General features: G+C 73.7%; 24 protein-coding genes (1 of these 24 running past the window's edge). 23 read left to right on the top strand and 1 reads right to left on the bottom strand.

Going from position 1 to position 57671, the window contains the following annotated elements; translation table 11 throughout:
- The 22 genes from ACZ4WH_RS20365 to ACZ4WH_RS20260 all read left to right on the top strand — a co-directional run.
- Positions 1-379, top strand: partial view of a sulfite oxidase-like oxidoreductase gene (locus ACZ4WH_RS20365; protein ID WP_468182373.1) — the 3' portion only. Its footprint begins 221 nt before the window's first position; 379 of the gene's 600 nt are visible here — the last part of the coding sequence; its start codon lies off the left edge, out of view; the stop codon is at positions 377-379.
- 3 nt (positions 380-382) lie between these two features.
- Positions 383-1105 (top strand): ferredoxin reductase, encoded by a 723-nt coding sequence (locus ACZ4WH_RS20360; RefSeq protein ID WP_468182299.1) that lies wholly within the window; start codon positions 383-385, stop codon positions 1103-1105.
- Positions 1106-1135: 30 nt separating this feature from the next.
- On the top strand, positions 1136-1408 hold the full coding sequence (locus tag ACZ4WH_RS20355; RefSeq protein ID WP_468182297.1) for a DUF6510 family protein: 273 nt from the start codon (positions 1136-1138) through the stop codon (positions 1406-1408).
- Between the two features lie 73 nt (positions 1409-1481).
- On the top strand, positions 1482-2387 hold the full coding sequence (locus ACZ4WH_RS20350) for an NmrA family NAD(P)-binding protein (RefSeq protein ID WP_468182295.1): 906 nt from the start codon (positions 1482-1484) through the stop codon (positions 2385-2387).
- Between the two features lie 601 nt (positions 2388-2988).
- Positions 2989-3690, top strand: a complete 702-nt coding sequence (locus ACZ4WH_RS20345) for a Crp/Fnr family transcriptional regulator (RefSeq protein ID WP_468182293.1) — start codon at positions 2989-2991, stop codon at positions 3688-3690.
- The gene (locus tag ACZ4WH_RS20340; RefSeq protein WP_468182291.1) at positions 3687-4490 is read left to right on the top strand and encodes a 4'-phosphopantetheinyl transferase family protein; all 804 of its coding nucleotides are present in this window, start codon (positions 3687-3689) and stop codon (positions 4488-4490) included. The genes ACZ4WH_RS20345 and ACZ4WH_RS20340 overlap by 4 nt, the downstream gene beginning before the upstream one ends.
- A gap of 82 nt (positions 4491-4572) precedes the next feature.
- Positions 4573-5463: a DUF6039 family protein gene (locus tag ACZ4WH_RS20335; RefSeq protein ID WP_468182289.1), complete on the top strand. Its 891-nt coding sequence runs from the start codon at positions 4573-4575 to the stop codon at positions 5461-5463.
- A 41-nt stretch (positions 5464-5504) separates the two neighbouring features.
- Positions 5505-6737 carry a hydroxymethylglutaryl-CoA synthase family protein gene (locus ACZ4WH_RS20330; protein ID WP_468182287.1) on the top strand — a complete coding sequence of 411 codons (1233 nt, stop codon included), beginning with the start codon at positions 5505-5507 and terminating at the stop codon, positions 6735-6737.
- 1 nt (position 6738) lies between these two features.
- A complete protein-coding gene (locus ACZ4WH_RS20325; protein ID WP_468182285.1) occupies positions 6739-7557 on the top strand; it encodes an enoyl-CoA hydratase-related protein in 819 nt (272 codons plus the stop codon).
- A complete protein-coding gene (gene fabD, locus ACZ4WH_RS20320; RefSeq protein WP_468182283.1) occupies positions 7554-10160 on the top strand; it encodes an ACP S-malonyltransferase in 2607 nt (868 codons plus the stop codon). The genes ACZ4WH_RS20325 and fabD overlap by 4 nt, the downstream gene beginning before the upstream one ends.
- A gap of 72 nt (positions 10161-10232) precedes the next feature.
- Positions 10233-12056 carry an amino acid adenylation domain-containing protein gene (locus ACZ4WH_RS20315; RefSeq protein ID WP_468182281.1) on the top strand — a complete coding sequence of 608 codons (1824 nt, stop codon included), beginning with the start codon at positions 10233-10235 and terminating at the stop codon, positions 12054-12056.
- Between the two features lie 5 nt (positions 12057-12061).
- A complete protein-coding gene (locus tag ACZ4WH_RS20310; protein WP_468182279.1) occupies positions 12062-13024 on the top strand; it encodes a chlorinating enzyme in 963 nt (320 codons plus the stop codon).
- A 9-nt stretch (positions 13025-13033) separates the two neighbouring features.
- Entirely contained in the window at positions 13034-14251 is a 1218-nt protein-coding gene (locus ACZ4WH_RS20305; protein WP_468182277.1) for an alpha/beta fold hydrolase, read from the top strand.
- A gap of 312 nt (positions 14252-14563) precedes the next feature.
- Positions 14564-28102 (top strand): amino acid adenylation domain-containing protein, encoded by a 13539-nt coding sequence (locus ACZ4WH_RS20300; RefSeq protein WP_468182275.1) that lies wholly within the window; start codon positions 14564-14566, stop codon positions 28100-28102.
- A gap of 80 nt (positions 28103-28182) precedes the next feature.
- The gene (locus ACZ4WH_RS20295) at positions 28183-41691 is read left to right on the top strand and encodes an SDR family NAD(P)-dependent oxidoreductase (protein WP_468182273.1); all 13509 of its coding nucleotides are present in this window, start codon (positions 28183-28185) and stop codon (positions 41689-41691) included.
- Positions 41688-50909, top strand: coding sequence for an alpha/beta fold hydrolase (locus ACZ4WH_RS20290; protein ID WP_468182271.1), 9222 nt, complete (start codon positions 41688-41690; stop codon positions 50907-50909). The genes ACZ4WH_RS20295 and ACZ4WH_RS20290 overlap by 4 nt, the downstream gene beginning before the upstream one ends.
- Positions 50906-51910 (top strand): LnmK family bifunctional acyltransferase/decarboxylase, encoded by a 1005-nt coding sequence (locus ACZ4WH_RS20285; protein WP_468182269.1) that lies wholly within the window; start codon positions 50906-50908, stop codon positions 51908-51910. Before ACZ4WH_RS20290 ends, ACZ4WH_RS20285 begins: the two co-directional genes overlap by 4 nt.
- On the top strand, positions 51907-52170 hold the full coding sequence (locus tag ACZ4WH_RS20280) for a phosphopantetheine-binding protein (RefSeq protein WP_468182267.1): 264 nt from the start codon (positions 51907-51909) through the stop codon (positions 52168-52170). Before ACZ4WH_RS20285 ends, ACZ4WH_RS20280 begins: the two co-directional genes overlap by 4 nt.
- Before the next feature lies 1 nt (position 52171).
- The gene (locus ACZ4WH_RS20275; protein WP_468182265.1) at positions 52172-53422 is read left to right on the top strand and encodes a hydroxymethylglutaryl-CoA synthase family protein; all 1251 of its coding nucleotides are present in this window, start codon (positions 52172-52174) and stop codon (positions 53420-53422) included.
- 38 nt (positions 53423-53460) lie between these two features.
- Positions 53461-53745, top strand: a complete 285-nt coding sequence (locus tag ACZ4WH_RS20270; RefSeq protein WP_468182263.1) for a phosphopantetheine-binding protein — start codon at positions 53461-53463, stop codon at positions 53743-53745.
- On the top strand, positions 53742-55022 hold the full coding sequence (locus tag ACZ4WH_RS20265; protein WP_468182262.1) for a beta-ketoacyl synthase N-terminal-like domain-containing protein: 1281 nt from the start codon (positions 53742-53744) through the stop codon (positions 55020-55022). Before ACZ4WH_RS20270 ends, ACZ4WH_RS20265 begins: the two co-directional genes overlap by 4 nt.
- Before the next feature lie 68 nt (positions 55023-55090).
- Entirely contained in the window at positions 55091-55930 is an 840-nt protein-coding gene (locus ACZ4WH_RS20260; protein ID WP_468182260.1) for a thioesterase II family protein, read from the top strand.
- Here the strand turns inward: ACZ4WH_RS20260 and ACZ4WH_RS20255 are convergent.
- Positions 55896-56441, bottom strand: a complete 546-nt coding sequence (locus tag ACZ4WH_RS20255; protein ID WP_468182259.1) for a DUF1697 domain-containing protein — start codon at positions 56439-56441, stop codon at positions 55896-55898. The two genes, ACZ4WH_RS20260 and ACZ4WH_RS20255, sit on opposite strands and share 35 nt — an antisense overlap.
- Positions 56442-56588: 147 nt before the next feature.
- On the opposite strand from ACZ4WH_RS20255, the gene ACZ4WH_RS20250 reads away from it, so the two are divergent.
- Positions 56589-57566, top strand: coding sequence for a DUF6039 family protein (locus ACZ4WH_RS20250; protein ID WP_468182258.1), 978 nt, complete (start codon positions 56589-56591; stop codon positions 57564-57566).
- The last annotated feature ends 105 nt before the right edge of the window (positions 57567-57671 follow it).

Raw genomic sequence — 57671 nt, 5'->3', positions numbered from 1 at the left:
CGACATCCACTGCGTCACCCGCTGGTCCAAATTCGACACGCACTGGAGCGGGGTGTCCCTCGACGTCTTCCTGGAGGAAGTGGAGACCTCCGCCGAGTACGTGGTGGTCGACAGCTACGGCGGCTACACCACCAACCTTCCACTGGAGGACATACTCGAGGGCAAAGCCTGGATCGCCCACACCTACGACGGCTACGCCCTCTCCCCCGAGCACGGCGGGCCCGCGCGGCTACTGGTCCCACACCTCTACTTCTGGAAGTCGGCGAAATGGGTGCGCGGACTGCGGCTCACGCACGAAGACGACCCCGGGTTCTGGGAGTCCACCGGCTACCACAACTACGGCGACCCCTGGCGCGAGCAGCGTCACTGGGGTGACTGACCCATGGCTCTCGCCTGGCTGCCGGCACGGCTGGTCGGGCGCCGCGCGCAGAGCGCGACCGCCCGCACCCTGGTGTTCACCGTGCCGGGCTGGCCGGGTCACCTGCCCGGCCAGCACGTCGACGTACGTCTCACGGCCGACGACGGCTACCAGACCGTCCGCAGCTACTCCCTGGCCGCGCCCGCCGACGACGACCGGCTGGAACTGGGCGTGCAGGCGGTGGCCGACGGCGAGGTCTCGCCCTACCTGGCCGACCACCTGGCGCCGGGCGAGGACGTCGAGATACGGGGACCGCTCGGCAACTGGTTCGTGTGGCGCCCGGAGCAAAGCGAACCGGTGCTCTCGGTGGCGGGCGGTTCCGGTGTCGTACCGCTCATGGCGATGATCCGTGCCCACCGCTCGGCCGGCTCGCGCGGTCTCTTCCAGTTGGTGTACTCCGTGCGCGGTCCCGAGGACATCTGGTACCGGGAAGAACTCCTTGACGGCGGCCCCTTCCTCGACGTCCGGTTCGTCCATACCCGTCGGACCCCGCAGGGCACGCCCCGCGCGCCCGGCCGCATCACGGCGGCGGACCTGCGCGAGCCGGCGGCCCGGCTGGACGCGGTGAGCCCCGTGTACGTCTGCGGTTCCACCGGATTCGTGGAGACCGTCAGTGACCTGCTCGTCGAGCTGTTCGCCGACCAGGGGAAGGAACCGGCGACCATCCGTACCGAACGCTTCGGCTGACCCTTTTGTTCTTGAGCAGGGGAGATTCCCATGCAAGACTCCACCGCCTTCCTCGATGGCAACAGTCTCGCCGGTCCGTTGTCGGAGATCCTCTCCGTGGAGCCCACGACGGCCTGGTGGCGATGCCCGAACTGCCGGCAGTCCGGGCTGCTGGCGCAACTGCACATCTACGGACCCGAACCAGGAATGACCGCTCGCTGCCCGGGGTGCGCCTACGTTGCGCTGCGCCTGGTCAAGGAGGAGGACCACATCTGGCTGACCCTGGGCACCGGGACCGGAGCCTTCCGGTTCCGTACGGCCTGAAGGGGACCCCGCGGTCACACCGGTGAGAAGAAGCGGTACTCGGCCTCTCCCCTGCTCGTAAGGAGACATCACCATGGTGGCCAGCGACCTCGTTCTCATCACCGGCGCGGGTGGAGTGGGCCGCAAGGTCCTCGACGAACTGCGGGCGACGACCGTGCCCGTACGCGTGATGGTCCGCCGCGACGACGATCGCGCCGCCGCACTGCGCGCGACCGGTGCGGAAGTCGTCATCGGCGATCTGACCCGGCCCGAGACCGTCGCCCCCGCGTTGCGGGGCGTCGGCAGGATGTACTTCGCGATGCCGGTGTCGCCGGACCATCTGCTGGCGACCACCGTGGTGGCCAGCGTGGCGCGTGAGTACGGCGAGCTGGACGGCCTGGTGGACATGTCCCAGATGACGGTGTCCCAGATGACCGCCACCAGCACCACGGAGTCCCACCAGCAGCGGCTGCACTGGCTGGCAGAACAGGTGCTGAACTGGTCCGGTCTGCCGGTGGTCCACATCCGTCCGACGTCGTTCCTGGACAACCCGCTGTTCACCACGCTGGCGGCGCGATCGATCCGGGAGAACGGCACGATCGCGCTGCCGTTCGGTACGGGGCGCACGTCGCCGGTCGCCGTGGAGGACGTCGCCCGGGTGGTCGCGACCGTGCTCCGCGACCCGGCGCCGCACATCGGGCACGTCTACGAGCTGACCGGGCCGCGCACGCTCGACATGACGGAGATGGCCGAGGAGTTCTCACGGGCGCTGGGACGTCGGGTGACCTATTCCGACGTGCCCCTGGACCGATGGCATGCCGAGGTTCTCGCCCAGGCGGGCCTGCCGCCGCACACCGAAGAGCACATTCTCACCATGGCCCGACTGCACGCCGAGAACCGCTACGACCGCGCGTCCGCCGACGTCGAACGGCTGACGGGCGTACCCGCCCAGTCGGTCGAGGAGTTCGTGGCCGCTCGCAAGGATCTCTACCTGAGCTGACTCAGGCACCGGCTGAGCAGGATCAGGCTCAGCGTGCCGCTGGCGCTCAGGAACCAGCCGCCGTACGACGAGTGGGCGACCGCGTTGGACCCGACGTGGGACACGGCCTAGCACACATCTCTGACAAGCACCACAACAAGTGTGCCACCACGCAGACATGGCCTGATCACGCAGGCCCACTCAGCGATCAAATTCGGTCAACACTCTTACCGCACATGCCCTCAGGCCCTGTTCCGCCCGACCACACCCCGGTCGGACGCACGCCAACACCTGTCAAAGACTTGGTCTCCTGCCGCCCGGGCCGCGAGGGCCGACCAGGGTGCCTCAACCGCTTGGGGGGTTGGCGCGGTTTGCGCCTCTGGTACGGTCCCGGCGGGCCCCCTCTGTGCACCCGCGCGCCGACCACACGGACGGCCGGCGATCGGCAGCAGCGTTTCAGCCAAAGCCGGGACGCTCACTTGCCTCTGGGCTAGGTCAATTGAAGTATTTCTTCAGCCACCCTCCCATCTCCCCCCAAACGAGTTCCTTCACCCCCCATGCCTCGCCATCACCTCATCACCACGAGAGATCCCCCCCACTCGTCGACCTCCGGAGTCAGCTGATGATCGATGGGTTCAACGCCGCGCTGAAAACCGCCTTCGACTCCTGTAGCAGCTCACACGATCGCCTCGGTGACAAGATCTCGGAAAACATATCGTCCTTCCCGGAGATGACATTCGAGAAGGGCCAGGCCGTCTATATGTGCGGGTCCGCCGATTCGTCCATCTACATCATCGAGAGCGGACTCGTGAAAACCTCCATGTATTCGAGGGAGGGCAAAGAGCACCTGGTCACCATTCACTCCGACGGTGAGGTGTTCGGCGAGCAGTGCCTGATCAGCACGGAGCGCGCCGAGACCGCGGCGGCCATGACGGAGACCTCCGTCCGACGCGTACCCCGTGACCAGTTCATGGGCATCATGGCGGAGTCGGGCCTGCTGGCCGAATTCGTCAAGTGTCTCACCGCCAGACTCATAGATCAGCGTCAGGTGACGACGGAGCTGGTGACCCTGGAGAGCGAGCAGCGCCTTGCCACCACGCTTCTGCGCCTCTCCCGCAAGTTCGGCAAGCGGCGCGGCGACAGGATACTGATCGGGCAGCGCTTCACGCAGGAAGAGCTGTCGAGAATGATGGGGACCACCCGGTCCCGAGTGGGCTACTTCCTCAAGCGTTTTCGCAGCATCGGGCTGATCGTCGAAAACCCGCGCGGCCTCATAGAGGTCAACATGGAGCGCACGGTCGACTACGTCAACCTCCACGTGTGACGCCCCGCGAGGCCCATCTCTGGTGCCTGCGCCCGGACGAACTGCTCGGCACGCGGATTCCCGCCCTGTATCGGTCCTTCCTTTCCGAGCCGGAGCGCAGTCGACTCGATCGCTTCCACTTCGCCCGCGATCACGACGCCTTCCTGATCGCTCACGGCCTGAAGAGGGCCGCTCTGAGCAGGCTGTTTCCCGAAGTCGCCGCCAAGGCCTGGGAGTTCGCTCCGACTCCCCTGGGCAGGCCCGAAATCGCCCGGCCCACGGAATACCGCCCCGTGCGCTTCAGCATCACACACACCGACGGACTGGTCGCCTTCCTGGCCGCTCCCGGCGTCGACTGCGGGGTGGACGCGGAGCCTCTCAGCCGCACCCGCGACGTGGAGCCGCTGGCCCGGCGCAATCTCACACCCCTGGAGCGCGAACGCCTCGACGCCCTGCCGCCGTCGTCCAGGGCGGGGCACTTCTGCCGGCTGTGGACGCTGAAGGAGGCGTACGCCAAGGCGCGCGGACTCGGACTGCGGCTGCCGTTCGACCAGTTCGGGTTCCACGTCGGCGCAGACGGTCGCATCCACGCCCACTTCGGGCCGGGCGTGGACGACCGGGCCGCCCACTGGAGGTTCGCCCAGTGGGCCGTCGGCGCCCGGCACATCCTGTCCGCCGCGCTGCGCCGGGACGGGACCGGCGACATCGGGATCGTGCGGCACACCGCGCCCCCCGTGCCGGCGGACCCGGCCGCACCCGGGGTCGCTCACTATTGCGCAGACGGGCCCGCGGAAGCTGCTTATCGTCGGGCCACGGAATGAAGAGCCCTGGGTGAACGGCCCGTTGGTCCCCGCGGGCCGGGGATGGAATGTGATGAGCGAATCGGTGAGCTCCTCTCTCGCAATGGCCACGCACTCCGGTGACCCGGTCATTCCCACCGCGCAGCAGCAGGCATCCGTGCCGCTGGACCGCCTGATGCACTCCGGAAACTCCGGCCTCATCGTCCATCGCACCGGGCAGCTGCTGTACGACTTCGCGTCCGAGGGCCGTAATTTCTCGGTGGATCTGCTGAGTTACCTGAACGCGTCGCAGGCCGGGGTCATTTCGACGTACCTCTACGAGGAGGTCTTCGGCGTCCAGGACAGGCTGCACTGGTTCATCAACATGAAGTCGCCGCACAACTATCAGCGCCTCCTGGAGATGGTGGACCATGACTCCGAGTTCCAGGACATCTCCCTCTCGGACCGGCTGCCCGAGAAGGGCCACGGCAACTGGGAGCGCATGTTCGCCCCCGGCTCGCTCCAGGAGCGCATCCTCTGTCCGCAGCACGGCATGTCCCATCCGCCGGAGGGCGAGGTCGACCCGGCCGAGCTGTTCGTGGAGCCGGCCCGCTATCAGACCTCCCAGGAGGCCACCCTCCAGCTGAACTCGGCCACCGCGGGCGCCCTGGTGATGCGCAGCGCCGATGTCCACTACGACCTCCGCAAGGAGGCCAGGGCGTTCGCCTTCGACTGGCAGGAGTACCTGAACCGGGCGTTGCCCGGTCATGTCACCTCCTTCCTCTACGAGGAGACCTTCGGCAAGCAGGACCGCATCCACTGGCTGATCCACCTGCGCACCCTGGACGACTACGGCAAGGTCATCGAGCTGAGCCGCCAGGACACCGGATACCAGGAGCTGTTCACCCGGCAGCGGGTGCCCGACCACAAAGGCGGCGGCTCCTGGGGCGCGCTGTTCGTCCCGGGCAGCATCAACGACACCGTGCTCGTCCCCTACGTGCACCGCGCCGGCTGACGGACGTTCCGGCCGCGGGCCCGGGAAGGGAGAGGCGAGCCATGGCCGTCGGTATCGAGGCGATCAACGTCTATGCCGGACGGGCCTCCGTGAGCGTACGTCAGCTCTTCGAGGCCCGCGAGCTGGATCTCCAGCGGTTCGAGAACCTGCTGATGCGCCGGAAGTCGGTGAACTTCCCGTGCGAGGACCCGGTCACCAACGGGGTGAACGCCGCCAAGCCGCTGATCGACGCGCTGACGCCGGAGGAACGGGAACGGATCGAACTGGTCGTCGTGGGCACCGAGTCGGGCCTCGACTTCGGCAAGCCGATCAGCACGTATCTCCAGGACTGCCTCGGTCTGGACCGGCGCTGCCGCTCCTTCGAGGTCAAGCACGCCTGCTACGGTGGCACGGCGGCGCTCCAGACGGCCGCGGCGCTGATCGCCGCCAGCCCGGTCCCGGACGCCAGGGCGCTCGTCGTCGCGACAGACGCGGCGAGCGTGGCCGCGCGCGGCACCTACTGGGAGCCGTCCCAGGGCGCGGGCGCGGTGGCGATGCTGGTGGGCCGTGACCCGGCCGTCCTGGAACTCGACCCGGGCGCCAACGGTTTCCACAGCTACGAGGTGATGGACACCCTGCGCCCGCGCAGCGATCTGGAGACGGGCGACTCCGACCTGTCGCTGCTGTCGTACATGCACTGCCTGGAGATGAGCTTCCAGGCGTACCGGGACCGGGTGGCCGGTGCCGACATCGTCGACTCGTTCCGGCACCTGGTGCTGCACACCCCGTTCGCCGGCATGGTCAAGGGCGCTCACCGCGGTCTGCTGCGCAAGCAGCGGCGGGCCGCTCCCGACGTCATCGCCAAGGACTTCGAGGAGCGGGTGGCCCCTTCCCTGGCGTACTGCACGGAGATCGGCAACATCTACGGTGCCGCCCTGTACCTGGCGCTGTGCTCGCTCGTGGACCACATCGAGATCCCGCGCCCGGAGCGGATCGGCATGTTCTCCTACGGCTCCGGCTGCGCCTCGGAGTTCTACAGCGGGGTGATCACTCCGGTCACCAAGCAGCGGCTGGCCGAGCGGCGCGTCGGCACCGCGATCGCCGAGCGGCATCCGCTGGCCATGGACGAGTACGAACTGCTCAGCGATCTGAGCCTGCACCGCATGGCCGGAATACAGGACCACCGGTACGACGTGACGCCGTACGCGGGGCTCTACGAGCGGCAGTTCGAGGGGCGCGGCCTGCTCGTGCTGGACCGGATCGAGAACTTCCACCGCCGCTACCGATGGAGCTGACATGACCGGACCCGACGACCTCGGCGCGGTGGTGATCGCGGAGGAGCGCCATGTCCTGCGGGTGACGCTCAACCGGCCGGAGCGGCACAACGGCATCGACGGCGCGCTGCTCGCCGGACTGCACGCGGCCCTGGACCGCGCCGAAAACAGCTCCGCCTGCCGCATCGTGGTTCTGGAAGGTGCCGGCGGGGTGTTCAGCACCGGCATGGACTTCGCCGAGGCCTCCCGCGACGGCGCCGCCGGGGACGAGATCGCCGCGCACGGGGGCGAGCGGTTCTACGGGCTGCTCAAACGCTTCACCACCTGCCCGAGGGTGATCGCCTCCGTCGTGGACGGCCGTGCGGTCGGTGGCGGCGTCGGGCTCGCCGCGGCCTCCGACTTCGTCTTCGCCACCGCGCGTGGATCGTTCAGCCTGCCCGAGGCCCTGTGGGGACTGCTGCCCGCGTGCGTCCTGCCGTTCCTGATCCGCAGGGTCGGCTTCCAGCCCGCGTACGCCATGACGCTGAGCACCCTGCCGGTACAGGCCGCCGAGGCCGCGCGGACCGGACTGGTGGACGAGCTGACGGACGACACCGGGCTCGCCGTGCGACGGCTCGGCAACCGGCTCGCCAGACTGGACGCCTCCACCGTCCGGGAGATGAAGGACTACTTCCGGCGGCTGTGGATCCTCGACGACGACACCGAACGGACCGCCGTGGCGGAATTCGCCCGGATGATGTCCTCGCCCGTGGTGCGCGGCCGGATCGGTGACTTCGCCGCGCACCAGCGCTTCCCCTGGGAGGGCGCCGGGCAGACGAGCGGCGGGGAGCGGCGGGCATGAAGCGGGTGTGGCTGTTCCCCGGGCAGGGCGCGCAGACCCGGGGCATGGGCGCGGAGCTGTTCGACCGGTTCCCGGACCTGGTGGCGCAGGCCGACGAGATCCTCGGCTACTCCCTGCGCGAGCTGTGCGAGCACGATCCCGACGGGCGGCTGCTGGACACCCGCTATGCCCAGCCGGCCCTGTTCGCCGTCAACGCGCTCAGCGGGCTGGCGCGGCTCGGGCGCGACGAACCGCCGCCCGACGCGCTGGCCGGTCACAGCCTCGGCGAGTACAACGCGCTGTTCGCCGCGGGCTGCTTCGACTTCGCGACGGGGCTGCGGCTCGTGCGGGAGCGGGGCGCGCTGATGGGCCGGGCCGCCGGTGGCGGGATGTACGCCGTGCTCGGCGCCGACGCCGGCACGCTGACGGCACTCCTGGCCCGCGAGGGCATCGAGGAGCTGGACATCGCGAACCACAACTCGGCGGTGCAGCTGGTGCTGTCCGGGCCCGTCGAGGCGCTGCGCGGTGCCGCCGACGCGGTCCGCCGGGCGGGCGCCGGGCGCTGCGTACCGCTGAAGGTCAGCGCCGCGTTCCACTCCCGCTACATGGCCGAGGCCGCCGACGCGTTCGCGGCCTGCCTGGGGGCGGCGGACTTCAAGGCCCCTGAGGTGCCCGTCGTCGCCAACGTGACCGCCCGGCCGTACGGCGCGGACCCCGACGAGCTGCGGGCCACGCTGGCCCAGCAGATACGGCGGCCGGTGCGCTGGTGGGAGAGCATGAGCCTGCTGCTGGCGCACGGGGCGAACGAGGCGGTGGAGGTCGGGCCGGGACGGGTGCTCACCGGCCTGTGGGACGCGGCACGCAAGCAGCCCGCTCCGGTGCCGGAGACCGTACCGGCCGAGTTCGGCGCACCGGTCGTACCCGCCGTACCGGTGGTACCCGCGGCACCGGAGGTACGCGCATCACTGGTGGGACGCGCGTCACCGGCAGTCCCGGCGTCGTGGGTGGTACCCACGTCGCCGGCAGGCCCCGCTTCACCGGTGGAACCCGCCTCGCTGGCGACACCCGAAGCACCGGCAGTTCCCGCGTCGCCGGTGGTACCCGCCTCGTCGGTGACACCCGAAGCACCGGCAGTTCCCGCGTCATCGGGAGTCGCATCACCGGTGGTCCCCACATCACCGGTGGTACCCGCCTCACCGGCAGTCCCCGCGCCACCGGCCGTGGACGGCGAAACGGGCGCACGGTCCCGGCCGCACACCGGCCCCGCCGTGTCCGCCGCCCGGCTCGGGAGCGCCGAGTTCCGGCGGGACTACCGGGTGCGGCTGGCCTACCTCGCGGGCTCCATGTTCAAGGGCATCGCCTCCGTCGACCTGGTGGTCCGCATGGCGCGGGCGGGGCTGATGGGCTTCTTCGGGTCCGGCGGGCTCCGGCCGGACGAGCTGGCCAAGGCGCTGGACGCCATCCGCGGCGCGCTGGGCCCGTCGGCGCCGTTCGGCGTCAACCTGCTGTCGACACCGGACGATCCGGCGCGCGAGGACGAGGTCGTCCGGCTGTGTCTGGACCGGGACGTGCGCCATGTCGAGGCCGCGGCCTTCACCCAGGTGACGAGGGCGGTGGTGCGCTTCCGCTGCACGGGTGCGCACCTGGCCGGGGACGGGACCCCGGTCGCCCGCCGGCACGTCGTGGCCAAGGTGTCCCGGCCCGAGGTGGCCGCCGCGTTCGCCGCCCCGCCGCCCGCGGCCCTCCTGGACGAGCTGGTCGCGGCCGGTGAGCTGACCCCCGGGGAGGCCGCCGCCGCCCGGCTGCTGCCGGTCTCGGGCGACCTGTGCGTCGAGGCGGACTCGGGCGGCCACACGGACGCCGGGAACCCCTACGCGCTGATCCCGGCGATCGTACGGCTGCGGGACGACGCCATGCGCGAGCACGGCTATGCCCGGCGCATCCGGGTGGGTGCCGCCGGCGGACTCGGCAGCCCGGAGGCGGTCGCCGCGGCCTTCGTGCTGGGCGCGGACTTCGTCGTCACCGGCTCGGTCAACCAGTGCACACCCGAGGCCGGCACCTCCGACGCGGTCAAGGACCTGCTGGCCGGCCTGGACGTGCAGGACACGGCGTACGCGCCGGCCGGGGACATGTTCGAGCTGGGCGCGCGGGTGCAGGTGGTCCGCAAGGGCACGCTGTTCCCCGCCCGGGCCAACAAGCTGTACCAGGTGTACCGGCGGTACGGGTCACTGGAGGAGATCGACTCCGAGACCCGGGCGACCATCGAGCAACGCTACTTCCACCGGAGCTTCGACGAGGTCTGGGCCGAGACCCGGGCCCGGCTCGCGGCCGAGCGCCCGGCGGAGCTGGCCCGGGCGGAGAGCAGCCCCAAACACCGGATGGCGCTGGTGTTCCGCTGGTACTTCGTCCACGCGAACCGGCTGGCGCTGGCCGGTGACCCGGACGGCAGGGTCAACTACCAGATCCACTGCGGTCCCGCGCTCGGCGCCTTCAACCGCTGGGCGGCGGGGACGGACCTGGCCGACTGGCGCAACCGCCATGTCGAGGTGATCGCGACCCGGCTGATGCAGGGTGCCGCGGAACTGCTCGGCACGGCCCTGCCCCGCTGGTCGGCCGCGCGCTGAGCCGTGCCCGGCGCCCGGCGCGGCCCCGACCCGCCCCCTTTCCGCGCAGAACCACGTCTGGAGGACACCGTCGTGACGTCGTCAAGCACATGTCTGCACCATCTGTTCGAGGAGGTGGTGCGCAAGGACCCGGAGCGGGTCGCGGTCACCGCCCCGGACGGCCGTCTGAGCTATGCGGCGCTGAACGCCCGCGCCGACGATCTCGCCGCCCGGCTGAGGACGCTCGGCGTCGGCCCCGACGTACCCGTCGTGCTGTTCGCGGACCGGTCCACCGAGCTGTTGATCGGTCTGCTGGGCATCCTGAAGGCCGGCGGAGGCTACGTCCCCGTGGACCCGGACTATCCGGCGGAGCGCATCGGGCTGCTGCTGCGGGACAGCGGCGCCCGGGTGGTCGTCACGGCCGCGAAGGCGGCGGACCGACTGCCGCCCGTCGACTGCCCGGTCGTGGTGGCCGGGGCACCGGGCGGCGGGGGCACCGACGCCCGGGCCGCGGCACCGGCCGCCTCCTCCGGCAGCGATCTCGCCTACGTCATCCACACCTCGGGATCGACGGGTGTCCCCAAGGGCGTGGCGGTCGAGCACCGCAACGTGGTCCGGCTGTTCGAACAGACCGCCGGCGTCTACGACTTCGGACCCGAGGACGTGTGGACGCTCTTCCACTCCGCGAGCTTCGACTTCTCCGTGTGGGAGATCTGGGGGGCGCTGCTGCACGGCGGCCGGCTGGTCGTCGTACCGTCCGAGGTGGCGCGCTCGCCCCGCGAGTTCCGGAGCCTGCTGACCGCCGAAGGGGTGACCGTCCTCAGCCAGACTCCGTCCGCGTTCCGCCAGCTGGCCGCCGTCGACGAGGAGAGCGGCGACGGCCTCGCAGGCCTGCGGCTGGTCGTGTTCGGCGGTGAGCGGCTGGATCCCGCGCTGCTCCGGCCGTGGTTCGCGCGGTACGGCCGGCGGGGTCCGCGCCTGGTCAACATGTACGGGATCACCGAGACCACCGTCCATGTCACCCACCACACGCTCACCGAGGCGGACCTCGACCGGGACGCCAGCCCCATCGGGGTCCCGCTGGGCGACCTCACCGTCCGGCTGCTCGACCCGTCGGGCACGCCGGTGCCGGACGGGCAGCCCGGTGAGATCCATGTGTTCGGCCCGGGTGTGACGCGCGGCTACGTCGACCGCCCGGAGCTGACCGCGGAACGCTTCCTGGAGATCGGCGGTGAGCGTTGTTACCGCAGCGGCGACCTCGCCTGCCGGACCGCGTCCGGGGAACTGCTGTACCTGGGGCGGATCGACGCGCAGCTGAAGGTGCGCGGCTTCCGTGTCGAGCCGGGCGAGGTGGAGGCCGCGCTGTCCGCCCACCCGGAGGTGGCGCGGGCCGTCGTCGTGGCGCAGGACCATGGTGCCGGGGATGTGCGGCTCGCGGCCTATCTGCTCGCCGCGGGCGACGCGCCGGACCGGATCGGTCCCGCCGCTGCCGCCGCGCTGGCGGCGGATGTCACGGAGCTGGCCCGCCGGACGCTGCCGGCGCATCTGCGGCCGTCCGCCTACCGGCTGGTGCCGTACATCCCGCTCACCCCGGAGGGCAAGACGGACCGCTCCGCGGTCGCCGCGCTGGCCCTGCCCCAGGAGGCGCCGGACGGCGGGGCCGACGGCGCGGCGCTCACCGCGTCCGAGCGGGTCGTGCGGGACATCGTCCGGCAGGTGCTGGGCAGCGAGGTGCCCGGGCCCGACACCGACCTGTTCGACATCGGTGCCACCTCGCTGGCGTTCGTCCGCATCCTGCACGCCGTCAACCAGCGCTTCGGCATCACCGTCAACGTCACGGACCTGGGAGGCGTCGCCACTGTGCGACGGCTCGGCAGCTGTGTCGACTCCATCACCCCGCAGAGCATCGGAGCCTGAGCCACATGACCACCGAGCAGATCACGTCGGGTGCGGACCGCGCGTTCGCGCTGAGCCCCGAGGAACTGAACCGTTTCCGCGAGCAGGGCTTCTTCGGCCCGTTCAAGGTGTACGAGATCGAGGAGATGCGGGAAGCCTGGCGCAAGGAGCGGCTCGCGCTGATGGACCGCTCCATGGCGGTCTACGGCGACGAGGCCGCCGAGTCGGGGAACACCAACATCTCCAACTACGACCGCCACCTGGACTCGGCGTTCCTCGCCGACCACGTCTGCCGGCCGGAGATCGTCGACCGGGTGTGCAGCGTCCTGGGCCCGAACGTGCTGAACTGGCGCACCGAGTTCTTCCCCAAGTACCCGGGCGACGAGGGCACCGACTGGCACCAGGCCGACACCTTCGCCAACGCCTCCGGCCAGCCGCAGATCCTGTGGCCGGGCGACGCCGCGGAGTTCGGCGGCACCATCACCGTGTGGACCGCCTTCACCGAGGCGAACGAGGAGAACGGCTGTCTTCAGTTCATCCCCGGCACACACCAGTCGATGTTCTACGACGAGACCAAGCGGATGCACTACGCCCCGGAGCGGATCAACCGGGAGGAGAAGGGCAGCGTCAAGCGGGGCTTCTTCGGCTACGACTACCGCGAGTTGCAGATCGACCCGGACTGGACCCCGGACGAGTCCAGGGCGGTGTCGATGGTGATGCGCCCGGGCGAGGCCATCATGTTCTGGTCGACGCTGATGCACGCCTCGCACCCGCACAGCGGGGCCAGCGACCAGATGCGGCTGGGGTTCGCCGCCCGGTACGTGCCCACCTCGGTGCGGGTCTACCCCGACACGGAGGAGATCGAGGAGTACGGCGGCCGGGTGAGCCTGGAGAAGTACGGTGCGGTACTCGTGGCCGGCGAGAACACCCACACCCACAACAGGATCGCCACCCACACCACCCGCGGCCACGCCTTCACCACCCGGTGACGGGCATCGATGAATCCCGTACACAGTGAGCCGGCCGGGCCGGCCGGCGCGGCGGCCGGCGCGTTGGCGCGAGCTGTCCTGAGCGTCGTACCGCTGCTGGAGGCGCTGGGCGACCGTGATCCGCTGCCGGTTCCGGTTCCGCGGCCGGCCCAGGAGGTGGCCGCCGCCGTCGTGCGCCGACTGGCGGTGACGGGCTTGGCCTTCGTGCCGCAGGACGAGGCCGCGCCCGGCGCGGCCGGGGACACCGAGGTGTTCGTCCGGATCGTGGCCGGGCGGCTGCGGCCGGCCCTGGCGGCGCTGGCGTCGGCCGTGACCGGACCGCGGGACCGGGCGCCCGCCGAGACGGCCGCCGTCGCCACCGCCGCGACGGCCGGGGTGGCCCGGTGGCGCGCCGAGACGGACGCCGTCGCCGCCGACGGGACCCGCCTGCGCACCTACGCGGCCGGCGACCGGTCGGCGCCCGCCGTGATGCTGGTCTCGGCCTGCGGGATGCCCGCCGAGATCTGCGAGCCGTGGCTGCGCTTCCTCGCCCGGGAACACCACGTGATGACCTGGGAGAGCCGGGGCCTGTTCGGGCCGCTCGTCCCGCCGGAGGAGTTCGACCGCACGGGGCACACGGTCCGCGATCAGGTCGCCGACCTCGTCGCGGTCATGGACCATCACGGCGTGCGCAGCGCGCATGTGATGGGCCTGTGCGGAGGTGCGGTCATCGCCCTGGGCGCGGCGGCCGGCCACCCGGACCGGGTGGGCTCGCTGAGCCTGTGGCACGGTGACTTCGAGCTGGGTGCGGCCGCCCCCAAGACCGACCACCAGCGCAATCTGCAAGCCCTGATGGGCATGGCCGCGGAGGACCGGGCGAGCGCGGCCGCGATCAACTCGGCGCTGTTGCAGACCGCGCTGGCCACCGCCCCGCCCGACATGGCGCATCTGGTGCTGCTGCCGTACGCCGATCCGGAGCTCTTCTACCGGTACTGCGTGCTCAACGGCGCGCTCATGACGGCGGACGTGTCCCGGCTGCTGGACCCGGTCAAGCAGCCGGCACTGGTGGTCACCAGCGAGGACGACCACACGGCGCACCCCGAGGGGTCCCGGGTGGTGGCCGCCCGGCTGGCCGAGGCGACGCTCCGGGTGGAGCCGCACGGCGACCATCTGTCGCTGTTCGGCGCGGGGGCCCGGCTGGAGGAACTGGCGGCCGGCTTCCTGGCCGAACACGCCGTGCGGGACTGAGCCCGTGGCCCGGGGCCGCCCCGGAAAAAGCGGCCGGCCGGCTGCTGCGCAACGTTGAGCAGCATTTCAGGAGCGGCCCTGCCTAGGGTTTTCAGCGGGTTGGTTCGGCACCAGACAGCGAATGAACTCGTGGATGTCCGGTGGATTCCGCGAGGGGGGAGGAAAGTCATGGTCCAGCGTTCCGACTCCGGCCTGCGACAGTCTCGCGCGTCCATTACGGAGAACGTCGACCGCATTCTGGGGGAAATACTTCCGGGCGATTCCGCTCCGCCGTCCGGTGTTCCGCTCCGGGCTCTCGGAATGACCTCCCTGATGACCACTCGGCTGTGGTTCGAGCTGCGCCGGGAATGGGGCGTGGATATTCCCGTGCAATGGCTGGGTTCGTGCCGGGGCACCGTGGATCTGGTGGCGCGGATAGCCGAGGAAATCACCGGATCGGCGGAGCGCGGCGCGCGGTCCCCGGAACGGGACGAGCCGTCCCCGGCCACGGCCGCGGTGGAGCCGGACGATGATGAACCGTTTCCCCTGACCGATCTCCAGCAGTCCTACGTCCTCGGCAAGCAAGTCGCCGGCGACGACACCATCGGCTGCCACCTCTACCGCGAGTTCGACGTCCCGGACCTGGACGCCGAGCGGATGGCCGAGGCGTGGCAGCGCGTCGTCGCCCACCACGCCATGCTGCGGGCGGACATCTCCGCCGACGGCACCCAGCGCATCCGCCGCACCCCGCCCGCGCACAGGCCCACGGTCCACGATCTGACCGGCGCCGCCCCCGAGGACGTCACCGCGCACCTCGCGGCGGTGCGCGCCCGGATGTCCCGCCTCTGCCATCCGCTGGACGGCGGGCCGCTCTTCGGCGTGGAGATGACCCTCCTGCCCGGCGGACGCGGCACCGTGCACCTGAGCCTGGACGCCCTGCTCACCGACGGCCACGGCCTGGAGCTGCTGCTGGACCACTGGTGGCGGTGGTACGAGGACCCCGCGCACACCGTCCCGGCGCCGCTGACCAGCGTGCCGGAGTGCCTGCGCCTGCTGCGCGCGGAGGAGGGCACGGAGGCGTACCGGGCCTCCCTGGACTACTGGGCCGGGCAACTCGCCGACCTGCCCGGCGGTCCCGACCTCGGTGCCCTGCACGGCGCGGCACGTGACGCCGGCGGGGGCACGGACAGCGGCTGCCGGCCCCGCCGGTCCCTGACCGGCCGGCTCCGCCGCCGCACCTGGCGCGCGGTGCGGGACACCGCGCAGGCCTGGGAGGTCTCCCCCACCGCGCTCGTCCTCACCCTCTTCGCCGAGGCCTTCGCCCGGCTCGGCGCCCGCGGCCCGTTCTCACTGGTCCTGACGACCAATCAGCGGGCCCGGCTGCCCCGCGAGGCGGACGACCTGGTCGGCCCGTTCACCTCGACCGCCGTACTGCCGGTGCCCGACACCCTCGGCGAGAGCCTGCGCGACGCCGCGGTGCTCCTGCACACCCGGCTGTGGGAAGGGCTCGGGCACACGGGTGTGTCCGGCATCGCCGCGCTGCGCGAGCGGCGCTCCGGCAGGCGCGGCGCTCCCGTGCCGGACCTGCCCGTCGTCTTCACCAGCCTGCTGGACGCCGTACCCGCCGACCGGCGCCCGGACGGCCTCGCCGCCCGTACCTCCTACGCCACGAGCCAGACCACCGGCGTCGCCCTGGACCACCAGATGTGGGAGCAGGACGGCGAACTGCACTACCGGTGGGACGCCGTCGAGTCCCGCTTCCCGGCCGGCGCGCTCGACACGCTGTTCGCGCTCTTCTCCAACGCGCTGCACGCGCTCGCCGGCGGCACGCCCGAACCACGGCCCCTCAACGAACTCCAGCAGGCGTACGCCGTACCGCGCGCCGTCAGCGGGCCCGCCCCGTGGGACGGCTGCCAGGTCTACCACGCCTTCCACGTCGACGCGCTCGACCCGGACCGGCTGGAGACAGCCTGGCTGCGGCTGGTGTCCGCCTATGACGTGCTGCGCACAGTCGTCACCGGGGACGGCCGGCTGGCGGTGTCGCCCGAGGCCCCCGAGCGCTGGCACATCCCCGTCGTGGACCTGTCCGACTGCGCCGACCCGGACGGCTACCTCGGCTCCCTGCCCGAACTCCTTGTCGGCCGGGCGTTCCCGCTGGGCCGGAGCCCGCAGGCCGACCTGCGGGTCACCGTGCGCGACGGCGAGCCGGCCACCGTTCACTGCGTCATCGACCTGACCATCGTGGACGGCCGCAGCATCCACTTCCTCTACCGGGAGCTGTTCCGCCTGTACGCGGACCCGGCGGCCACCCCGGAGCCCGCGGAACCGTACGCGGCCTGGGCCGAGGAGCAGGGCCGGCTCGCCCGGTCCCCCGAGCTGCCGCGCTGGACCGCCCACTGGCGTGACCGGATCGCCGCGCTGCCGCCCGGCCCGGACACCGGGCGGCAGCGCGGGGAGAGCCGGCGCCGCACCCGGCTGGAGACCAGGCTGCCCCACTGGCCGGAGCTGCGCGCGGTCGCCGAGGCCTCCGGTGTCCGTCCGGACGACCTGCTGCTGGCGGCCTTCGGCGAGGCTCTCGCCCGGCACTGCGCCCCGCCCTTCGCCTTGCCCGTGGTCCGCTGGACGGACGCCACCGCCCGCTACCGGCCCGGCGAGTTCACCAAGCTCAGCTGGGTCACCCGGGACACCTCCGAGCTGTCGCTGACCGAGCGTGCCGCGGCCTACCGGCGCACCCTGGACGCCGACATGGCCGCCGACGCGGTGAGCGGACTGACCCAGCTGCGCCGGCGCGTGCTCAAGGAGCGCCGCTCAGGAGCGTTCGACCTGCCCGTCGTCTACACGGGACTGCTGGCGCTCACCGACCAGCCGCTGCCCCCCGGGGTGCGCTCCGGCCGCTGGCTGACCTGTACGCCCGATGTCTCCGCCGACTGCGTGTGTATCGAGGAGGGCGACGAGCTGCGCGTCCACTGGGACGTGGTGTCCGACGACTTCCCGGACGGCCTCCCGGAGCGGTTGTTCGAGGACTTCCAGAACGTGCTGGCCGCCGTGGTGCGGCCGGAGGGCACACGGCCGGCGGCCGGCCGGCTCGACCCCGCCGAGCGCCACCGGATCCTGTACGAGTGGAACGACACCGCACGCGCGTTTCCCGACCCCGGACCCGTGCACCTGCTGTTCGAACGGCAGGCGACGCTCCGCCCCGACGCCGTGGCCGTGCGCTGGGCGGGCGGCTCGCTGACGTACCGCGAGCTGAACCGCCGGGCCAACGGCATCGCCCGGCGGCTGCTGGCGCTGGGCTGCGCACCCGAGACGGGCGTCGGAATCGCGCTGCGGCGCGGCCCCGACCTGGTCGCCGCGGTGTTCGGCGTGCTCAAGGCGGGCGGCTTCTACGTGCCGCTGGAACCGTCGCTGCCCGAGGCGCGCGCCCACACGGTCATCGAGGAGGCCGGGCTCGGCCTGCTGGTCACCGGTGCCGGCCGCTCCTGGACGGTACCGCCCGGAGTGACCTGCGTGGACCCCGGCGAGGCCACCATCCCGGACGCCGATCCGGACGACGACCCGGAGCCCGTCGCCACCTCCTCCGCCACGGCCTACGTCATCTTCACCTCGGGCAGCACGGGCAAGCCCAAGGGCGTGGCCGTCGCCCACCGGCCGGTGCTCAACCTGCTCGACTGGTGCCGCCGGACGCACGGTTTCGGCCCTGGCGACCTCGGGCTGTGCGTCACCTCGCTCGGCTTCGACCTGTCCGTCTTCGACCTGCTGGGGCTGCTGGGCCTGGGCGCGGCGGTGTACCTCGCGGACGAGGCCCAGCAGAAGGACCCCGAGCTGCTGCTCGACGTCCTGCTCACCGAACCGGTGACCTTCTGGAACTCGGCGCCGACGACGCTCGGCCAGCTCGCCCCACTGCTCCCGGGCCGCGCCGGCCGGGAAGGCCGGGACCGGCTGCGGCTGGTGTACCTGAGCGGCGACTACACCCCGCTGCCGCTGCCGGACGAGATCCGGGGCTTCTTCCCCCGCGCCCAGATGGTCAGCCTGGGTGGCGCCACCGAAGCCACCGTGTGGTCCAACTGGTTCCCGATCGGCGGGATCGACCCGGCCTGGCGGAGCATCCCGTACGGCCGTCCCATCGACAACGCCCGGTACCACGTCCTCGACGAAGAGCTGGAACCCTGCCCGGTCGGGGTCGAGGGCGACCTGTACATCGGCGGCGAGTGCCTGAGCCTCGGCTACTTCGGCCGGCCCGACCTGACCGCGGAACGCTTCGTACCGGACCCCTTCGGCGACGATCCGAACGCCCGGCTCTACCGGACCGGGGACCGCGCGGCCTACTACCCGGACGGCAACCTGAACTTCCTCGGCCGGGCCGACGACCAGGTGAAGATCCGGGGCTTCCGGGTGGAACCGGGCGAGATCGAGTTCCGGCTGCGGGAGCACCCCGGGGTGAAGGACGCCGTCGTCCTGGCCCGGCCCGACCCGGCCGGCGCCCGCAGGCTGATCGCGTACGTCGTGCCCGGCGGCGACGTCCCCGACGTGGCGGAACTGCGCCGGCACGCGGCCGAGTCGCTGCCCGAGTACATGGTGCCGAACGTGGTGGCGTTCGTGGACGGCTTCCCGGCCACGGCCAACGGCAAGCTGGACCGCGGCGCACTGCCGTGGCCGGTCGCCCCGGGCGACCGGCTGCGGCTGCTTCCCGGAAGCCGGGGCACCGAGGCGCCGGCGGCGGCCTCCGGGACGGTGCGCACGCCCGGCCCCGGGGCCGTGGAGACGCCCGAGTCGCCGGCGCGGCCGGAGGGTGCGGACGGTGCCCGGCTGACCGAGCGGATCGCGGCGATCTTCGCCGAGTACCTCGGCACGGCGTCGGTGAACCCGGAGGAGGACCTCTGGGACCAGGGCGCGACCTCCTTCACGATGGTGCAGGTCTCCGCCGCGCTCCAGCGCGAGTACGACCGGCGGGTTCCCGTCTCGGTCCTGCTGGACGAGCCCACCGTGGCGGGAGTGGCCCGCAGGGTGGCCGCCGAACTCGGGCTCGCCGCCGGGGACACGGCACCGTCATCCACTGCTCCGCGACGGCCCACGGAGGGCGTGGGCCGTACGGGCGAGGTCCCGCGTACGACGGCTGAGGAGCCGGCCGGTACGGCCGTGGCGGCGGACCGGGAGCGCCCCGGGGTCGTGGAGTTCTTCTCCCGGGAGGAACGCGACGCCTTCAAGAAGGCCGCCTGGAACCTGCGTCGCCCGGGCCCCGGCGAGCAGGTCGTCCCCCTCGCCCGTCCGGCCATCGCCGCCGAGCACTACCGGTGGCGCGCCAGCCGCCAGGACTTCGCCGGAGGGCCGCTGTCCCACCCGTCCTTCTGCAAGCTGCTGGGGCTCCTGGCCGAGACCGAGGTGGACGGCCGGCCCCGGCGGCTGTACCCGTCGGCGGGTGCGACGTACGCCGTCCAGGTCTACGTCCGCGTCCGGCCCGGCGGTGTCGAGCAACTCGCGCCCGGCCTCTACTACCACCACCCGGTCGAGCACGCGCTCCACCTCGTCGCGCCGGACCCCGAGGCCGGACAGGGCCGGGCGGCGCACTTCGTCCACAACCGGCACCTCTACGACCGCGCCGGCTTCGAACTCCTGCTGTTCGGCCAGCGCGACGGCATCGCCCCGCTGTACGAGGACGCCGCCGACCGGTATCTCGCCCTGGAAGCGGGCTACCTCGGCCAGCTGCTCATGCTGAGCCAGGCCGCCTGCGGTGCGGGGCTCACCCCGGTGGGGGGCATGGCCACCGAGCAACTGGCCACCCATCTCGGGCTCGACGACGGTCACGTCTTCCTTCAGAGCTTCCTCGGCGGTCCCGCGCCGCACCCGGAGCACGTCGCGGCCACCGGCGAGCGGCCCTTCCTGGCAGCCGGGCCCGTCCCGGCGTCGTCCGCTGCGCCCGAGCCCGTGGGCAGCGCCGAGATCGCCGTGACCGCGGTCGCCGGGCACTACCCGGGCGCCGACGACCTCGACGCCTACTGGCGACTGCTGAACTCCGGCGCGCGGGCCCTCGGCCCGGTGCCCGGGACACGACGCGGCCAGATCGCCGCGGGCCGGGCGAACGACCCGCACGCCTTCGGCGGCTTCCTGCCGGACGTCGACCGGTTCGACAGCCTGCTGTTCCATGTGTCGCCGCACGAGGCACGCCTGCTGGACCCCCAGTCACGGCTGCTGCTCCAGACGGTGTGGGAGTGCCTCGAGTCGGCGGGGCACACCGCGGGCTCGCTCACCGGCGCGGCGGGGCGCGTCGGTGTCTTCCTGGGCGCCATGTGGCAGGACCACCAGCACACCGGCGCGGACGCATGGCGCGCGGGCGAACCCGCCCTCGTCTCGGCGACCGCGTCGGACGCGGCCAGCCGGATCTCGCACTTCTTCGGCTTCGACGGCCCGAGCGTCGCCGTGGACACCTCGTGCGCCTCCTCGCTCACCGCGCTGCACCTCGCGGTGGAGTCCCTGCGCCGGGGCGAGTGCGGGGCCGCCGTCGTCGCGTCGGCCAGCCTGCTCACCCACCCCTACCACCTCGAACTCCTCGCCGAATTCGAGCTGTTGGCCCCGGCCGACAGTGACGGCGCGTTCGACGGCGACCGCCCGGGCTGGCACCCCGGAGAGGGCGTCGGCGCGGTGCTGCTCCGCCCGCGGCCGGCCGCCGAGCGGGACGGGGACCTCGTCCACGCCGTCATCGAGGGCACCCGCAGCGGGCACATGGGCGGGGCGGGACGCTTCGGCACCCCGGACGCCGCGGCGCTCGGCGCGTCGGTCGCCGCGCTGCTCGCCGCGACGGGGCGCACCCCGGCCGACGTGGACTACGTGGAGTGCGCCTCGGCCGGCGCGGTCCTCTCCGACGCCGCCGAGGCGGAGGCTCTGAACGCGGTGTTCGCCGCCGCCGGCCGGACCAACCCGGTGCCGATCGGGACGGTCAAACCGAACATCGGGCACCTGGAGGCCGCCTCCGGCCTCTCCCAGCTCACCAAGGTGCTGCTTCAGATGCGGCACCGGCGCCTCGCGCCGACCGTCCTCTCGGCGAACGGCAGCACGCTGGTCGACTGGCCGACGACGGCCCTGCGCCCGGTGACGACCGGCACCGCCTGGACGCCGTCCCGGGGCGGCACCGGCCCGGTGCGGGCCCTGGTGAACGCCATGGGCGCCACCGGCTCCCACGCCCAGGTACTGCTGCGCTCCGCCGACCTGGCCGGGAGGCCGGCCAGGGAGGACGACTCGGCGGCGGTCGCGGTGCCGGGCGGCACGGCGGTCCCGGTGCTGAGCGGTACGGCGTGGCCCCCCGCGGAGCCCTACGTCGTACCGCTGTCCGCGGCCACGACGCCGCAGCTGGCGGAGGTGGCGACGCGGCTGCGTGATCATCTGGATGCGGCGCTGCGGGCCGGCACCGCGCCCGCGCTCGCGGACATCGCCTTCACCTTGCGGACCGGTCGCGTCCCGCTCGCCGAGCGGACCGTGCTGGTGTGTTCGGACGTGCCGGAACTGATCGAACGGCTCGACGCGTTCTGCCGGGGCGAGGGTGTCCCCGCGCCCGCCCAACCCGTGGCCGCCGCCTGGGTGGCGGGCGAGACGGTGGACTGGTCCGGTGTCCTGCCCACCGGCCCGGGGCGCCGGATCGCGCTGCCCGGCTACCCGTTCGCCTCCGACCGGCACCGTCTCACCGAACCGGCGACGGAGCGCGGAGAGACGGCCGGCGCCGGGTCCGCCGGCGCGACCGGGGACGGCCACCGCCCGGGGACGGGGCCGGACGTCGACCGGGCGATCGCCTACCTGACCGGGCTGTACGCCGAGGTGTCCGGTGTTCCCGCCGAGCGGATCGGTGCCCGGACCCCCCTGGAACAGTACGGGCTGACGTCGTATCTGGTCGCCCGGCTCAACGCCCGGCTGGAGGAGGACCTGGGGCCCGGGATCTCCCGCACCGTCTTCTTCGAGCACCGCGACCTCGCGGGCGTGGCGAGCGTCCTCGCCGGGCTGCCGGGAGCGCCCTGGCGGGAGGCGGGCGACCAGGACCGGGCGGCCGGGTTCCCGGGCCCGGGCGCTCAGGGTGCCGCCGCGGCCCCTCTCGCCTCCCGGACCGGCGCGGTGCCGTCACGCGGGGGCGGGGACGACGCACGCATCGCGGTCATCGGTGTCGCGGGCCGCTATCCGGACGCCCCGGACCTGGACGCCTTCTGGCGGAACCTGCTGGACGGGCGGGACTCGATCCGGCCGTTTCCGGAGGAACGGCGACTGCCCGGCTGGCCCGCCGAGCTGATGTGGGGGTCGTTCCTCGACGGCGTCGACCTGTTCGACCCGCTGTTCTTCGGCATCACGCCACGGGACGCCGCGCTGATGGACCCGCAGGAGCGGCAGTTCCTGGAGGTGGTCTGGGAGACGCTGGAGGACGCCGGCCATCCGCGCCGCCGGCTCCGGGACGCCCACGGCTCGCGTGCCGGTGTCTTCGTCGGCGCCATGTACAACGAGTACCCCCTGTTCGGGCGGCCGGCCACGACGGGCCGGCCGGACGGTCCCGCCACGGGCTCCGCGCTCGCCGGCATCGCCAACCGCGTCTCGTACTTCCTCGACCTCAACGGCCCCAGCATGACCGTCGACACCATGTGCTCGGCCTCCCTCACCGCCCTGCATCTCGCGGTGCAGAGCCTGCGCCGGGGCGAGTGCGAGGTGGCGATCGCGGGCGGAGTGAACCTGTCGCTGCATCCCAACAAGTTCGTGCAGCAACGGCAGTTGGCGATGGACTCCAGCGACCACCGATGTCGCAGCTTCGGCGCGGACGGTGACGGCTTCGTGCCCGGGGAGGGCGTCGGCGCGGTGCTGCTCAAGCCGCTGGAGCGGGCCGTCGCCGACGGCGACCGCATCCACGCGGTGCTGTGCGGCACCGCCGTCAACCACGGCGGGCGCACCAACGGTTACATGGTTCCCAACCCGGTGGCCCAGGGTGAGCTGGTCGCCGCGGCATGGCGGGACGCCGGGGTTGATCCCGGCACGCTCGGGTATCTGGAGGCGCACGGCACCGGCACCGAACTCGGCGACCCCATCGAGATCAACGGCCTTGGCCGGGCCTTCGCCGCGTCGGGCCTGGCACCGGGCAGTTGTGCCATCGGCTCGGTGAAGTCGAACATCGGGCATCTGGAGGGCGCGGCAGGCATCGCCGGGCTCACCAAGGTGATCCTCCAGCTGCGGCACGGCACCCTGGTGCCCTCGCTGCACGCCGACCGCCTCAACCCGCACATCGACTGGAGCGGCACGCCGTTCCGGGTGCAGCGCACGGCCGCGCCCTGGCCGGCCCGGAACCCGTCGGCGGGGCCCCGGCGGGCGGGGATCAGCTCGTTCGGCGCGGGCGGCAGCAACGCGCACGTGGTCGTGGAGGCGTACGAGCCGCGTGCGGGGGCCGGTACGGGCTCTGCCGTGCGCCTGGAGCCGTACCGGCTCCAGGGGACCGCGGTCGACGAACCGTCGGCGCCGGAGCTGGTGCTGCTGTCCGCCACCGACGAGGAGCGGCTGCGGGTGTCGGCCGCCCGCCTGGCCGCGTTTCTGCGCGCCGAGGCCGCCGCGGGCCGGCCGGTCGCCCTGCGGGACGTGGCCCGCACCCTGCTGATCGGCCGCGAGGCGCTGCGGGAGCGGGTCGCCGTGGTGGCATCCGGTACGGACCGCCTGGCCGCGCTGCTGGAACGGTTCGGGGCCGGCGCCGACGCCGACGCGGCGGACGCGGAGCTGGTCCACGGCCGGGCCCCGTCGCCCGGCATGTACGAGCCCGAGGTCCGCCCGTTGGAGGGCCCCCTCGACGAACTCGCGCGGCACTGGGTGCGGGGCGGCGAGATCCGGCCGCGCGGCGGCGTCGAGCACCGGCCGCTGATCGGGCTGCCGGCCTATCCGTTCGCGCGGACGCGCTGCTGGGTCTCCCAGGAGAGCAGCCGCCCGACCACCCGGGCCGCCGCACCACACGGCACCGCCACCGACACCGGCACCGGCACCGGCACCGAGACCGAGACCAGCGCACCGCACCGGCACACCGACACCACCCCCGACCCGGACGGCCGGGCCGCCCCACCACACGGCACCCAACCCCGCACCAAAGACCGGCCCAACGCACCGCACGGGCACACCGAAACCGACACCGACCCGGACGACCGGTCCACCCCACCACACGGCACCCACCCCCGCTCCGAAGCGCGGCCCAACGCACCGCACCGGCACACCGACACCACCCCCGACCCGGACGGCCGGGCCGCCCCACCACACGGCACCCACCCCCGCTCCGAAGCGCGGCCCAACGCACCGCACCGGCACGCCGACACCACCCCCGACCCGGGCGACCGGTCCACCCCACCACACGGCACCCACCCCCGCTCCGAAGCGCGGCCCAACGCACCGCACCGGCACGCCGACACCACCCCCGACCCGGGCGACCGGCCCACCCCACCACACGGCACCCACCCCGGCACCGAAGCGCGGCCCAACGCACCGCACCGGCACACCGACACCACCCCCGAACGGGACGACCGGTCCGCCCCGCCACACGGCACCCACCCCCGAACCGAGGACCGGCAGCCCTCCTCGTCGCGTGCGGACACCGATGTCCGGCTCGTGCGGCTCCACACCCGGGAGTGGGTCAGGGCCGACGGTGAGGGGACGTGGACGGTGCCCCGGCAGGGCGTGGTGGTCTGCGCGCACCGGGACGGCAGCCGCGACCTCGCCGAGGCGTGGGCCCGGCGCTACGGCCGGGACCGCGTGGTTCTGCTGGGCGAGCGGGAGTTGACGGACGAGCGTGCCGCCGAAGCGGCCGTGGACGCGATTCTCGGCCGGGGCGACCCGGTCGTGGGCTGGCTCGACCTGTGCGCCGTGGACCCGTCGGGTGACCGGGACGCCTGGGTGCCGCGCCTGGCCGGCCTCCGGCGGCTGCTGGACCGGCGGCCCCGGCAACGGCCCGACGGGGGGCTGCGGGTCGTCCAGGTGGTTCCCGGGCTGTACTCAGCCGAGGGACCCGCCCCGGAGCCCGCCGGTGCCCGGCTGGCCGGTGTGGTGCGGATGCTCGGCGCCGAGCTTCCCTGGGTGCACGCCACCGTCCTCGATCCGGGGCCGGGCACCGGCCCGGACGGCACGGCCGAGGAGATCGACGCGGAGTGGCGGACCGCCGACCCCGCGGGCGAGGTCCGGCACCGCTCCGGGGTCCGCCAGTGCCCGCGGCTGACCGCCCTGCCGGACCCGGCAGCGCTCCCGACCGGTCCGCCGGACACGGGCCGGGTCCACCTGGTCACGGGCGGCACCCGGGGCCTGGGCGCGCTGGCGGCCCGTCACCTGGTCTCCCAGGGTGCCCGGCGGATCGCCCTGCTGGGCCGGCGGCCGCTTCCGCCCCGGCACGAGTGGAGCCGTACGGACCTGGCTCCGGACACCGTGGAGGCCGTGGCGAACATCCGGGAACTGGAGCGGCTCGGAGCCCTGGTGCTGGTGCACGCCGGGCCGCTGGACGCGGACGACCCGGCTCTGGCCGGATTCCTGGACTCCGTGCGGCACCAGCTCGGACCGATCGCCGGTGTGCTGCACTGCGCCGGTCTGGGCGGCCGGGGCGGGCCGGCGCTGCTGCGCAAGACGGCCGACGACATCCGCGCCGTTCTGGCACCCAAGGCGGACGGGCTCGACGCCCTGCTCGCCCTGTGCGCACAGGACCGGCTCGACTACTTCGTGGCCTTCTCGTCCATCGCCTCCGCCGTACCGGCGCTGGGTGCGGGCATGGCCGACTACGCCGCCGCCAACGCGTATCTCGACGCGACGCTCGGCCGGCTCGCCGAGGCCGGGCGCACGGCCTTCCGGGCCGTCAACTGGCCGGTGTGGCGCGAGTCGGGTGCCGGCGCCGCCCGTGCCGCAGCGCCCGCGCGCCTCGGGATCGGGTCGCTGTCCGACGCCGAGGGACTGGCGGTACTGGACCGGGTGCTCGGCGGGGTACCGTCCGGCAACATCCTCGTCTGCCCCGTGGAGGAGGAGGCACGACTCGACACGCACGCGTTGCTGCGGGCCAACCGGGCGGTACCGCACACCACGCAGGCCGAGGCCGCGCCCGCGTCCGCGTCCGCGTCTGAGGAGCCGCTGCCCTGGCTGGTCCGGATCTTCTCCGAGAGCCTCGGCATTCCCCCGGAACGGCTCGATCCCACGGCCGAGTTCGGCGATCTCGGAGTGGAGTCCGTCCTGCTCGCGGAGCTGGTGGAGCGGATCGAGCACCACCTCGGCCAGGACGTCGAACCGAGCCTGCTCCTCGACCGTCCGACGCTCACCTCGCTCAGCGCCCACATCCGCCTGCGGTGGCCGGGGCGGGCGGGTACGGGGGACGAGCGGGTGGAGGCGCTGGACGAACTGTCCGGCCGAGCCGCCCCGGCGGTCCGGGGCGCGGCCCCCGTCGAGGGCCGGGGCGACGAGCGGATCGCGGTCATCGGCATGGGCTGCCGGCTGCCCGGCGCCCCGGACCCGGCGGCGCTGTGGCAGCTGCTCCGGGACGGCCGCTCGGCGGTCCGGGAGGTGCCGCCCTCCCGCTGGGACGTCTCCCGGCTCTACTCACAGGTACGCGCAGCGGGCCGCAGCATCAGCAAGTGGGGCGGCTTCGTCGACGACATCGAGGGCTTCGACCCCGACTTCTTCGGCATGACCGACACGGAGGCCCTCTGCCTCGATCCGGCGATCCGGATGGTGATGGAGACGTCCGCGGCCTGCCTGCGCGACGCCGGCTACCGGGACGACGAGCTGAAGGGCCGTCACGTCGGTGTGTTCGTCGGCGCGCGGATGTCCGCGTACCGGCTCCGGCTGGGTCCGCGCACGCCGGAGTCCGGCCTGGGCGGCGACCAGAACTTCATCGCGGCCAGGCTCGCCCAGCAGTACGACTTCCGCGGCCCCAACCTGGTGGTCGACAGCGCCTGTTCGTCCGCGCTCGTCGCCGTGCAGCTGGCGTGCCGCAGCCTGCTCGCCGGGGAGTCGGAGGTGGCGCTGGCCGGTGGCGTCGAGGTGCTGCTCGACGAGGAGCCGTATCTGGAGTTCAGCTCGGCGGGAGCGCTCTCGCCGCGGGGGCGGTGCGCCGCCTTCGCCGAGGACGCGGACGGCTTCGTACCCGGCGAGGGCTGCGGTGTACTGCTGCTGAAACCGCTGGCCCACGCGCTCCGCGACGGCGACCGGGTGCACGCGGTGATCAACGCCGTGGCCGTCGGCAACGACGGGCGGACCATGGGTCTGACCACCCCGAACCCCGCCGCCCAGGCCGACGTGGTGCGCCGGGCGCTGGAGCAGGCGGGCGTGCGGGCCGACGAGGTCGGCATGATCGAGGCCCACGGTACCGGCACGGCGATCGGCGACCCGATCGAACTGCGGGCGCTGACCGACGTGTTCCGGAGCGTCACGGACCGCACCGGGTTCTGCGCGATCGGCAGCGTCAAGTCGACCATGGGCCACCTGCTGAGCGCGGCGGGCATCGCCGGGCTCCTCAAGGTCCTGCTGGCGCTTGAGCACGGGACCGTCCCGGCCACCCTGCACTGCGCGCGGGCCAACCCGCGCTTCGACTTCGCCGGTTCGCCGTTCTACCCCAACACCGACGGCCGCGCGTGGAGCGGGCGGCGGGTCGCCGGGGTCAGCGCCTTCGGGCTGGGCGGCACCAACGCGCACGCAGTGGCGACCGCGTTCGACGAGGCCGAGCGGGGCCGGCGCCCGGTGCGGCGCACGCCGTTGCCGCCGCCCGTGTTCCGGCGCCGGAGGCTGTGGCTGGAGCGGCCGGACCCACCGGCCGCCGCTGACCACGGCCTCCCCGGCCCGCACGACAACGGCGACCACAACGGCGGGAGCGGTGCCGGCCTGGTCACCTCCCTGCTGGACCTGAAGTTCTCGTGACCGACGCGACAACCAGCCCCGCCCACGGGGGCGACACCAGCCCGGCTCTGCCCGAGGCACACCCAAGGAGAGCCTCAGCCATGTCCCACGAACCCGGCATCCACTGTTCCGTCCGCGTGACGCCCTCCGACTTCGTGATGGACAACCATCGGGTGCACGGCGTCTCGGTGATGCCCGGGGTCACCTTCCTCGACCTCGTGTACCGTGCCCTGATCGCCCGAGGCGTCGACCACCGGCGCGCCGCTCTGCGCAAGGTGCTCTTCACGGAGGCGGTCACCGTCCGCGAGGGGTTCGAGCGGGAGATCCGGGTCACCGTCGGCGCGGGCCCCGCGGACGCCCCGCGCCCTGTCACGGTGGAGAGCCGCTGGCTGCGCGACGGCGAACCCTGCGCGCCCTGGCGCGACAACGCCCGGGCCGAACTCGTCACCACCGACGAACCGCCGCTGCCCGCCCTGGACCTGCCCGCGCTGACCGGGGCGGGGGTGCGCCGCCGGGACATGGCGGAGCTGTACGCGCGCGCCCGGGCCGAGGAGATCCGGCACCGGACGCCGATGCGGTGCTTCGGCCCCCTGTACCAGGGCGACGGTCATCTGCTCGCCGAGCTGCGGCTCGACCCGTCGGCGACCGAGCACGAGGACCTCTTCCACCTGCACCCGGCCAAGATGGACGCCTCCACCCTGGCGGGCTTCGGGCAGACGGCGGTGTCCGGGGCGGACCCGTTCATCCCGATCTACATCGACTACTTCCGCGCTCCCCGGCCGCTGTCCCCCGTCTTCCACGTCCACGCGCCCCGGCCGGAGCGGATCGCCGAGACCGGCGACATGCTGACCAACGACTACGCGCTGTACGACGAGAAGGGCGAGTTTCTCGCGGAGTTCCGCGGCATCGCGTGCAAGCGCATCCGGCACGAGGGGCTGATCCACCGGCTGGTGGCGGAGGTCGACCCGGCCCCCGGCGGACCGGCCGACGAGTCCCCCACGGTCTCTGAGTCCGCGCCCGCGCCGGCCGCCGTACCGGAGGCCGGTGACGTGCTCGGCGTGGACGGCGTGACGGAACTGCTGCGGCGGATGGTCGGTGCCGCCCTGGAGACCGACCCGGCGGCCGTACGGACCGGGGTCGGGTTCTACGACCTCGGCCTGGACTCGGTGGCCCTGCTGTCGCTGAGCTCCCAGCTGGAGGAGCGGGTGGGCAGCCGGCTCTACCCGACGCTGTTGTTCGAGTTCGGTGACATCGACAGCCTGGCCCGGCATCTGGTGTCGACGTACCGGATACGGGCCACCGGACCGGCGCCGCGGGCCGCGGTCGGTACGGACACCGGGACGGAGCAGGCCTCTTCCGCCGACGCGGCCGTCGTGCTGCGGGACGTCTGGGTGCCTCGGGCCCTCGGGAGCGCGCAGGTCGCCGAGCACGCGGCGGACGGCCCCGGCCTGCTGGTGTTCGGAGCCTCCGCGGAACTCGCCGGCTGTCTGCGGCGCCGCGCCACGGGCCGCGTCGTCCATGTGCTGCCCGCACCCGCGTTCCGGGCCGTGGCCCCGGACGTGTTCGAGCTGGACGCCGAGGAACGTGCGCAGGTGGACCGGCTGCTGGACACCCTCGCCGCCGACGGCCGCGCACTGCCCCGGGACATCGTCGTCGTGTCCCCCGTCCCCGACGGGACCGCCGCCCACACCCTCGGCCGAGGGCCCGACCCGCTGACGGCGTACTGGACCGTGGCCTCCGCGTTGACGGCGCGCCGGCCCGGCGCACCCCACGCGTTGGTGTTCGCGCACGCTGCTCCGCCGAGCGCCCCTGAGCCGCGCAACGCGGCGATGGGTGCCTTCGCGGCGACGGTCCTTGCCGAGACTCCGGTGCTGCGCTGCCGGGTGGTCGAGTTCGGGCCCCGTCCGCGCTCGGAGTTCGTCGCCGACCGGTTGCTCGCCGAGTGCGCCGACGCGGTGGCGGGGCCGGGCGAGTGCGAGGTCCGGTACCGGGACGGGGAGCGCCAGGTGCGCCGCCACGCGGTCCGTCCGGCCGCCGGGGGCCGCCCGGGTGGCGCGGTCCTGAAGGAGCACGGCGTCTACCTCGTCACCGGAGGTTCCGGCGGGATCGGCCGGCTGCTGGCGGACTGGCTGGCCCGGGAGTACCGGGCCCGGCTGGTGCTGGTGGGCCGCCGCCCGCTCGACACCGGGCTGCGCGACCGGCTCGACGCGTGGGACCGGCTGGGGGCCCGCGCCGAGTACGTGAGCGCGGACGTCTCCCACGCCGCCGGGGCGGCGGTCGCCGCGGGCCGGGCGCGGGAGCTGTTCGGACGACTGGACGGGGTGTTCCACTGCGCCGGAGCGACCCGGGACGGGCTGTACTTCCGTACCGCCCCGGCCGGTCTGGCACCGGTCCTGGCCGCCAAGGCGGACGGCGCCGTCCATCTCGACGAGGCGACCCGCGACGACGATCTCGACCTCTTCGTGCTGTTCTCGTCGGTGTCGGCGAGTGTCCCCAACGCGGGGCAGGCGGCCTATGCGTACGCCAACGCCTTCCTGGAGCATTTCGCGCGCGGCCGGGCCCGGCGGGCGGACCGGCCGGGACGTTCCCTGGCGATCGGCTGGCCGTACTGGGCCGAGGGCGGTATGCGGGTCGCACCGGACGTCCTCGTCCGCTCCCGGGCCGCCCACGGCAACGCACCGCTGCCCACCGCGACCGCCTTCGAGGTGCTGCGCGACTGCCTGGCCGGCGACGACAGCCGGCTGGTGGTGCTGTACGGCGATCGCGACCGGGTGACGGAGCAACTGGCCACCGTGCAGCCGGTCGAGGAGGGCACGGAGGAGAACGCGCAGGAGAACGCCGGCGAGAACGCGGGGGCGGACTCCGTGGAGCGCGTCGAGGCACGGGGGGTGGAGGACGTGGCGGAACTGGGCACCGACGTCGCGGACGGGTCCCGGCGTGACTGCCCGGTCGCCGTGATCGGTCTGGCCGGCCAGTACCCGAAGGCGGCCGATCTCGGCGCCTTCTGGCGCAACCTGGCCGAAGGCCGCGACTGCGTCACCGAGGTGCCCGCCGACCGCTGGGACCACACGGCGTACTTCAGCGACGACAAGGCCGCCACCGGCCGCACCTACAGCAAATGGGGCGGCTTCCTGGACGGGGTCGACGTCTTCGACGCGGCGTTCTTCGGCATCTCCCGCAAGGAGGCCGAGCGCATGGACCCGCAGGAACGGCTGTTCCTGACCACGGCCTGGCGCACGCTGGAGGACGCCGGGTACCCGTCGGCGGCGCTGCGCGGAGAGCGGGTCGGGGTCTTCGTCGGCGCCATGTGGAACCACTACCAGCTCTACAGCGACAGCCGCTCGGCCGTGGCCCCGACGGCCATGCACGCGGCCATCGCCAACCGGGTGTCGTACACCCTGGACCTGCACGGCCCCAGTATGGCGGTGGACACCGCCTGCTCGTCCTCGCTGACCGCCGTCCACCTGGCGGTGGAGAGCATCCGGCGGGGCGAGTCCACGCTGGCCCTCGCGGGCGGCGTCAACGTCACGGTGCACCCGCAGAAGTATCTCCAGCTCGCCCAGGGGCAGTTCCTCTCCACGGACGGCCGCTGCCGCAGCTTCGGCGCGGACGGTGACGGCTATGTTCCGGGTGAGGGCGTCGGCGCGGTGCTGCTGAAGCCGCTGGACCGGGCGCTGGCCGACGGTGACCACATCCACGGGGTCATCCACGGCACCGCCCTCAACCACACCGGCCGCACCAGCGGGTTCACCGTGCCCAGCCAGACGTCCCAGGGCGAGCTGATCCGCTCGGCACTGACGGCGGCGGGCTGGGACCCCCGGTCGGTGCAGTACGTGGAGGCGCACGGCACCGGCACCTCGCTCGGCGACCCCATCGAAGTCGCGGGACTGGGCCGCGCGTTCGGCACGACCGCGCCGGGTGGCTGCGCGCTGGGCTCGGTCAAGTCGAACATCGGGCACCTGGAGAGCGCCGCGGGCATCGCGGGGCTCACCAAGGTGCTGCTCCAGCTGCGCCACGGAGAGCTCGTGCCGTCCCTGCACGCCGAGCGGACCAATCCGCACGCGGACCTCGCGGGCGCGGGCTTCCGGGTCCAGCGGGAACGCTCCCCGTGGCCCCGGCCGGCGGACGGGGTGCCGCGCCGCGCCGGGGTCAGCGCCTTCGGCGCCGGCGGGGCAGGCGCCCACGTCCTGGTCGCGGAGGCCTCCGACCGTGCCCCGGCGCGGGCCGGCGCGACCGGCCCGGGCCCCTGGGTGTTCCCGTTGTCCGCGCCCGACGGCACGACCCTGGCGGAGTACGCCGAGGCCCTCGCGGACGCGCTGACGGAGGCCGACGGTCCGGGGACAGGGCCGGGGCGTGCCCCGGGAGAGGCGGCGGGCGCGGAACCGGGGCCGGGCTCCGTCGGCGCCCTGGAGCAGGTCACCGCCTGGGTCGCGGAGATGCTGCACGTCCCGGCCGACGTCGTCGACGCGGACGAGCCGCTCAGTGACCTCGGGATCGACGCCGACGGGCTGCGCGTCCTCGCCCAGCGGATGCGCGCGGCGGGCTTCGTACCCGCGGTGGAGCCGTCCGCCGCCACCACGCTCGCCTCCCTCGCGCCGGCCGGCACCGGCCACGCCGCCTCCGCCCCGGACGCCGAGCGCCGCTTCCTCGCCGACGTGTCCCACACGCTGTGTTCGGGCCGTACCGCGATGGCCGCCCGGCTCGCGGTGGTCGCCTCCTCCGTACGGGAGTTGAGCGAGGCCCTGCGGGCGGCGGCGGCCCATGGCAGCACGGGTGTGGTCGCCACGCCCTCCGGCGCCGTCGGCCCGTTGCCGGCCGTGGCCGAACGGTGGGCGGCGGGCGGCGACGTCGAGTGGCTCGGCTCCCCGGCCGGCCGCCGGGTGTCGTTGCCGACCGCGCCGCTGCGCCGTCAACGGCACTGGATCGGCCGTTGGCACGGCACCACCGAGCCGACCGCGCCTGCCACCCCGGCCGCGGTGCCCGCGCCGATGCCCGTTCCGGCGCCGGGGCCCACAGCGGTGCCGTACGACGGCGACGAGGTCGGCTTCCAGGTCGTGGAGCCCGGTATCGCGCTCGTCGTGATGCGCGATCCGTCCGGGGTCAACATGTTCACCGACGGGATGATGCACGGGCTGACCGCGGCCTTCGCGGAGATCGCCCGGCACCCGGATCTCAAGGCCGTCGTCCTGACCGGCAGCGGCCCCGTCTTCAGCATGGGCGCCACCCCGGACGCCCTGCGGACGCTGGCGGGCGGCGGCAGCCGCTTCACCGACTCGCCGTTCGTGTACGAGGGCTTCCTGCGCTGCGAACTCCCCGTCATCGCGGCCGTCCAGGGGCACGCCTCCGGTGGCGGTCTCGCCTTCGCGCTGCACGCGGACCTGGTGGTGATGTCCCGCGCGGCCGATTTCAGCGCCACCTTCATGAAGTACGGCTTCACGCCCGGCATGGGCGCGACCTACGTCCTGGAGCAGCGGCTCGGCCGGACGCTGGCGACGGAGATGTTCTTCACCGGCGGCTCCTACTCGGGGCGCACGCTGGAACAGCGGGGCGCGGATCTGTCGTTCGCCGAGCCCGACCAGGTGCTGCCGACGGCGCTCGGGCTGGCCCGGGCCATCGCGCGCAAACCATTGAACGCCGTGAAGGTGCTGAAGGCCGATCTCGCCGACCGGGTGCTGGGGCAGCTGCGCCCGGTGATCGACCGGGAGAGCGCGATGCACGACCGGGTCTTCGGGCCGGAGTCGGCCGCCCTCGTCGAGGAGCAGTTCGCCAGGACCGCACGGCTCGGTGAGACACCGTCACCCACGCCGGAGGACGCCCCGGCGGCGCCCACGGCGACGCAGCGGCCGGCCGGCGAGGAGGTCCGTGAGCCGTCCCGGCCCGTGCCCGATCCCGTGCCCGGTGCGCCGACGCCGGACCGTGCGCAGGTGACCCGGACGGTCGAGGACGCGCTGTGCGCGAGCCTGTACCTCGACCGCGCCGAGATCGACCACGACCTCAGCTTCAACGACATGGGGCTCGACTCCGTCGGTGCCGTGGAGATGACCCGCGAGATCAACCGCGCGCACGGCCTCGACCTCGACTCGGTCGCCCTGTACGACCACCCGACCGTGCCCCGCCTGGTCGAGCACATCGTCGCCGCGTACGCCGCGACCCACGCCCTGGACACCCGCGCGGCGGCCCTCGCCACCGCGCCGGGCCCGGCGGACCACACGCCGCGACCGGCCCCGTCGGCATCCTCCGAGCCGGCCGCCCCACCGGGGGCCGCCCCCGACCCCGAGCCTGTCCTGCCCGTGGCGGAGCGGCAGGACGACGCCGTGCCCGAGGCCGCGACCGTCGACCGCGCGGTGCTGCCGCCTCTCGGGGAGCGGCGGGCCGCTGCCACGAACGGCGCGCCGCGCGGACCCCTGGTGGCCCTGCGAGCCCTCGACACCGACCCGGCCGACCCGACCGACGCGGCCGTACCCGCCGACGCCGGACGCGCCCCGGACGCCGTACCCGCCCTCGTCGCCGTACCCGCACCCGACGCCGTGCTCGCACAGATCGCCGTACCCGCCTCTTCCGTCACTGAGCCCTCCGGCGCCACGGAGCCCTCCCCCGCGGAGCCCTTCCCCACCACGGAGCCCTCCCCCGCCGCCGGATCCGCCCCGGCCGCCGGAGCCACCCGCGTCACGGCGGACCACGCCCCCGGGGACATCGCCGTCATCGGCATGGCAGGCCGCTTCCCCGACGCGCCCGATCTGGACGCCTTCTGGAAGAACCTCGTCACCGGGCACAGCAGCATCCGCGAAGTGCCCCGGGAACGCTGGGACGTCGGTGCCGTCTTCGACACCGACCGGCTCGCCCCGGGCCGTACGTACAGCAGGTGGGGCGCCATGCTGTCCTCGGTGGACGAGTTCGACGCCGGGTTCTTCCAGCTCTCGCCGCTGGAGGCGCAGGCGATGGATCCCCAGCAGCGGCTCTTCCTGGAGACGGCCTGGCATGCGCTGGACGACGCCGGCCACGCGGTGCGGTCCGCCGACCGCCGGAGGTGGGGGGTGTTCGTCGGCTGCGGTGTGGGCGACTACCCGGACGTGCTGGCCGAGGCGGGCGAGGACCCCACGTCCGGCTACGCCTTCCTCGGCAACTCCGGCTCGGTGCTGGCGGCCCGGATCGCCTATCTGCTGAACCTCGGCGGACCCACGATGGCCGTGGACACCGCCTGTTCGTCCTCCCTGGTGGCGGTCCACCTGGCGTGCGAGAGCATCCGCCGGGGCGAGTGCGACTCCGCCGTCGCGGGCGGTGTGGCCGTGCTGTCGACGCCTCGGATGCACATCATGACCAGCAGGACCGGCATGCTCTCGCCCACCGGCCGCAGCGCGCCGTTCGACGCGTCGGCCGACGGCATCGTGCTGGGCGAGGGCGTCGGCGCGGTCGTACTGAAGAGCCTGGAGCGGGCGCTGGCCGACGGCGACCACGTGCACGGTGTGATCAAGGCCGGCGGGGTCAACGGTGACGGCCGGACCAACGGGCTCACCGCTCCCAGCGCCGGGTCGCAGGCGGAGCTGCTGGCCGAGGTGCAGCGGCGGGCCGGGGTGGGGCCTGCGGACATCACGTACGTGGAGGCGCACGGCACCGGTACGCCGCTCGGTGACCCGATCGAGGTGAAGGCGCTCGCCCAGGTGTTCGGCGGGGCGCGGGAGCGGCCGGAGCCGTGCTGTCTCGGCTCGGTCAAGGCGAACATCGGGCACACCACCATGGCGGCCGGGATCGCCGGGCTGCTGAAGGTGCTGCTGGCGTTGCGGCACGGCGAACTGCCGCCGACCCCGCACTTCACCCGGGCCAACCCGGAGATCGACTTCGAGCGGAGCGGGCTGCGGGTGGTGGACGCGGCGATGCCGTGGCCGCCCGGCCGGTCCGGGGCGCGGATCGCCGGGATCAGCAGCTTCGGCTTCAGCGGCACCAACGCCCACCTGATCGTCGCCGAGGCCCCGCGCCGCGGTCCCGGCGGGCCCGGGGCGCGGGAGAGCGTGGTACGGAGTGCCGACGCGTCGGCTGGAGCACAGACGGCTCCGCCGGAGGTGGCCGGTGACCGGGTGCCGTACGTGGTGCCCGTCTCGGCGCGCTCGACGGCGGCGCTGGGACGCGCGCTGGGCTCACTCGCCGAAGCCGTGGAGGCGCTGGCGGCCCGGCCCGCGGAGGGCGGGGACGCGGTGCGACTGAGCGATGTGGCGTTCACCCTGGGCGCCGGCCGGGAGCACTTCGCGAAGCGGGCGGCGTTCGTGGTGCACGATCTGCCCGAGCTGGTCGCGGTGTTGCGCGCCACGGCGGCGTCCGGCCGGTGCACGGGCGTCTTCCCGGCCGAGGGGGACGGCGAGCCGGGCCGGCTCGCCGCGCGTTACGTGCGGGGCGGGACCGTCGACTGGGCCGCGCACCGCCGGCCGGGCCCGGTGCGGCGCGTCCCACTGCCCGGCTACTCCTTCGACCGGACCCCGCACCGGGTCTCCCAGACCCCCGTGAGCGCGCCACCCGTCGCACAGGCCACCGTGCCGCGCCGGTCGGTGGCCCCCGGGGACTGGGTCGTCACCGACCACCGGGTGGACGGCCGTCCGGTGCTGCCGGGCGTGGCGAGCCTCGCACTGGTGGCGGGCGCCGTGGCCGACGGGCGGGGGTCGTCCGGTGTGCCGCGCTTCTCCCGGGTGCGCTGGCTCCGGCCGCTGGAGGTCACCACGGCCCGTGAGCTGCGCGTGCGGACGTCGCCCGGGCCCGAGGGCGGTTTCCGCTTCGACGTGACCGACGCGGCCGGCCCGGACGGTGAAGTGCCGTTCGTCGTAGGCACGTTGACCGACGGCGGGCCGTCGGACGAGCCGGAGCGGGTGGACGTGCGCGCGGTGCTGGACCGCTGCGGCGGCCGGCGCGGTGCCGCGGAGCTGTACACGGACTTCGCCCGCGCGGGAATCGCGTACGGACCGGCGCTCCAGGTCCTGGACGAGGTCCGCCACGGCGACGGCGAGGCCGTGGGCGTGCTGCGTACGCCGTCGCGACCCGCGTGGGCGTCCGCACCGGCGGAGCTGCACCCGGCGCTGCTCGACGGCGCGCTCCAGACGCTGTCCGTCCTGCTGGCGGACGGTACGGGCCCCGCGGCTCCGTTCGCGCTGGAGTCGCTGGAGACGTACGACGGCGGGGCCGCTGCCGCCCCGGCCCACGCCGTGGCCGCGCGGGCCGCCGCAGGGGACGGACAGCGCTGGGACGTGCGGGTGACGGACGCGGCCGGGCGGGTGCTGCTGCGGTTCGCCGGGGTGGCCCTGCGCGTCTTGGGCGAGCGGCCGGAAGCCGGGACCGCCGGCGCCGTACCGGGGCTCGTGCACCGGCCGGTGCTGCGCCCCGCACCGGCGCCCCGCGGCAGCCGCCCGCCCGGCGGCGACGGGCGGACGCTGGTGGTCCGGCCGGAGGGCACCCGCGTCGCGGCGGACGCCGTGATGACCGCCGTCGGAGTTCTCGGCGGGCAGGCCGTGGCCGTTCCTCCGGACGACGGTCTCGCGGCCCTGCTCGATCCGCTGCCCGACACCGTGTACTGGTTCGGCGCGGGCGGGGACGAACCGCTGTCCGGCCCGGCGCACGACCGTGCCGTGCTCGGGCTGTTCCGGCTGGTCAAGGAACTGCTCGCGCGGGGTGCGGGGCGCCGGGAACTCACCCTGAAGGTGATCGTGCCCGGGGCCGTCGCCACCGGTCCCGGCGCGGAGGTGCGCCCGCACGCCGCGGGTCTGCTCGGACTGGCCCGGTCCGTCGCGGCCGAGTATCCGCGCTGGCGGGTCGGCTGCGTGGACCCCGGCGCGGACCTCGGCTTCGAGGACGACCCGGCGGGGGCGGCGGCGCTCGCCGAGCGGCTGCTCGCCGAGCCGTGCACCGACCGGGTGGTCGTCCTGCGCGGAGCACAGCGGCTGGTGCGGGAGCTGGAGCCGGCCGCCGCGCTCCCCTCCGGTGCGGCTCCTTTCCGGGACGGCGGCGTCTATCTGCTCGTGGGCGGCACCGGCGGCATCGGCCGGGTCCTCGCCCGGCACCTGGCCGGGACCTGCCGGGCCCGGCTGGTGCTCGTCGGCCGGCGGGCCGAGGACGACGACGTACGGGCGCTGCTGACGGAACTGGAGGCGCTGGGCGGGTCGGCGGCGTACGTCCAGGCCGATGTGACGGACGGTGCGGCCGTGCGCCGGGCCGTCGCGGCGGCCCGCGACCGGTTCGGGCCGCTGAACGGGGCGTTCCACGGCGCGCTGCTGCTGCGCGACCGGACCCTGGCCCAGATGGACGAAGAGATGTTCCTCGACGTGCTGGCCCCGAAGACGACCGGGGCGCTGGCGCTCGGGGAGGCGCTGCGCGAGGAGCCGCTGGACTTCCTCGTCTACTTCTCCTCGGCGATCGCGTTCACGGACGCCCCCGGGCAGGCCAACTACGCGGCGGCCAGCACGTTCGAGGATGCCTGCGCCGCGTATCTGGACCGCCGGCTGCCGTTCCCGGTCTCCGTCGTGAACTGGGGCTTCTGGGGCAGTGTGGGCGCGGTCGCCGGGCAGTCCCACAGGGAGCGGTTCGCGGCGCTCGGCGTCGGCTCCCTCGAACCGGCGGACGGCATCGCGGCCCTGGAGTCCCTGCTCGCCGCCCGGGTCCCGCAGGCCGTGGTCATCAAGGCCACGCCGGAGGGCCTGACCCGGCTCGGCGCGCGCACCACCACCGCCGGCGCCCTCGCCCGGACCGCCCCGACGGCGGACCGGGCGTCCGGCGCGGGCGCGGACGACCCGTTCGGCAGGTCCCGCGCCGCGTTCGCCGAACTGGAGCGGGCCGCCGCCCTGTTGCTGCGCCGCACCCTCGAACGGCAGGGGGCGCTGAGCGCGGGCGGCCCGGTCCCCTCCATTGCCGAGCTGCGCGAGCGCCTGGGCTGCCGCCCTGCCGCGGAGCGGCTGCTGTCCGCGCTGCGGGACATCCTCGAACGGTCCGCACCGGCCGCACCCGGGCCACGGGAGACGGCGGAGCCGGTCGGCCCGGCGGATGCGGCGGACGCTGAGTCGGTCATCGCCGCGCTCGTCGGCCGCTTCCCCGATCTGCGGGACCACGCCGAGCTGTTGCGGCGCTGCACGGACGCGTTGCCCCAGGTTCTGGACGGCACCCGCAACCCGATGGAGGTGCTGTTCCCGAAGGGCTCGATGGAGCTGGTGGAGCGGGTGTACCGGGGCCAGGCCGCGTCCGACCACTATCACCGGCTCGTCGCCGAGGAGGCGGCCGCCGCCGTCACCCGGGCCGCGGCGCACGGGCGCCCCGTGCGGGTGCTGGAGATCGGCGCGGGCACCGGCGCCGGCACGGCCTTCGTGCTGGCGGCCCTGGACGAACCGGCCCGGTCGGACACCGGTGGCGGCGTCGATGTCACGTACTGCTACACGGACATCTCGACGGCCTTCCTCCGGCACGGGGAGGACACCTTCGGCGCGACCCGGCCGTATCTGGTCTTCGCCACCATGGACATCGAACGGGACCCGGTGGAGCAGGGGTTCGACGCGCACGCCTACGACGTGGTGATCGCCACGAACGTGCTGCACGCCACCCGCGACGTGGCCCGGACCCTGGCGCGGGTGCGCATGCTGCTGCGGCCCGGCGGGGTGGCGCTGGTCAACGAGGCGACCCGCGCCTCGGACTTCCTGACCCTCACCTTCGGCCTGACGCCGGGCTGGTGGGCCTTCGAGGACTCCGGCGTCCGGCTGCCGCACGCACCGCTGCTGGATCCGGCCGGCTGGCGACGGGCCCTCGCCGCCGCCGGATTCGGCGACGTACGCACCCGCGGCCTGCCCGGGACGCCGGTGGCGGAGCTGGAGCAGTGCCTGTTCGTGGCCGGGGCCCCGGCCGACGCGCCCGCCCCCGCCGATGCGCCCGCCCCCGCCGACGTGCCCGCCCCGGCCGGGGGTGCGTCCCCGTCGCTCGACCCGGCGCTGGTGCGCCGTTATGTGCGCGGTGTCTTCGCCGAGGTGCTGCGGTTCCGGCCCGAGGACCTGGAGGACGAGGTCACCTTCGAGAACTACGGCGTAGACTCGCTGGTCGGTCTCAGCATCGTCAGCCGCTTCGAGGAGGACCTGGGCGACCTCCCGGCGACGCTGTTGTTCGAACAGCTGACGATCGCCCGGCTCGCCGAGCACCTCGCCGCGGAGCGCGGTGCGGCACTGGCGGCCACTCTCGCTCCCGGGGAGCGGACGGACGGCTCGCCGCGGGAGGCGGACGACGGTCCCCCGGCGATGCCGCGGCCCGCCCCGCGCCCCGGCACCGCCCCGGCACCGCCGGACGGCCACGGCTCCGGGCCCGCGGCGGACCGTATCGCCGTCGTCGGTGTCAACGGGCGTTTTCCCGGCGCCCCGGACGTCGACTCCTTCTGGGACCTGCTCGCGTCCGGTGGCAGCGGGGTGACCGAGGTGCCGGCCGACCGCTGGGACTGGCGGGAGTACTTCGACGCCCGGCCCGGCGTCCCGCAGCGCACCAACAGCCGCTGGGGCGGCTTCCTGGAGGACATCGACCGGTTCGACGCCGGCTTCTTCGGCATCCTGCCGAGGGACGCGCAGAACATCGACCCGCAGGAGCGCCTGTTCCTGGAGACCGCCTGGAACCTGCTGGAGGAGACCGGCCACCTCGGCGAGCACACCCGCGAACCGCAGACCGGCGTGTTCGTCGGCTCCATGTACGGCTCCTACGGCCAGCTCGCCGCCGCACACGGCTGGCCGCGGGGCCGGCTGGCCGGGGCGCACTCGGCGTACTGGTCCCTGGCCAACCGGGTGTCGTACGTGCTCGACCTGTACGGTCCGAGCTTCGCGGTGGACTCCGCGTGCTCCTCCTCGCTGACCGCCGTGCACCTGGCGTGCGAGAGCATCCTGCGCGGCGAGTGCCGTATGGCCGTCGCCGGCGGGGTGAACCTCATCGTGCACCCGGCCCACTACGTGGCGCTCAGCTCCCGGAACATGCTGGCCCCCGACGGGCGCTGCAAGGTCTTCGACGAGCGGGCCGACGGTTTCGTGCCCGGGGAGGGCGTCGCCGCGGTGCTGCTCAAGCCGCTCGGCCGGGCGGAGGCCGACGGCGACCGCATCCTGGGCGTGATCAGGGCGTCTCTCGCCGGTGCGGGCGGCAAGACCGGCGGATACACGGTGCCCAACCCGAACGCGCAGGCCGCGTTGATCGCCGAGGCGGTGCGCCGCGCGGGCGTCCCCCCGGAGTCGATCGGCTACGTCGAGGCGCACGGCACCGGCACGGAGCTGGGCGATCCCATCGAAGTGGCCGCGCTGGGCCGGGCGTTGGGCCGGACGGCGGGCACTGGGGCGCCACCGTGCGCGGTCGGCTCGGTGAAGTCCAACATCGGTCACCTCGAAGGCGCCGCCGGGATCGCGTCGCTCACCAAGGTGCTGCTCCAGCTGCGAAACCGGCACATCGCACCGAGCGTGAACGTGCGGCATCCCAACCCGAAGATCGACTTCGGGAGCGGCTCCCTTTACGTGCCGCGGGAACTGACGCCGTGGCCGGCCCCGGCGGGCGGCGGACCGCGCCGCGCCGGGATCAGCTCCTTCGGTGCCGGAGGGGCCAACGTCCATCTGATCGTTGAGGAGTACGAGGGATGACGAGCACCTCTCCGACCCCGCTGGGGACTCCGCCGGAGGAAGCGGGCGAGGACCTTTTCGTCCTCTCCGCGAGGACCGGGGACCGGCTCGCCGCCTACGCCCGGAAGGTGGCCGCCTACCTCACCACCCCGGCGGCGCACGCCTGGTCGCTGGCCGAGCTGTGCGCCGCCGCGCGCGGCGGCCGCCGCGAGATGCGTGAACGGGTGGCCGTACTCGCGACCGACCACGCTCAACTGGCCGAGCGCCTGCGGTCCTTCGCGGACGGCACCGCTGAGGACGGGGTGTTCTCCGGTGGCCCGGACACGGCACGGCCGGAGACCGACGCGGAGCACATCGCCGCCCTGCTGCGCGCCGGCCGGCTGCCCGAGGTCGCCGCCCTCTGGACCGCCGGCGCCCGCGTGGACTGGCGCCTGCTGCACCCCGGCCAGGCACACAGGCGGGCGGTGTTCCCGACGTATCCCTTCGACCGGAAGCGCTACTGGCTGGCCGGCGACCCGTCGACGGAGCCGACGTTGGGGGTGCTGACGCCGGGGGCACGGACGCCGGGGACACCGACGCCGCAGGCTCAGACGCCGGGGGCACCGACGCCAGGGGCACCGACGCCGGGGGAGGACCGGGAGGCAGCCTCGGACGCGCCCGCTTCGACGGCCCGGACGAGGGTCGCCTCGGCGGCTCCGACGACGGTCCCCTCGACGGCCCGTTCGGCGGCCCCTTCGGCGAGCCCGATGGCAGTCCCGCCGACGGACCCGATAGCAGTCGCTTCGGCGGACCCGATGGCAGTCCTCTCGGCGAGCCCGGTAGCAGTCCCTTCGGCGCACCCGATGGCAGCCCCGTCGGCGGACCCGACGGCAGTCCCTTCGGCGAGCCCGATCGCCGTCCCTTCGGCGCACTCGGTGGCAGTCCCGTCAGCGCGCCCGATGGCAGCCCCGTCGGCGGACCCGACGGCAGTCCCTTCGGCGAGCCCGATCGCCGTCCCTTCGGCGCACTCGGTGGCAGTCCCGTCGGCGCACCCGGTGGCAGCCCCGTCGGCGCACCCGGTGGCAGCCCAGTCAGCGCACCTGGCGGCGAACCCGATAGCAGTCCCTTCGGTGCACCTGGCAGCGGACCCGGTGGCCGTCCCATCGGCGGCTCCGTCGGCGGATCTGGTGGCCGTCCCATCGGCGGCCCCGTCGGCGCATCCGGCAGCGGCCCCGTCGGCGGACCCCGCCGCGCTGCCCCCCGCCGATGCCGACGCCGGATGCGTGTACCGGCGGCCCGCGTGGGTGGCGGTGCCGGCCCCGCGTGCGTCGGCCGAACCGCCCCGGACTCTGTTGCTCGTCAGTGACGACTCGGAGTTGCGGGACGCCGTCACCGAGCGGCTCGCCGGTAGCGGTACGCGGCTCGTTCTGGTCGGTTCCGGATGCGAGTTCGCGCAGACGGGCGACGCCTCCTACACCTTCGACCCGCGGGTGCGCCGGCATCACCGGCTGTTGGCCGAGCGGCTGACGGCCCGTGGGCTGCGCCCGGACGCGGTCGTCCACGCGCCCGTGGATCCCGCCGGCGACGACCCGGCGGACCTGCTGGAGCGGTCCCTGCACTCCTGCTTCCGGCTGGCCACCGCTCTGCTGTCGGAGGCCGGCACCCGTCCACTGCGTCTGGTGCACGCGCACACCTCGCCGTCCGGCGCGCCGCAGCCCTGGCACGCGGCCGTCGCCGGGCTGCTGCGCACCCTCGGCCTGGAGCACAGCCGGTTCTCCGGTTCCCGGGTGGCGTTCGAGGGCCCCAGCGCCGCGCCCAGCGCCGCCGAGCGGGCCGAGCGGCTCCTGGCCGAGGTCGCGCTCGGCGCGGCCGGGGAGGCGGAGGTGCGGTACCGCGACGGAGCGCGCCTGGTGAAGGCGCTGGAGGAGTACACGCCGACGCAGGCCGGGGACGCGCCGACGGGCATCCGGCCGGACGGCACCTATCTGATCACCGGCGGTGCCGGTGCGCTCGGCCTGGTCTTCGCCCGGCACCTGGCGGAGCAGGGCCCGCTGAACCTCGTACTCGCCGGCCGTTCGGCCCCCTCCCCCGCCCTGCGCCGGACACTGGACGACCTCAGCGCGGCGGGCTGTTCGGCCTCCTACGTCCAGGCCGACGTCTCCGCCGCCGCGGACGTGGAGCGGCTGGTCTCGACCGTGCGCGCCCGCCACGGTGCCCTGCACGGCGTGATCCACGCGGCCGGGGTCACACGCGACGCGCGGGCCGTGGAGAAGGACGAGGCCGCGTGGGACGCCGTACTGGCGCCCAAGGTGTCGGGCGCACTCCACCTCGACCGGGCCACCCGTGACGAGGCCCTCGACTTCTTCGTCCTGTTCTCCTCCGTGGTCGCGGAGACTGGCAACCCGGGCCAGTGCGACTACGCCGCCGCCAACGCCTTTCTGCACGCCTTCGCCGAGGAGCGCGCCGCGCGGTGTGCCGTCGGCGAACGGCAGGGCCGTACGGTCGCTGTGGCGTGGCCACTGTGGGAGGCGGGCGGCATGACCGTGGACGGGCCCACGCGGGAGCTGTTCGCGCGGAAGTGGGGCATGGCCCCCATGTCCACACCGGCGGGGCTGCGGGCCTTCCACCGGGGGCTCGCGGGGGCCGAGCACAGTTTCGCCGTCGTACAGACGGCGGCCGGCCACGCGCCAGCGCAGGCCGTGCCGGGCGCGGTTCCTACCGCGCGCGCCGACGTTCCGGCCGGTGCGGTGGAGCGGTCGCGCGAGCGGGCCGTGGCCGACCTCCGGGCGATGGCCGCGTCCTTCCTCCTCGTCGACGAGGAGGAGGTCGAGCTGGACGCCGACCTGATGGAGCTGGGCTTCGACTCGATCTCCCTCACCGAGCTGATCAACGAGGTCAACTCCCGGTACGGGCTCGACCTGCTGCCCACGGTCCTCTTCGAGTGCGCGAACCTGCGTGCGTTCGCCGACCACCTCGCCGAGCACCACCCGGCCGCCCTGGCGCCCGCCGACGCTCCCGCGCGGCAGAGCACACCGGCGGGGACGCAGACCGAGGCGCCGGTCACCGAAGCCCCGGCCGGGGAAACTCCGGAAAGTCCCGCCAGGGAAGCGCCGGAAGCTCCGGCCGAGAAAGCCGCTGCCCCGGAGATCTCCCCTATGGACCGTGCCACCGGGGCCACCGGGGCCACCGCCGTGGCCGTCATCGGCATGGCCGGCGTGCTGCCCGGCTCCCCCGATCTGGACGCGTTCTGGGAGAACCTGGCGGCCGGCGCCGACCTCGTCGGACCCGCGCCCGCGGACCGCACCGAACTGCACGCACACCCCGACACCGCCGCCGTGCGGGGCGGGTTCATCGAGGACATCGGTGCCTTCGACGCCGGCCTGTTCTCCGTCTCCCCGAAGGAGGCGGCGCTGATGGACCCGCAGCAGCGGCTGTTCCTGCGGGCCGTGTGGCGCGCGATCGAGGACGCCGGATACCGTCCCGCGGACCTGGCCGGCACGGACACCGCACTGTTCGCCGGGGTCTCGACCAACGACTACGGCGATCTGCTCAGCGGTGCGGGCACCGAGGTCCAGGCCCACACGGCGAGCGGGGTCGCGCACTCCATCCTGGCCAACCGCGTCTCGCACCTGCTGGACCTGCGCGGCCCGAGCGAGGCGGTGGACACGGCCTGTTCCAGCGCTCTGGTCGCGGTGCACCGGGCGGTACGGGCCCTCGCCGCCGGCGACTGCACGGCGGCGATCGTGGGCGGTGTCAACGCCTTGCTGAGCCCTGGTCTGTTCACCGCGTTCACGAAGTCCGGGATGCTGAGCCCGGACGGCGCCTGCAAGACCTTCGACAAGGACGCGAACGGCTATGTGCGGGGTGAGGGTGTCGGCGCGGTGCTGCTCAAGCCGCTCGCCGCGGCCGAGGCGGACGGCGACCACATCCACGCCGTGATCCGGGGCACCGCGGTCAACCATGGGGGCCGTTCCGCCTCCCTCACCGCGCCCAACCCCGAGGCTCAGGCCCGGGTCCTGGTCAAGGCGTACCGGGAGGCGAGCTTCTCCCCGGACACCGTCACCTTCATCGAGGCGCACGGCACCGGCACCCGGCTCGGCGATCCTGTGGAGATCGAGGGTCTGAAGAAGGCGTTCCGCCAGCTGTACGACGACTGGGGCCTGCCCGCGCCGGCGCGACCGCACGTCTCGATCGGCTCGGTGAAGACCAACATCGGCCATCTGGAGGCCGCGGCGGGTATCGCGGGTCTGCTCAAGACGCTACTGGCCCTGCGCCACGGCGAGTTGCCGCCGACGCTCCACTTCCGCGAAATCAACCCGTATCTCCGGCTGCGGGATACGCCGTTCCGGATCAACGACCGGCGTCGGCCGTGGGACGGCGTCCCCGGCCCGGACGGGCGCCCGCTGCACCGCGCGGGCGTCAGCTCGTTCGGCTTCGGCGGGACGAACGCCCATGTGGTCGTGGAGGCGTACACCCCCCGGGCCGTCCCGGCCCCGGCCCCGGCCCCGGCGCCGACCGGGGAGCCGTACGTCCTGCCGCTGTCCGCCCCGGACGAGGAGGCACTGCGTGCCTACGCGGACCGGCTGGCCGGCCATCTGTCCGCGCACCCCGAGCTGGAACCGGCCCGGGTGAGCGCCACACTTCAGTTCGGCCGCGCGGTCCTCGCCCAGCGGCTGTGCGTGGTCGCCCCGCGACAGGATCAGGCGGTACGGCTGCTCAGGGCGGCCGCGGCGGGCGAGCGCGGCGCGGAGGGCGTGCTCGCCGCCGGGGCGGACGAGGCCGGCGAGGACGCGTTGTCGCGCACGCTGGCCACCCGGTGGGCCGCCGGCGACACCGTCGACTGGAGGCCGCTGTGGCCCGGTGGACGGCCCCGCCGACTCCCGTTGCCGGGCTTCCCGTTTTCCCGCCGCGCGCACTGGTTCGACGCGCGCACCACCGAGCGCCAGGTCACGGCCGAACCCGACAGGGAGAACGTCTTGTCGTCACAGCCCCAAGCACAGGACCGCCCCGGTCATGTCCCGGCCCGGCAGCGCGGTCCCAAGGTGCGCCTCGCCCCGCCTGCCGCCACCGCACAAGCCCGGACGCCGTCTCCCACGACCCGGCCGGCAGCGGTGCCCGAGCCGCCCGCCGAGCCCCGGCCGGCAGCGGTCTCAGAGCCGCCTGCCGACCCCCGGCCGTCGCGAACGGCCGTCGGCCCAGCGCCCGGGTCCGCGTCCGCAACCGGCCCCGCGCCCGCGTCCGCGACCGGCCCCGCGCCCGCGTCCGCGACCGGCCCCGGGCCCGTCCCCTCAGAAACCGCCCCCGCAACGCCCGGAACCGGTGCTCCCCCGGCAACCGAGATCGCGGCCCTGATACGCGACCAGATCGCCGAGATCCTGGACCTCGCCCCCGAGAACATCGGTCCGGACCAGCCCTTCGCGGAACTCGGTCTGGACTCGATCTTCCGCATGGACCTCATCCGGGCGGTCAACGCCCGCTACGGCCTGGAGCTACAGATCGCCGAGATCTACGACCAGGACACGGTCACCCTGCTTACCGCCTTCGTGCACGACACCCTCGCGGCCGCGCCTCCCGGCGAGGTCCGGGCGGCCGGCGACACCGCCCCTGATCCCGCCGTGCTCCTCACCCGGTTGCTCACCCACACCCTCGACCGCCCGCTCGACCCGGCGCTGAGCTTCACCGACAACGGCCTGACCTCTTTCGACATGCTGCGTTCCGTCAGCTGTCTGGAGCGCCGCTTCGGCGCCCTGCGCAAGACGCTGCTGTTCGACCGGCCGACCGTCGCCGACGTCGTCGCGCATCTCACGGAGACGCACGGGGCGGACCGGGTGCGCGAGGCCCTCGCCGGGGAGCCGGCCGACGACGAGCGGGACCACCGCGACGGCCCGGTGCGGCTCGGACCCGCGGCCGCCTCGTTCCCGCAGGCGCCCACGCCGTCGGCGGCCGGTGCGGCACCCGGCACGGAGCCGCTGATCGTACGGAAGAAGAAGCTCGACGGCCTGCCGGGCATCCGCGCGCTGCTGGACCGGATGGACGCGGCCCACGGCAAGGAGGGCGGCCTCGCGGGCCGGGACATCGCTCCCCTCGCCTTCGTCGGTGCCGACCGCGAGGGCTACTTCAACTTCTCCCGGCGCGACGGCGATGTCTTCGCCTGGAGTTACGTCGGCTCCGAGGAGTACTTCCCGGTCCTGGTCCGCGAGTACGTCGAGTACGGCCGGCGGCACGGCCTGCGGGTGTCCTTCCTGTCCCTGCTGCGGGTGACGGAGGTGGGCGGCATCCCGTTCACGGCGACACCGTTCGGGGCGGTGCAGCGGCTGGAGGATCTTTCCGGCTTCTCCCTGTCCGGCGGCCGGATGTCCCGGCTGCGCTACATGGTGCAGCGGTTCCGGAAGGCCGGTGAGTGCCGCGCCGAGGAGTACCGCCCAGGCACCGACCCGGGGCTGGACGAGCGGATCGCCGGGATGATCGGACGCTGGGGCGACGGCAAGCAGATGGTCAACCCGTATGTGGCGATCGTCCGGGAGGAGCTGCGCGCCGGCCTCCTCGCCGAGCGGCATCGCATGTTCCTGACCTGGCTGGACGGTGAGCTGGCGAACGTGGTCATCGTCACCCGGATCCCGTCCGAGAACGGCTATCTGCTCGACCTGGAGTTCTATCCGAAGGACATGCCGCTGGGCGGGCTGGAGTTCGCGATCGTCGAGATCATCGGCACGCTGGCGGCGGAGGGTTCGGAGCTGTTCAGCTTCGGCGCCAGCTTCGGGGTGAAAGTGTGCGACTCCCCCAACGCCGACCCGGCCATCGAGGCGGGGCTGGAGGAGCTGCGTTCGGCGGGCATCTTCGGCGAGGGCAACTTCCAGTTCAAGAACAAGTTCCGGCCCACGAACCTGCCCATCTACCTGTGCCAGCCGGCGGACGCCGAGCAGACCGGTGTCTCCGACGTGATCCTCATGATCGCCAACCCGGATGTGTCGGCCGACGCCCCGGGACAGCTCACCGAAACCACATCGGCCATGCCCTCCGCCCCTGCCGCCAAGGCCCCGGCCGAGACCCCGGCCCCGCCTGCCGCCGCCGCTCCGTCGCTCCTGCCCCCGGCCGCCCCCACCGATGCGGAGCGCCGGGCCGGGCTGCTGGCCGCCCACGGGCACAATCCGGTGGTCCTCGCCCACGCGGACGTCGACATCGATCTGATCACCGACTCCTGGGCCGAGCTGGAGACGCCCGCGGTCACCACCGCCGTCACGGAGCTGCGCGAGCGGGTTGCCGCCCGCCGGGACGTCCCGGAGCAGATGCCACCGCCCTGGCTGCCGTACGACCATGTCGTGGTGGCCGGCTCGGGCCGCTCCGCCGAGGCGCTCCTGTGCCGGTCCTGGCCCGGCCGCCGCGGTGTCGTGCTGCACAACGGGCTGTTCCCGACCTGGATCTTCAACCTGCTGGACCAGGGCTTCACCCCGGCCGTCGTACCGGCCCGGGACGCCGGAGAACGGGTGTTCGCCGGTGACCTGGACGTGGCCGCGCTGCGCGCCCGGCTGCGCGACGAGGCGGACCGGGTCTCGTTCGTCTGTGTGGAGCTGAGCGGCAACGCCGGCGGCGGCCACCCGGTGTCGTTGGCCGGCCTGCGTCGGGTGCGGGAGGCGGCGGACGCCCACGGGGTCCCGCTGGTCCTGGACGCCACACGGATCGCGGAGAACGCCGCCTTCGTCGCGGCTCACGAGGCCCCGGAACGCGGTCGCGGGCTGTGGGAGGTGGTGCGGGACCTGCTGTCGCTCGCGGACAGCGCGACCCTGAGCCTGTCCAAGGACTTCGGGCTGGACTTCGGCGGCCTGGCCGCCACGCGGGATCCCGCGCTCGGCGCCCGGCTGCGCGAGCACATCGCCCTGCACGGCCGTGAACTGGGCCTCACGCGGCGCAAGATGGTGGACGCGGCGCTGCACGACACCGACGGCGTCGCGGCCCGTACCGCCGGCCGGATGGCGGCCGTACGGACGCTGTGGCAGGGCCTGCGCGACGGCGGGGTGCCGGTCCGCGGCGAGGTCGCGGCCGGGCACTGTGTGCTGCTGGACGTGGCGCGCATGCCGTGGTTCGACGGGTTCGAGCACCCCGTGGCGTCCTGTCTCGCCTGGATCTTCCACCGGACGGGCGTCCGTGGCGGTCCTCACCTGGCCGCCTCCGGCGGCCCGGACGAGACCGGCTCGCTGATCCGGCTGGCCGTGCCCGCCGGGTTCTCGGTCGCCGAGGCGCAGGAGGTGGCGGCCCGGCTGGTCGCGCTGTTCCGCGCCCCCGGGGACGTGCCCGAACTGCTCGCCGTGGAGCCGGCGCAGGCCGACCGGGCGGCCGGCGGTGACGCGACCGTACGGGCCGCGCTCGGCCGGTACCATCCCGCGGCGGGCGTGCCCGAGGACGTACGCCGGGCGATGCGCGAGCAGCACGCGCCCGCGGACGACAACGCGCAGGTCCTGCTGGACGCCAACCCCTCCGTGGCGCGGGCCGTGCTGGACCTGCCGGACGGGCGGGCCGAGGTGTTCAGCGCCGGTGCGGGCCCGGTCGTGCTCCTCATGCACCCGTTCAACATCGGGGCCGGGGTGTTCGCCCGTCAGTTCGCCGAGCTGACCGGGCGGTTCCGGCTGATCAGCGTGCATCACCCGGGGGTGGGCGCCAGCACCGGGTCCGCGCTCACCCTCGACGACATCGTGCGACGGTACACGGACGTACTGGAGCGGCTGGACGTCGGCGGTCCCGTGCACGTGGTCGGCGCCTCCTTCGGCGGCCTGGTCGCCCAGAGCTTCGCGCTCGCTCACCCGGAGCGGACCCGGTCGCTGACGCTGCTGGGCAGTTCGTACAAGGTCGGCAACCGCAACGGCGAGGTGAACCGGCTGGCGACGGTGGCGGCCGAGGACTTCGACCGGCTGGAGCAGCGGTCCGGGTCGGAGCGGTTCCGCCGGGAGCGACCCGACCTGGAGAAGCTGCTGCTGCGCTGCGAGAGCATGGACGCCCAGACGGGGCTGCGCTATCTCGACGTGTTCGCCTCGCAGGCCACCCTGCTGGAGCGGCTCCCGGACATCGCCGTGCCCACGCTGATCCTCCAGGGCAGCCACGACACGGTCATCCCGCTGAAGACGGCCCATCTGCTGCACGGCGCGATTCCGGACGCACGGTACGCGGAGATTCCCGACGCGGGCCACTTCCCCGGGCTGACGTCCGCGGCAGAGGTGCACGCGAGGCTCGTGCCGTTCCTGGACGAGCACGGCGGGGCCGAGCGGTGAGCCGGGCCACCGTCACGCCCCCGCTGCCGGCCCCGGGCGCCACGCCGCGGCGACTGGGCGACAGCGGGTTGTACCGGACCGAGCTGGTCAGGCCCGGCATGTGCGGGCACAACTCGCTGTTCGTCGGCCAGATCGGCGACTGGACCTGGGACGCGGTCGCCGCCGTGTGCGGCACCGACGTCCTGGGCGCGCGGAGCCCGGAGGGCGCGCCGACCTATCTGTCCTTCTACTACTACCGGCTGCGCGGCAGCCGCCGGTTCCATCTGCGGACGCCCGGGTTCGGGGACCGGCTGCACATCGCCTCGCGCGTGTTCGGCTTCGGCAGCGAGTCGGTGCTCACCCTGCACCGCATCACCCGGACCCCCGTGGGCGAGGCACCGGACGCCGCCGTGCCCCCGCCGCCCGTCGACCCGGACGAGTTCTACGCCTTCGGCGACGACGGGACGCTGTACGTGGAGAACTTCAACCGCTGGGTCACCCGCAGCAAGGCCGACAGCAACGAGAACCTGGTGCGGTCCTCGCCGCCCGACTTCCGGCACGAACACCTTCCCCTGCTGCCCGAGGCGTACTCGCCCCGGCTGGCCTGCCACACGGCCCGCACCCGCGGCTCCTTCCTCCCGGACAAGCCGGACGGTTTCGTGCCGCTCGGCGCGGAGCTGCGGGCCGAGTACGCGGTGGAGCCGTCCCGTGACCTCAACGGCGCGGGGCTGCTCTATTTCGCCTCCTACTTCTCCATCGTCGACTGGGTACTGCTGCGGCACTGGCGCGCGCTGGGCCGCCCGGACGCCGCGTTCCTCGACCGGGTCGTCGTGGACCAGCGGCTGTGCTACCTCGGCAACGCCGACCTCGACGCGGTCCTGTCCGCCGGGGTGCGGGCCTGGCACCGGCCCGGCGATCCGTCCGCCACCGAAATCTTCGACGTCGTCCTCGATGACGCGCGCACCGGCCGTGCCCTCGCCGTGTGCACGCTCACGATCACTCAGAAAGCGGCCCGCCCATGACACCGACCGACGGCGCGGATCGCGCCGAGACCACCCGGATCGTCCACGACACCATCACCGCGATCCTGCCCGGCGTGCCGCGTGGGGACATCCGGGGCGACCGGCATCTGAAGGACCTGGGTGCCGACTCGGTCGACCGGGTCGAGATCATCCTGTCGCTGATGGAGCGGCTCGGCGTGTCCGAGCCGATGTCCCGGTTCGGCGACGTTCCCGACATCGACGCTCTGATCGACCTGCTCTGTGCGACGAGGCGGCGCTGACATGACCGAGACCGCGGACTTCGCGACGCAGCGCCGGTACGGCATCGAGGCGCTGAACGTCTATGCCGGGCTGGCCCGTATCCCGGTGCCCGATCTGGTCGCCGGGCGGGGCCTGGATCTCGCGCGCGTCGACAACATCATGATGCGGGAACGCTCCGTCGGGCTGCCCTTCGAGGATCCCGTCACCAACGCGGTCAACGCGGCGCGGCCGCTCCTGGACGCGTTGTCCCCGGCCGACCGGGACCGGATCGAGCTGCTGGTGACGTCCACCGAGTCGGGGCTCGACTACAGCAAGTCGGTGTCCAGCTATGTCCACGAGTACCTGGGACTGAGCCGCAACTGCCGGCTGGTGGAGGTCAAGCAGGCCTGTTACGCGGCGACGGCGGCGGTGCAGCTGGCCATCGGGTACACCGCCTCGGGGGTGTCGCCCGGCGGGAAGGCGCTGGTGATCGCGACGGACGTGGCCCTGGTCGACGCGCGCGCGGGGCTGGCCGAGCCGGCGACCGGGCACGGCGCCGCGGCCGTCCTGATCGGTGACGCGCCCCGCATCCTCACCTCCGACCTCGGCGCGTTCGGCACCTACAGCTACGAGACGCTGGACTCGGCCCGGCCCACACCCGAGTTCGACATCGCCGACGTCGACCGGTCGCTCTTCGCGTATCTGGACTGTCTGACGAACAGCTTCGAGGACTACCGCTCGCGGGTGGAGGCCGCGGACTTCGCCACGACCTTCGACCAACTCGCGATGCACACCCCGTTCGCCGGGCTGGTCAAGGCCGGACACCGCAAGATGATGCGGGCGTCCGGGGAGGTGTCGGCGCAGGCCGTCGAGGAGGACTTCCAGCGCCGGGTGGCCCCCTCGCTCGTCTATCCGGCGCTGGTCGGCAACCTGTGCTCGGGATCGGTGTACCTGGCGCTGGCCAGCCTGCTCGACCATGCGGGGCTGGAGCGTCCCGCCCGGGTGGGCCTGTACGCGTACGGCTCGGGCTGCTCGTCCGAGTTCTTCAGCGGGGTGGTCGGCCCGGACTCCCGTACGGCGCTGGCGCCGATGCGGATCGGCGAGCGGCTGGACGGCCGCACCCGCATCGGCTTCGGCGCGTACACGGAGCTGCTGAAGGACACGCTGCGCTGTCTCGTCCCGGAGAAGCACCGGACGGTCGACGTAGACCGGCACGCCTCCTTTCTGCCGGCCGAGCGGCTGCTGGTGCACACCGGGACGAAGGACTTCCACCGCCAGTACGCCTGGACCTGACCGCACGCCCCCGCACGACGACGAGAACGGACGCAAGCATGGACATCGACAGGCACGACAGCGGGCCGCTGACCGAGCGGTCGCCGCTCTTCGAGGCGATCCGGCGCAATGTGCTGGTGGTGGTCCCGGACCTGGACCCGGCGCAGATCACCCTCGACCGCTCGCTGAGCGACCTGGGCTGCAACAGCGTCGACCGGGCCGACGTGGTCACCATGACCATGGAGGACCTGGACATCCAGGTGCCGGTCACCGAGTTCGCCGCGGTGCACGATCTGCGCACGCTCGCCGAGCTGCTGGACCGGCACCGCGGCGGCCGGGGATGACCTCGGACGTCGTGGTCACCGGCACGGGTGTGCTGTGCGCGCTCGCGCAGGACACCGCCTCGTTCGGCGCGGCGCTGCGGGCCGGCCGCAGCGGTGTCACGGCCCGCCCGGGCGGCACCGCCCCTGGTGCGCCGGGCCCGGTGCTCACCGCCGACCTGTGCGACTTCCGGTTCGCCGAGGCGGTGGCGGCCCGGCAGCGGCTGCCGGAGCGGCTGCGGCGGGATGCCCTGCGGGTCGCGGGACGCTCGCCGTTGCCGGTGCAGGCGTCGGTGGCGGTGGCGCTGGAGGCGTGGGAGTCGGCCGGACTGTACGACCGGGGCGGGGCACCGCGCCCGGACCGGGTCGCCCTGGTGGTGGCCGGGCACAACCTGGGCGGGGCGGAGGCGGAGCGGGTGCGGCCCCGCTACGAGAAGGACCCGTCGTACCTGCCGCCGCGCTACGCCCTCCACTTCCAGGACACCGACCACGTGGGCACGGTCAGCCGGATTCTCGGCGTCACCGGTGAGGGGTGCACGGTGGGCGGCGCGTCGGCCAGCGGTTCGGTCGGCATCGCCCACGGTGCCCGGCTCGTGGCCTCGGACGACGCCGACGTGTGCGTCGTGGTGGGCGCGCTCACCGAGCTGTCGGCGCTGGAACGGCAGGCGTTCTTCAACCTCGGGGCGATGGCGGGCGGTGCCGGCACGGACCGGCCGGCCACCCGGTGCCGGCCCTTCGACCGCGACCGGGAGGGCTTCGTGCCGGGCCAGGCCGCCGCGTGCCTGGTGCTGGAGTCGGCCGCGCACGCCCGGGCCCGGGGTGCCGTACCGCTGGCCGGCCTGCCCGGGTGGGCGGTGCGGCTGGACGGCAACAACCTGGCGGACCCGAGCGAGGAGGGCGAGGCACGGACGATGGCCGCGGCGCTCGTCCGGGCCGGGCTGCCGCCGGAGCGGATCGGGTATGTGAACACGCACGGTACGGCGTCCCGGCTGGGGGACGACACGGAACTGCGGGCGCTGCGCCGGGTGTTCGGTGCGGCCGTGGGCCGGCCGTGGACGAACGCGACGAAGGGGCTGACGGGCCACGGCCTGTGCGCGGCCGGGGTGGTGGAGGCCGTGGCGACGGTGGTGCAGCTGCGCGGCGGCTTCCTGCATCCGAACGCCAACCTGGCCCGCCCCATCGACGACGGCATCCGCTTCGTGGGTGCTCGGGCCGAGAGCGCCGAGGTGGAGTTCGCGCTCTCCAGCAGTTTCGGATTCGGCGGATTCAACGCCTCGGTGGTTCTGGCGCGCCGGGCATGACCGGTCCTGGCGCACACCGGTACCGGACGGACGGCACGGACAGCCGAAGGGGACGAGGAGGAGTCACCGTGACGGGACCGACTGCGGCACGGGAGCCGGCGCGGGGACCCGAGGGACCGCGGAAGTGGCTCGCGGGCGGGGTCGGCCGGTTCGCTCCCGACGCCGGTGTCCGGCTGTTCTGCTTCCCCCACGCGGGCGGAGGGACGGCGCTGTTCCGGCCGTGGCGGACGACGCTCGCACCGGAGATCGACGTGTGCCCGGTCCTCCTGCCCGGCCGGGAGTCCCGGCTGCACGAGTTGCCGTACCGACGGGTGGAGCAGGTGATCGACCCGCTGTGCGAGGTCGTCGCGGCGCATCTGGACCGGCCGTACGCCTTCTTCGGGCACAGCATGGGGTCCGTGCTGGCCTACGAGGTGGCCCGCCGCTTCACCGACGGGCCGTTCGGAGGGCCGCGGGCCCTGGTGGTGTCGGGGCGACGGGCGCCGCAGCTCGCGTCGGGGCGGCGGATGTTCTCCATGTTGCCGGACGACGCGTTCCTGGCCGAGCTGAGCGCGTTGAACGGCACGCCCGTGGAGGTGCTGGGCCAGCCGCAGCTGCTGGCCGCGTTCCTGCCCGCGCTGCGCGCCGACTTCGAACTGAACGAGCTGTACCGGCCGTTGCCGGGTCCGCGGCTGTCCTGCCCGGTCGTCGCCTACATGGGGGCGGACGATCCGGAGGTGGACTGCGCCGAGCTGGCGGGCTGGCACGAGACCACCACGGACGAGTTCGTCCTGCGGGTGCTGTCCGGTGACCACTTCTACCTCAAGGACGGGCGGCCGGACGTACTGGCGCGCGTGCGGCAGGACCTGGGGCAGGCGGCGCACCGGGGGCGGCTCAGTCCTCGGCGGCCAGCTCGTACAGGGCGTTGACCGTCTTCCAGTTGCGGGTGGTGGCCGGGATGCCGAGACGGCGCTCGATGAAGGCGTTGTTGAGTTTGGTCCTGCCGTACCCGCCGGGGACGTGCAGGTGGATCTCGTCACCGGACAGGGTGAATTCGGCGGTCTCTCCGGCCGGGACCTCCAAGCGGCCGGCCTGCTCGGCGGTCGGCGCCTGGGCGAGGAAGGTGACGTGCAGCTTGGTCGGGTCGTCCTCCCGGTCCAGGTACGGGTTCCCGGCGAGGGTGCGCGCCATGGACTCGGAGGTGCGCAGCAGCACCGTGACGGACACACCGAGGTCGTCGACGATCCGCTTTTCGATGCTCGCGGCGAGTTCGGCCGGAGACTGCGCGTCCGGGGCGTCGAACACCACGTTCCCGCTCTGGAGATAGGTCTGTACTACCTCGAATCCCATGGTGGTGAACAGTCCGCGCAGATCCTTCATGGCAATCTTCGCATTGCCGCCGACATTGATTCCACGCAGAAGCGCGATGTGCTTCGTCATGGCACCAACCTCTCACACGCCGGTGCGGCGGACAACGAACTCCCGTTCACGGCAAGCACTCAATACTGAGCAGACCCGCGGACGTACGCCGGGAAGAATCGGAAACGTCTTCGTCCTCTGCTCCGATTCACGCTGGGAGTTCCCGCCATGTCCGATGAATCGCCTGTGGTGATGCCCCCGGAGGCGTTTGCCATCCCGTCCGCGCAGTACCAGACATCGGTGCCGCTCGACCAGCTCCTGCACTCGGCGAACGCCGGCGTCATCGTCGACCGGGTGGGTCTGATCCGAAGCGAGTACCGGTCGGAGGCGCGGATCTTCGCCAGGGAGCTGGCCGAGTACATCAACACCCATCAGGTGGGCGTCGCCTCGGTGTATGTCTACGAGGAGACGTTCGGCCGCAAGGACCAGATCCACTGGCTGATCCATGTGAAGTCACTCGAGGACTACGAGACGTTGGTGCGGATGGGCAGCACCGACGCCGGGTTCCGGGACATCTTCACCAAGGAGCGCATAGCGCCGGAGAAGGGCGGCGGCACCTGGGACCGCATGTTCGCCGACGGCTCCCTCACGGAGACCGTGCTGCTCCCGCAGTTCACCGGCATGTACGGCACCGGGGTCGACGGCGACGGACAGGCTCAGCGCCCGAGGCTGGGCGGCGCCGCGGTGGTCCCGCCCGCGCAGGCCCAGACGTCCCTGCCGCCCGAGGAGACGATGAACTCGGCGACTGCGGGCATCCTGATCCACCGGGTGGGCCAGCTGACCTACGAATTCCGCACCGAGGGCCGGCAGTTCGCCCGGGACGTGGCGGAGGCGATCAATGCGAAGCAGGGCGGTGAGGTGACCGTGTTCCTTTACGAGGAGGCGTTCGGCACCTCCGACCGCATCCATTGGTTCATCCACATGAAGTCGCTGGCGTCCTATTACTCACTGATCGACATGCGCGCGTGGATGGAGGACGACGTCCGGGACGTCTACACGAAGGAGCGGATCGCCCCTGAGAAGGGCGGCGGCACCTGGGACCGGATGTTCATCGACGCGACGCTGTCCGACCTGGCGCTCACGCCCCAGCACTGGGGGATGTACACGACGCGGAAGATCGCGATGCCCGAGGCCGGGACGGCCTGAGCGGCAGCCCGGGGGGGGGGGGGGGGGGGGGGGGGGGGGGGGGGGGGGGGGGGGGGGGGGGGGGGGGGGGGGGGGGGGGGGGGGGGGGTGGGGGGGGGGGGGGGG

The organism is Streptomyces sp. NPDC029138 (assembly GCF_055564375.1).
Note: the sequence above shows the minus strand (reverse complement) of the source record. Positions and strands in the feature narration are given on the sequence as shown.

What these genes read in the sequence shown, in the direction of transcription:
- ACZ4WH_RS20280 (WP_468182267.1), top strand. Translation starts at nt 51,907, where the DNA reads ATGACACCGACCGACGGCGCGGATCGCGCCGAGACCACCCGGATCGTC.
- ACZ4WH_RS20345 (WP_468182293.1), top strand. Translation starts at nt 2,989, where the DNA reads ATGATCGATGGGTTCAACGCCGCGCTGAAAACCGCCTTCGACTCCTGT.
- ACZ4WH_RS20310 (WP_468182279.1), top strand. Translation starts at nt 12,062, where the DNA reads ATGACCACCGAGCAGATCACGTCGGGTGCGGACCGCGCGTTCGCGCTG.
- ACZ4WH_RS20355 (WP_468182297.1), top strand. Translation starts at nt 1,136, where the DNA reads ATGCAAGACTCCACCGCCTTCCTCGATGGCAACAGTCTCGCCGGTCCG.
- ACZ4WH_RS20275 (WP_468182265.1), top strand. Translation starts at nt 52,172, where the DNA reads ATGACCGAGACCGCGGACTTCGCGACGCAGCGCCGGTACGGCATCGAG.
- fabD (WP_468182283.1), top strand. Translation starts at nt 7,554, where the DNA reads ATGAAGCGGGTGTGGCTGTTCCCCGGGCAGGGCGCGCAGACCCGGGGC.
- ACZ4WH_RS20255 (WP_468182259.1), bottom strand. Translation starts at nt 56,441, where the DNA reads ATGACGAAGCACATCGCGCTTCTGCGTGGAATCAATGTCGGCGGCAAT.
- ACZ4WH_RS20250 (WP_468182258.1), top strand. Translation starts at nt 56,589, where the DNA reads ATGTCCGATGAATCGCCTGTGGTGATGCCCCCGGAGGCGTTTGCCATC.
- ACZ4WH_RS20265 (WP_468182262.1), top strand. Translation starts at nt 53,742, where the DNA reads ATGACCTCGGACGTCGTGGTCACCGGCACGGGTGTGCTGTGCGCGCTC.
- ACZ4WH_RS20290 (WP_468182271.1), top strand. Translation starts at nt 41,688, where the DNA reads ATGACGAGCACCTCTCCGACCCCGCTGGGGACTCCGCCGGAGGAAGCG.
- ACZ4WH_RS20325 (WP_468182285.1), top strand. Translation starts at nt 6,739, where the DNA reads ATGACCGGACCCGACGACCTCGGCGCGGTGGTGATCGCGGAGGAGCGC.
- ACZ4WH_RS20295 (WP_468182273.1), top strand. Translation starts at nt 28,183, where the DNA reads ATGTCCCACGAACCCGGCATCCACTGTTCCGTCCGCGTGACGCCCTCC.
- ACZ4WH_RS20335 (WP_468182289.1), top strand. Translation starts at nt 4,573, where the DNA reads ATGGCCACGCACTCCGGTGACCCGGTCATTCCCACCGCGCAGCAGCAG.
- ACZ4WH_RS20270 (WP_468182263.1), top strand. Translation starts at nt 53,461, where the DNA reads ATGGACATCGACAGGCACGACAGCGGGCCGCTGACCGAGCGGTCGCCG.
- ACZ4WH_RS20300 (WP_468182275.1), top strand. Translation starts at nt 14,564, where the DNA reads ATGACCACTCGGCTGTGGTTCGAGCTGCGCCGGGAATGGGGCGTGGAT.
- ACZ4WH_RS20305 (WP_468182277.1), top strand. Translation starts at nt 13,034, where the DNA reads ATGAATCCCGTACACAGTGAGCCGGCCGGGCCGGCCGGCGCGGCGGCC.
- ACZ4WH_RS20350 (WP_468182295.1), top strand. Translation starts at nt 1,482, where the DNA reads ATGGTGGCCAGCGACCTCGTTCTCATCACCGGCGCGGGTGGAGTGGGC.
- ACZ4WH_RS20360 (WP_468182299.1), top strand. Translation starts at nt 383, where the DNA reads ATGGCTCTCGCCTGGCTGCCGGCACGGCTGGTCGGGCGCCGCGCGCAG.
- ACZ4WH_RS20330 (WP_468182287.1), top strand. Translation starts at nt 5,505, where the DNA reads ATGGCCGTCGGTATCGAGGCGATCAACGTCTATGCCGGACGGGCCTCC.